Origin of the sequence: Pseudomonas sp. NPDC087614 (assembly GCF_044743485.1) — a bacterium.
GTDB lineage: Bacteria > Pseudomonadota > Gammaproteobacteria > Pseudomonadales > Pseudomonadaceae > Aquipseudomonas > Aquipseudomonas baetica_A.
Window position 1 is genome coordinate 1 of the sequence record NZ_JBIUWN010000054.1, and the last position, 41,480, is coordinate 41,480.

The following is a 41,480-nucleotide window of genomic DNA, read 5'->3' on the forward strand; positions in this document are numbered from 1 at the left end:
TTCTTCGACCTGCATGTGACGAACAAAAGCCAGTTGGCCGAGCAAGCGCTGCACTCAATCGGCGGGCTGTACGAAGTTGAACGGCAGGCCAAAGATATAAGTGATGAAGAACGATGGCGATTACGCCAAGAAATAGCGGTGCCCATTGCACAGAAGTTACATGAGTGGATGCTGGCTCAGCGCGACCTCGTGCCCGAGGGCTCGGCCACGACCAAGGCTCTGGATTACAGCTTGAAACGCTGGGTAGCGCTGACGCGCTACCTGGATGATGGTGCCGTGCCCATCGACAACAACCCGGTGGAGAACACGATCAGGCCATGGGCGCTTGGGCGCTCCAATTGGTTGTTCGCCGGGTCTCTGCGCAGTGGCAAACGAGCGGCAGCGATCATGAGTTTGATCCAGTCGGCACGCATGAACGGGCATGATCCGTACGCGTATCTCAAGGATGTACTGACGCGATTGCCGACGCAGAAAGCCAGTGAGATCGAGCATCTACTGCCGCATCAATGGATGCCTGGCTGATCTACGCAAGGCGTATTCCCCATACGCTTACAAATATCCATTCGACTCTTGGTGCCGCACCATACAAAACGACGCCCCTGCAGAAATGCAGGGGCTTTGTTGTTTCTGGGGTGTTTATATTTTTAGCAGCGTTTCAGCTTCAGTAGAAATAGCGCCTCTCCTCTGCACACGTCGATCTAACGCGCAGCCTCACCGGCCTTCATCTGACGTACAGACTCCAGTAAATCGTGCTGGAATTGGTCCAGTTCATCGACCATCGCTGATCTCCTCGTTCTGGTGTTTAGGAAGGGCTAAGGGCAAGTCGTAACCGACAAAACGCACGCCGCTAAATCCTGAGAAATGTGTTGTAACGACATGCCAAGCAAAGCCACTACTGGCCACGATTGCGCGCCTGCCACTCCCCAAGCTACCGTCAAACCCGTCGCTGCCAATTCAGCGACCGGGCCTGAGAACCCGCGTAAGATACAGGCGCACCAGCGCCCCACCCACAATTGCCGGCGCTTTTTTTAGTGTCCGCATTCACGTGTTATGGCGGCTGTGCGTGGGAGACCTTCGGGTCTGCCGGGTTCCTGTATCTCCGGTTTCTCAGCCTGCGCATAGCTGCCACCCTTTCGCCTGAGAACGAAAATGGCGGCTCTCATTTGATACAGGGAGTTTCACAAATGAATGTCATTGATCCATCCGTAATCCGCCGCGCTGCCACACCGGTCACCTCACTCCACGCCTTACGTACGGCAGGTGAAACGAAATGACCGACTACCTCGATTTGAAAACCCCAGGCCTTACGCACTTTTCCTTCCAGGCCAATCAGGCGCTGTTCCGCACCAATCAAGGTGTTCCAGTGATCGCCGCCCTCTCGCACGCCTCACATTTGCTTCACATCTCCAAGCTACTGACCGCCGATTCCACAGTCTCGCGCGATCCTGATCTTCACGCTTATGCCTCGCAGTATTTGCAGGAGTTGAGCAAGGCGCTGATCGACGACGTGGTGAAAGTGCTGGATGCGCCAACAGCAAGCCATTGACGAAAACCATCGATATTAAGCCCTCACTATTTCGAGGGCTTTTTTGCGTTTCAAACCTGACTGATCTCAAACACAAACGAAATCCTGCGCTGACTCGCACTCCACACATACCGCAGATGCTTGCCCTGCTTGGGAATCGACACCGCCGGGGGCCTAAACGCGGCGACACATTCATGGCCTGGCAGGCGGACGCTGTTGTAGAGCAGGCCCCAGGATTCGGACTCGCGCAGTTGCCGGGCAAATGCCTGGGACGGGCCATAGGCGTCTGGATCAGGTTGATGTAAGTCGGGAAAGCCGTGGCGAATATCGTGTAACGGTTTAACCACCCGATTAACGTAAGTCCGCATGGTCAACTCAAGGTCCGCTTCTTGGGTCGCTGCAAGAAATCGCTCCTGGTGATAACAAGTCTCGGCAATGGCCGCAGCCTGACTGCTCGCAGCGTAGTAGGCGCCGAAGGTGCCATCGGTGAAGCGGCTGCTTTTGCCGATGTGGGTGAACGCGGCCATTACCGGGGTCGAACCGGGGCCGGAGAGTCGGTCTTCGGGGCGTACGCGGGCGAGTACGCCGGCCTGTTCGATCAGCCGATCATTGGTCAGCGCTTCCAGCGCATAGGCGATTTCCAGGTCTTCGGGGTCGAGCACGTCCTCGAACAACGCAATCGGCGGGAAGCTGCTGTTGACGATCCGAAAGGCTTTCGGCCATTGCGGCTCCTCCAGCGGCGGGGGCTTCAACCGCGCACCCCGTCGAGGTAACGGCGAACATCAGCGATGTCGACCACCCTCCCCGCCAGCATGTAATCCAGCGCCGTCCGGCCATTGAATGGCGCGGCAGCATTGGGGCTGCTGATCCAGGTGTAGGCGCGTTCGCGGCTGTTGCTGAAGATGATGCTCAACGCCTTGTGAATGCCCATCAGATACGAGATGCGCTCCAGCGTGTCATGCGGCAGGCGTATGTTCGGCGGCAGGTGTTTGTACTTGTAGAACGTGGTGTTGCCGACGCCCCCCAGCAATGTGCGCTGCTGCTCGGCGTTGCAACCCCAGCGCTCCATGAGGTTGAAGAAGAACTTCAACGCAACACGCCCGGCTTCGGGGACGTCGAGTTGTTCGCGCGGGGTGAGGACTGGGGATGAGGTAGGCACGGTCGCCTCCATTGATGGGTCACATACGATCCAGCCTAGTACAGATATGGATATTTTTTATCTATTAATCCGCAAATGAATCAATTCGTCTCTTTTATCAAATCCTCGAAAGAGCCAAGAATTGTTATTCCGAGTCAGCTTTTTTTGACCTTCATCACCCCAACGTCACCAAAAACCCCGATCCTGTGTCAGCCTCCAGCCATCGGTGGAGACATCAATTCGCTACTAAACCCGCGACAACTATGCTCAGGTGCTGGAATATAGCCGGCATAAGACGCCGGACCGGCAGTCTCGTAAACAACAATACCCAGCCCACTTTAGAGGGCATTACCCATGGATAGCAGAACCTTACGCAACCTCATGCGCATCGTGCAGACCGGCTCTTTGTCGGCCGCAGCCGAGCATTCGTGCCTGACTGTGCAGGCGTTGGCCGCGCAGTTGAACAAGGTCGAAGAGCAGTTCGGTTTCCGCTTGTTTCGTCGTTCCAACAAAGGGCTGACGCTGACGCCGCAAGGCACTGAGCTGACGCCGTATATGGACAGAGTGCTGATTGCCACGCGACAGATGGAAGATAAAGTCGAGGCTCTGAAAGTGCCGGGGCAGCGTACGTTGAAGGTCGCGTTGAACAACACGTTGTCGCCGGACTTCAACCGGCGAATGATCGGGCGCCTGATTGAGGTGTTTCCCGATTATCAGATGGAGTTCAGCTACGCCGAGTCGATGGAAAACCTCAGCAAGCTGAAAAATGAGGACTTTGACCTCGCCGTGCTGATTGGCCCGCAGCGACCGGGTTTGCCGAGCATCGTCCTGCCCGAGGTGCAGGTGCAGGTGGTTGGGGCACATTGCGGTCAGGAGAATGATCCGCTGACGTTGCTGGGGGACAAGTTTCAGGTGCGTCCTGCGGAAGACTGTCCGTATTCCCACAGCTTCTTGCGTTTTCTCGACGCCGGTCTGGGCAATCACGAGAACGGACAGCGCATGGTCTACTCGTGCAGCGAAACCCTGACGCTGTCGCTCATCACGCAGATGGACGCGGTGGGCATGGTCTCGCGTGAGGCCGCGCAGAAAAACGGCCTGACGATTTTCCCCGGGTTCGAGGATTTCCTCGAGGTGCGCCTGGCGGTGAACAATCCTGAGTTGTCGAGCCAGGCGTTGAGCGATGTCGCCGCACTACCGCTACATGAACGAGCCGAGCGCAATGTACGCAGCCGTGCCAACCGCCACACTGAGAAAGAGGTTTTTGCTGAAATACGCACATAACAGCGTCGGAATCGCGGCATAGAATTCCGGGCGATCGAGCTGTAGGTGCTGATCCTTGATCAACAAGGGTGTCAGGCTGATCGCAGCGACGATCGCCACCGGCAAGTATTCCAGCGCCCGTGCAATAAACGGCGGCCAGTGCTCGGTGTTGACTTGCAGTGGCAGCGCGCGTGGCAGGAAGGTCACGGCCATCATCAGCGCGACCACCAGAATCAGGAACGCTTGGTCAGGCATACACCGACTCCGCAGCCCACAAACGTGGCGATAAACACATTAAACGGCGAGCTGCTGACCAGGCTCAGTGCACCCATGCACAGCACGGCCGCCGCGGCGGCGATGAGTTTGTTGCGGGTGTTGCACAGTGACACCAGCACGTAGAGCATCATTGCGGTCAGTGCGTAATCGAGCTGGTATTTGATCAGGTGCGCCGCGTACTGCGCGCACACCGCTCCCAACAGGCCTCCGAGCACCCACGAGGTGTGGCAAAACAGGTTGAAGCCAATCAGATACCGCACGTTCACCGGTGCGCCGGTGCCCAGTTTCACGCTGTGGAAAGCAAAGGATTCGTCGGTCAGGCCACCGGCGTAACACCAGCGCTCCATGCGACTGAGGCCCATGGCACGCAGGGCCTTGGCCATGTACACCGACATCAGCATGTGCCGTGCGTTGATCAGGAACGTGGTCAGCACAATGGTGGTCAGCGACGCACCGCTTGAGATCAACGCCAACGCCGCAAACTGCGAAGCCCCGGCATAAACAAACAAGCACATTGCCACCGGCAGCCACATGGGCAACCCGGCATTCACAGCCATCAAGCCGAATACAAACGACACCGTGAAATACCCGGCCACCACCGGACTGGCTTCGGCAAAGGTGCGCGACGGCTGATGATTGACCATCAGCGGCGCACTGCCGGACGTTTCATTCATAGGTCCCTCTCAAATGTCCGTTCGCCGTGAGGCTCGCAAAAACCCTGGGCAGTCCAGAAACGCTTGCCCGCGAGGTTAGCATCGTCGACGAACAGAAACATCCGCAACACACCGACCCGCTTCATGTCGGACGACGCCGCTTCAACCAGACGTTGACCGACGCCCTGGCTGCGATAGCACGGGCTGACGGCCAGATGGTTGATCGTGCCGCGGCTGCCGAGCATGCCGCCCAACACCGCGCCGACGATTTCGCCGGCCACGTCGAAGGCGAGATAGGCCGTGGTGGTTTTCTGGATCAACACGCCGCGCAGACATTTGGCGTCCTGCCATTCGCAGAACGACACTTCGTCGAACTGGCGGAAGAAGCGCTCCATGGGTTGCGCATCCTTGGCCGTGGCGCGTCGCAGCACCACGGGCGTCGAACACTCGACGCCGTCGATTGGGGTGATCTGATTAGCGAACAATGTCGAAAGCGGTCCCGGGCCGCGAGAAGGAAATCGCCAGAATCTGCCGGTACGCCATGGCATGGGTGTGCGTGTTGCGCGCCGGGGTCACGTAGTGGCGCATGTCGCGGTCGAGGAAGTAAGTGGTGTCGAGAATTTCCTGGTAGGTGGTCGACGCCAATTGATGCTCGTGAATGTCGTACAAACGACTTTCCGCACCCTCGACATTGTTGCGCCCCCAGAAGTGCACACCGCTGAACGGATAACCGTCGCAGTGAATCCCTTCGGGGGTAATTTCCAGTTGTTTGCCGGGTTTGATCTCGATGCGGATCTGATGGATCTGGCACTGCCAGATTTCATCGTGCAGTTCTTCCGGCAACACGCTTTTGTACACTTCGAAATCGGTGTCGATCAGGCTGCGCATCACTGGCGACTCGATGACTTCATCAGAGAAATCCTGAAAGTGGCGCACCAAACCGCCGACATAAGCGTTGTTTTCCTTGGACTGCACGTAGGCGCGATGCTCGAGTTGCTTCAGTTCGCGCGTCTTGGGGTTGTACTCAAAGTCGCTGTAACGACGGTAACGCATGCCGGCTTCGGCCTGACCGTAGTAGCTGTCAGGCTCCATGTTTTCCCAACTTTTGGTCAGTCTGACGAAGTCGGCAAAATGACCGTAGAGATTGAAGTCACCACCCTGGACGTTGACATATTTGTCGCGCCGTAGCGATTCGCCCACTTCTCTGTTCAAAACGATCATTACCAAATTCTCCGCTGCGTTGAGCGGCCTAATCTATTAGGTGGAGAATTTGCGTCCATGAGAAAGAATTTCAGGCATTTAAAGCCCTGCTTGAAACGAAGTTTGAAGTGGCTGAAAAACAACTTTCACATGACAAAAACACGGTTTTTTTCTGGTTTTCACCGGGAAACAGTCGAAAAAAAACCCCGAACCAGTCGGGGTTTTTCTCATGTTTCTTACACTGGATCAGGCATCAGAAGATGTTGATCGGGTAATCGACGAATACACGCACTTCGTTGCCGCTGACGTTGTACTCGCTGGATTTCTGCGAAACACGCAGGATCGAGCTGCGCAGTTTCACGCTCAGGTCTTTGGCCGGGCCGCTTTGCACGACGTACTTGAACTGGTTGAAGATTTCGCGCTCGGTGCCGCCTTCGCTGGTGGAGGTGGTGATGTTATCGCCACGCACATAAGCGAAGTTGTAGCTCAGACCCGGTACGCCGAAGGCGCCGAAGTCGAGGCCGTAGCCCAGTTGCCAGCTGCGTTCGTCTTCAGCGTTGAAGTCGGACCAGTAGGAGTTGGCCAGGTAGATGGTGTTGCCACCGTCGCCGACGCGACCCTGACCTTTCTGATAACCGCCGTAGGCGTAGCCCAGGTTGCTGTCGCCGGTGGAGCGCTGGTGCGCCACGGTGAACGAGTGCGGACCGGTGGCGAAAGTGGCTGCCAGGCTCCAGATCTTGTTGTCGTCACCGGTTACACCGTTTTCGCGGACATAAGAGTTGTCCAGCTTGGTGCGATAACCGTTGAAATCCAGGGTCAGGGACTGATCCTTGTCGATCGGGAACACGTAGTTGGCGTTCACGTATTGTTTCTTCAACACGTCTTCAACGTCGGATGCGTAGAGCGCCGCCTTGAACTGTTCGGTGAACTGGTAGCTACCGCCCAGTACGTTGATCGATTTCAGACCACCGCTGTCACGGCCTTCAGCGCTCTTGCGCGATTCGGCGGTGAAACGACCGGCGTTCAGCTCCAGGCCTTTGATCTCTTTGGAAGTGATCAAGGTACCGGTGTAGCTTTCCGGCAGCAGACGCGAGTTGTCGTAGTTCAACACCGGCAGGGCCGGCATCTGGTCACCGTAGGTCAGTACGGTGTTGGACACACGGAATTTGACCGCTGCACCAAACCTGGACAGATCGTCAGCCGCGTTGCCGCTGTCGCCCTGTTTGAAAAAGTCGATACCACCGGCGCCGCTGCGGCCCTTGCCGCCGTCCAGACGCAGTGCGTAAAGACCGAAGACGTCAACGCCAACACCGACGGTGCCTTGGGTGAAACCGGACGAGAACGTACCGATGGCCGCTTGGCCCCACTCGGCTTTGTCTTTGTTACCGTCTTTGTAATCACGGTTGATGTAGGCATTGCGCAGCAGCACTTTGAGGCTGCTGTCTTCTTGAAAACCCTTGGACTCGGCCTGGTCGTTAGCCATGGCCGACGTGGCGCTCAACATCCCCAGAGCGATCAGGCTGATTCGCTTGTTCAACATTTTGTTTTCCTTATTACGGGTTGAAACGCACTGTGTCGAACGGCTGAAACGGCGCTCATGCGCTCTTTTTTCACTCCGAAACAAAAAGACCCGCCCACGATAAAGTCGTGTCGGGCCTTCTTGTTATTTTTGAGTCATGGCGGTTGGCCACAGGCGTTGGGGCGAATCCTAGCCGCGCCCGGAACAATGTGTCAATTTCAAGAATCGTCTTTAAATAGGCAAAAATCGTCTAAGAAACGTAATTTTTCCGCTGACTGGTTGCTCGAAAATGCTTGCAGCCAGTGAATCGCGCGCGTATCAGGCGCAACCGTCCAGTCCACAGAGGGCTGAAGCCTCGCCAACCCCTTCGCGGCCAATGGCCTCCCCCAACCATTGGGCAAAAGCCTGCGGCTTGCCCAGCCAGGGACTGATGTCGATGAGGGTAAATTGACCGTTCTGTTCCAACGCAAAAGTCGGAAATCCCTGCCCTCCCAGTTGGGCCAGCAACCCACGACTGGCTTTTATGTGTGCCTCGGTATCAACCGATTCAACCCTGGACTGAAAGGATTCCCCGACGTATCCCATTTGCTCCGCCAGTTCCAGGAGAACGGATTGATCGGCAATTCGCCGCCCCTCCACGTAATGCGCTGTCTGCAACCGCCCGAGCATCTGCAAACCACGCGCGTCGATGGCCTCTGCGGCCAGGACGGCGGCAATCGGAGGCGTCGAATCGAAAACGGCGGTGTGATCGCGCAGCAAACCTTCGAAATACGCCTCGCCAAACGGCTGCCCGGTGTATTCGGCGATGCGCCGGTCGTGGGGCATGACGTAATTGCGCAACTGTGGCGTCACGCGCTGGCGGTTGGTGCCGCTCATCATGCCGCCCGCATGGGCGATTACCGGCAAAACGTGTTGCGCCGCTTGCACCAGCGGTTTGGCGCCGTAACACCAACCGCACAACGGGTCATAAATGTAGTGAAGGATCATCAGAGCGCTCCGGCAGGAAAGTGGGAAAAATCGATGCCGGCAGACTAGTGCTCAAGCTGTTGCAGAAAAACGCCGGAATGGCTTTCAGACTGTTTCGTGAATCGGGCGAATGGTGCAAATGATCGGGTGTATCCAGATAGACATAAATTGAAACAATCAGACTAGGGAACTTCTTCGGAATAATTAACGGAAGCAAATGCAAAGCATTACCATTCGCGCGCTCGATATTCTTCCCACCTTTCGGATGCGCTTTTCAATGCCTGCCCCGTTTCGTCTTACGCCCGTAACCCTTGGGCTTTCTGCTTTCTTGTCCAGCGGTTTTGCCTACTCGGCGACTGAACTGCCCGCCACCGCCATCAGCGCTGAAGCGCAAGCGGATGACCCGCGCGTCACCATCAGCAACACCGCGACCCGCACATCGACGCCGGTGCGCTATGTGCCGCAGGCCATCGACTCGATCAAAACCTCGAACGTCGCCCAATACGGCACCCACGACATCGGCGACGCCTTGAGTGGCATGCCCAACGTCAGCAGCAGCGCCGATACCCGCTTCGACAGTTTGCGCATTCGCGGCTTCGACGCCAGCAACGATTTCTATCTGGATGGCATTCGTGACGACAGCCAGTACAAGCGCGACCTGCACAACGTCGAACGGGTTGAAGTGCTCAAAGGCCCGGCCGCCGTGCTGTACGGCCGAGGCAGCCAAGGCGGGATCGTCAACCGGGTGAGCAAAATGCCGGTGCCCGGCCGCCGCTCGACCATCGAAGCCCAGGGCGGCAGCGAGGAACTGCGCAGTTTGTACGCCGATCTCAGCGCCGATCCGAGCGAGAACATCAGCCTGCGCCTGAACATGGGCAACATGGATGAAAACAGTTTCCGCGACGGCGTCAGCGGCAACCGTCAACTGTTCGCGCCGTCGATGAGCTGGCAACTGATACCCGACCTGAACTGGCTGGTGCAGTACGAATACAGCCGCTACAACCGCACGCCGGATCGCGGTATTCCGGGGGTCAACGGGCGTCCGGCGGAGGTGGGCCGCGACACGACTTACGGCAACGAACACGACTTCATCGACGACAAGACGCAGTCCTTGCGTTCAAAACTCACTTACGAACTCAACGACAACTGGCAACTGCGCCAGACCCTGGGTGTGTTCAAGCTCGACAGTGATTTCGACAACACCTACCTCACCGGATATACGCCTGCGACCCACAAGGTCACGCGCCAGCACTGGCAGCAGGACCTGACGACTCGCAACGTCTACAACAACCTGGAACTGGAAGGCGCGTTCGACACGTTCGGCCTGGAGCATCGCCTGCTCACGGGTATCGAAACCGGCAGTCAGCGCCGCGATCCAAAGCTGTATAACGCGGCCACCGGCCGGACGCCGGGCGCGCAAGCCGTGCCAGCGCTTGATCTGTTCAACCCCAATCGCGACCTGCGCCACACCGGCGCGATGCAGCGCTCAAGCAGTAGCCACACCGAAGTCGAAAGCCGCGCGGTGTACGTGCAGGATCAACTGCGCCTGAACGATCAGTGGCAAGTGCTCGCCGGCCTGCGCTACGACACCTTCGATATCGAGTCGACCAACAAACTCAGGAACATGTCCGAAGACCGCGACAGCCACAGCACCAGCCCGCGCGTGGGTCTGGTCTGGACGCCGCTGCACGATCATTCCTTCTACGCCTCGTGGTCCAAGACCTTCTCGCCAGTGGGCGGCGGTCTGATCGGCATCACGCCGGGCGCGGCCGGTAACAGCAACGACCTGAGCCCCGAGCTGACCAGGCAGAAAGAAATCGGCGTGAAGAGTGACTGGCTCGATGACCGTTTGAGCACCACCCTGGCGATCTATGACCTGGAGCTCTACAACCGCCGCACCACCGATCCGAACGATCCAACCCTGACCATCATGACCGGCCTGCAACGATCTCGCGGGATTGAGCTCACCGCCACCGGCAAGATCGTCGGCAACTGGTATGTGCGCGGTGGCGTTGGTGTGCAGGATGCGAAGATCGAGAAGGACAACAACGGCCTCAAAGGCAAGCGCATCAACAACGTCGCCAAGCACAACGGTAGTCTTTTCCTGACCTGGAAACCGGAGATGGGCTGGTACGGAGAAACCGGTCTGACCCTGGTTGGCCAGCGCTATGCCGATAACGCCAACACCACCGTGCTGCCAGGCTATGGCCGTTGGGATGCGCTGGTCGGCTATCGCTTCAAGGACTGGGATTTGCGCGCGGCGCTGAACAACATCACTGATCGCGAGTATTACGCGTCGGCCACCAGTCAATATCAAATCCAGCCGGGGGCGCCGCGTAGCGTGGTGATGACGGGCACCTACAGCTTCTAAATCAGCGCAAATCCCTGTGAGAGGGGGCTTGCTCCCGAAGGCGTCCTGTCAGTGTTCACACTGGATTTTGCAACGCCCATAAAAAAGCGCCGCCATCCCGGCAGCGCTTTTACCCATCGCTGTTGTTTTTCTTATCCTTGCATCACAGCCCACAACGCATCCAGTTCTGCTTCGCTGAACAGGTCAGCGGGGTAACGCTCGATCATCATCCGGCGCGGATCAGCTTCCCTGATCTGACGCGTTCCATTGGATTTCAACCAGTGCGCGACTACCTGGAGCGATTTGCCGTTGACGGCCATGGGGCGCAAAGTTCGTGCTCTGACTGTGTTCACTTCGGCGTTCATTTCGGCGCTCTCCCCCCGTTAATGAGCGGCTAAGTTATCCAAGGTTTATGACAGAACTGTTGAAGTTCTCCTCCCTCCCTAGTACTCAAGATTCAATACAAGAGCTATGCCAATGTTTCGCACTTGTCGACAAGCGGATACAAAGAAGCCCGCCGTCCAACAGGGCGGCGGGCTTCTTTGTCTATCGGGCAAGCGAATCGTCGCCCGGCTGATTGTCCAATCAACTCAAGCTGTTACGACTCAACTCACTCTTTGTGCGGCGCTGGCTGCTGTTGGGTAAGGCAGTGAATATTGCCGCCACCCAGTAACAGTTCGCGGCCCGGCACCATCACCACTTCGTGCTGCGGGAACAGGTTCTGCAGGATTTCCCTGGCCGGGCCGTCCATCGGATCGTCGAAGCTCGGCGCGATGATGCCGCCGTTGACGATCAGGAAATTCACGTAAGAACCCGCCAGACGCACGCTCGGGTTGCGCTCTTGCGTGCCGTCCACCGGATCAACGCCAGCGCACTCTTCTTCGGTGGCAAACAGCGGCCCCGGAATCGGCATTTTATGCACCGTGAACGGGCGTCCCTTGGCGTCGGTGCTGTTTTGCAGCACGTTCATCGCCGCCTGGCAGCGTGGGTAGTTCGGGTCCTGTGGATCGTCGGTCCACGCCAGCAGCACTTCGCCTGGACGCACGTAGCAGCAGAAGTTATCCACATGGCCGTCGGTTTCGTCGTTGAACAAACCGTCCGGCAGCCAGATGATTTTATCCACAGCCAGGTTGGCGCTGAGCACCGCTTCGATTTCTTCACGGCTCAGGTGCGGGTTGCGATTGCGGTTGAGCAGGCATTCTTCGGTAGTGATCAGCGTGCCTTCGCCATCGACGTGAATCGAACCGCCCTCGAGCACAAAACCTTCGGTGCGGTAACGCGGACTGCGCTCGATCTCAAGGATCTTGCCGCCGACCTGTGAGTCACGGTTCCACGGCGAGTACAAGCCGCCGTCAAAGCCGCCCCAGGCGTTGAAGTCCCAGTTCACGCCGCGCACTTCGCCGCTGTTGTTGATGACGAACGTCGGGCCGCTGTCGCGTACCCAAGCATCATCGCTGGACATCTCGACCACGCGGATATTCGGCACGTCCAGACGCGCACGGGCGTTTTCGTACTGGCCGGCAGAAACGGCCACGGTCACCGGCTCGAAACGGGCGATGGCTTTAGCCACTGCCGCGTGTGCGGCTTGCGCCGGTTTGCCGCCCAGACGCCAGTTGTCCGGGCGCTCGGGCCAGATCATCCAGGTCTGAGTCTGGGGTGCCCACTCGGCCGGCATGTGGAAGCCGTCGGCGCGCGGGGTACTTTTCAATGTGGTCATCGGGATCAGGACTCCAGGGAACCGTCGAGGGTTTTCAACGCGCCGTACAGATTCGGCCGGCGGTCACGGAATGAACCCCACGCGCTGCGAATATGTTCGAGCTCGTCGAGGTTGAAAGTGTGCACCAGAATACCTTCTTCGGTTTTATTCAGCTCCTGCACTTTTTCGCCGAACGGGTCGGCGATGAATGATGAGCCGTAAAAGGTGATGTCGTAGCCGTCTTGCTCTTCATTGCCGATGCGGTTGCTGGCAATCAGCGGCATCAGGTTGGCGCCGGCATGACCCTGCTGCACGCGCTGCCAGTGATCGCGCGACGAGATGGTTTTGTCGTGCGGCTCGCTGCCGATGGCAGTCGGGTAGAACAGGATTTCCGCGCCTTGCAACGCCATGCTCCGTGCGGCTTCCGGGAACCACTGATCCCAGCAGATGCCCACGCCGATCTTCGCGTAACGGGTGTTCCACACTTTGAAACCGGTATCGCCCGGATTGAAGTAGTACTTCTCGTGGTAGCCCGGGCCGTCCGGAATGTGGCTTTTACGATAAATCCCGAGGTTGCTGCCGTCGGCGTCGATGATCGCAATGCTGTTGAAACGCGCACGCCCGGCCAGCTCGTAGAAGCTGATCGGCAATACAACCTGCAGCTCTTTGGCGACTTTGCGGAAATGCTTGATCGCGACGTTTTCTTCAACCGTCGTGGCCAGTTGCAGATAGTCCGGGTTTGGCTTCTGGCAAAAGTACGGCGCCTCGAACAATTCCTGGATCAGGATGATCTGCGCGCCTTGGGCGGCCGCTTCGCGCACCAGCCTTTCAGCGGTTTGAAGGTTGGCTTCCAGATCCCACGAACAGGCCATCTGAGTGGCGGCGACGGTAACGATACGGCTCATGAATCATCTCCGGGCAAGGGCTTTGACGGTCGAGGATTCGACCGAAGAGAAAAAACGCGCGCACCGGACAAAAAATCGCCATGCCGGAGCAATGGCGACTTTATAGCCGATAAATATCGGCTTTAGAAGCTACAAAAATGTATTCCGTCTGATTTTAAAGACTTAATACCGATAGAAATCGAATTAAACCACCAAACGAAAGGTGTGGGCCTTGCTCGCGAAAGCAGTGTGTCAGTCACTTTGGATGTCGACTGAAGCATCGCTTTCGCGAGCAAGCCCGTTCCCACAGGGGGGGCGTGGGTTTACAAGCCTTCGGTGAGCACCCGGTCGAGCATGTCGACAAAGAAGTCCACACTGCGCCGCGGCGTCACCATCGGCGGTTTGATTTTGAGGATGTTCAGGTCATCGCCGGTCGGCTGCATGAAAATCCCCAGTTGGCGCAGACGATCACACAGCAACGCGGTCTCTTCGGTCGCGGGCTCCAGCGTCTCGCGGTTGCGGATCAACTCCAGCCCCAGGTAGAACCCCGACCCATGCACCGCGCCCACCAGCGAATGTTTATCGATCAAGGCTTCGAGCCGCGCCTTGAAGTGGCCGCCCACCACTTGGGCGTTCTCCCAGAGTTTTTCTTCCTCCATCACGTCCAGCACGGCCATGCCGATCTGGCAGCTCACCGGACTGCCACCGGCCGACGAGAAGAAGTAACCCTCAGCCTCCAGCGCCTCGGCGATTTCCCGGCGGGTGATCACCGCGCCCAGTGGCTGGCCATTGCCCATGCCTTTGGCCATGACGATGATGTCCGGTACCACGCCTTGCTCTTCAAACCCCCAAAAGAAATGGCCCATGCGCCCGTAACCGACCTGCACCTCATCGGCAATGCACACGCCACCCTGTGCGCGGACCCGCGCATACACCTGCTGCAGATACCCCGGCGGCAGCGAGATGCCACCGGCATTGCCGTACACCGGTTCGCAGATGAACCCGGCCAGTTGGCGCTTTTGCTCGGCGATTTTCGCCAAATGATGTTCGACGCTGCGCACGTAGTCGGGCGCCGAATCGAGGCCACGAAACTCGCCGCGATACATGTTCGGCGCGGTCACTGGATGCACCCAGTCCGGACGGCTTTCGAGGGCCTTGGGGTTGTCGGCAATCGAGGTCGACACCGCATCGGCGCCCACCGTCCAGCCGTGGTAGGCCTCCAGCACGCTGACCATGTCGCGACCGCCGCTGTAAGCCCACGCCAGGCGGATCGCCAGGTCATTGGCCTCGCTGCCACTGTTGACCAGAAACACCCGATCCATGCCCTCCGGCGCCAGCTTCAGCAAGCGCTCGGAAAACTCGGCGACCGCCGCATAGTTGAAGCGTGAGTTGGTATTGAGGAGCGACCATTGACGGGCAGCGACCGCCGCCATGCGCGGATTGCCGTGACCGAGCACTGCCACGTTGTTGAGCATGTCGAGATAGGAACGGCCCTGCATGTCGATCAGATGGTTGCGCCAGCCGCGCTCGATGCGCGGCGGATCGACGTAATAGTGTTTTTGTGTGCGGGCGAAACTGGCTTCGCGGCGTTCAAGCAGGGTCTTGGCGTCCAGTTCTGGCTCGGCGTCGCAGGCCAGCCCCAATAACCCCGCAGGAGACGGGCACAACGCTTGCCACGCGGCGGCGCGCGATGGCGTACAGAAGAGCGGCGCATTCAGTTGCGCACCGCGATTCAGTTGCACGATCAACGGCCCGCTGACCGCGCCCAGCACCTGACCTTTGACCAGCGCTGCGCCGCTGTGCAGCGAAGGCGTCACGCCCCACAAGCGCACGCTGAGCTGAGGGCCGTCGAGTTGCAGCACGCCATCTGCGTGCTGATGAACCACGCCGGCAAACGGCGACTCCACGGGTGTGCCAGTGGGCACGCGCAATTCGACGTGCAGCGCGAACGTGTCCGGTTCTTCAGCGCTGTCCGGCCGGGTGCGCGACAGACGGTATTGGCCATAACGGCTCGCCGCCAAACCATGGGCCGCCGCCGCGTCGTTCAACAGACGCTGATCGATGCCGTCCTGCTCCCAGTTCCCAGCCTCGAAATGCGCGCTCAACACGCCGAGGTCGATCAACGCAAATTCGCGTCCGACCAGACTCGGCAGCAACGGTACAAATCCTTCGCTGTTGATCGTCGGCAACGGCTGACCGACGGCGCTGAGAATCGCCGCTTCCATCAGTGCCAGCGGCACCGAGGTGGCCACGCGGAAGATTTCCCACTCATGGGTCAGGTTGTCGCGGCTGTAGGCGTTGCCCGGATCGATGCTGACCTGCTGCTCGCCACTGAGCACCAGCACCGCCGCCCGAGCGACGATCAACGGCCACAAGGCTTGCAGCTCTTCGTGTTGCAGCGGATTGACCGCGTGATAGGCCTGAACCGCCGGCAGAATGACAAACGGATCGCCACCGGCGTGATGCAGCAACGCCGCACAGGTCACCGACAAATCGGTGATGCGCCAGGTGCGGACCAGATCACCGAAATCGATCACCCCCTGCAACTGCCAATGACGCTGGGCGTCGCGTGCCCACACCGCGTTGTCATCGGTGATGTCCATGTGGATCGCCTGCACCGGCAGCTTGTCTGCCAGCGGCTGCAAACGGCGCTCGGCCTGTTCGGCGGCGTCGGCGATCAAGGTGCGCTGCTGATCGTCCCTGATCACTGGCAGCAAATGGCTGATCAAAGCGCTGGCATGGCGCGCGTCCCACTGCAACGTGCGTTCCAGGCCCGGATGGTCGAAGCCTGCCAGCGCCAGGTCCATCTCGCCACAAAGCCTGCCAAACCCGGCGACCACGTCATGGCCCAGGTGATCGAGATGCGTGAGCGGCTGGCCTTCGATGTAATCGAGCAGCCGCACATGCACTGCTTCACCGTCGACATCCAGCGTCAGCAAGTCCTGACCGTTATGGGCGGCAATTACTCGGGGCACGCTCACGTCACAGTGTTCGGCCAGATGTTTCAGGCCGGCGTGCTGGGCTTGTAGCTCCACGAGGGCGTAATCGCCCCGGCAGATTTTCAGGACAAACCGCCCCCGCTCAGTGTCGACGCGGTAGTTGAGGTCTTGCTGGCTGCCGAGGGCCTGCAACGTGCCGCTGAGCCCGTAGTGCTCGGCCAGCCATTGCAGGGCCTGCGCCTGCGAAACCTGCGGGCTGGGCAAACTGGCGCGATGAATCAACGTGGCGAGCGACATGAAACGACCCCTGAAATTTTATTAGGCGCCTATATCGCCACTGCAGCAGAGGATGCGCAACCCCTGATCGTGGTTATTCGAGCGCTCGCATCTGTCGGCACTTTGCGCAAGAATGTCGGCCATTCACATCTGCCTATGGAAATTCTCATGAATGTCATCACCACCGATCTGCCCGGTGTTCTGATCATCGAACCCAAGGTGTTCGGTGACGAGCGCGGTTTCTTCTACGAGAGTTTCAACGCCAAGGCGTTCCAGGACGCCACCGGTCTGGACACCCAATTCGTCCAGGACAACCACTCGCGCTCGCAAAAAGGCGTACTGCGGGGCCTGCATTACCAACTGCAAAACACCCAGGGCAAACTGGTTCGCGTCACGGTCGGTGAAGTGCTCGATGTGGCCGTGGACATCCGCCGCAGCTCGCCGCACTTCGGCAAGTCGGTAGCGGTGCGCCTGTCGGCTGAAAACCATCGTCAGCTCTGGGTGCCGGAAGGTTTCGCCCATGGTTTCGTGGTGCTGAGCGAGTTCGCCGAGTTCCTCTACAAGACCACCAACTACTACGATCCTTCTTCCGAACGCAGCATTCGCTGGGACGACCCTGCTCTGGGCATCGACTGGCAACTGGACGAGGCGCCAAAACTGTCCGCCAAGGATCAGGCAGCAGCGCTGCTCAAGGACGCTGACGTCTTTTCCTGAGGCCGGGCATAATGCGCCTGTTCACTCAGGCGCATCCGGCTTATGAAACCCTCTCTCCCTCGCAGACCCCGCTGGCGCAGCCTCGCCCTTCTGGCCCTGTGCCTGGCGCCACTGCTGTGGCCGCTGGAGCATCTGGCTGAGCGCTATTACCGCAGCGAACTGGCCGGCCAGAACCGCCAGACCCTCGACCTGTACGTCGCCAACCTGTTGGGCACCCTGCACCGCTATGAAGTGTTGCCGCAGATCCTCGGCCAACTGCCGGCCCTGCGCGCTGTGCTCGGGGCGCCAGACGATGGGGTGACCCAAGGCAACGCCAACCGCCTGTTGAAAAACATCAGTGCGCAGACCGGTGCCGAAGTCATGTACCTGATGGACACAACCGGGAAGACGCTGGCCGCGTCGAACTGGGACAAGCACGACAGCTTTGTCGGCCGTAATTTTTCCTTCCGCCCCTATTTCAGCGAAGCCATGGCCGGACGTCTCGGGCGCTTCTTCGGTCTGGGCACCACATCGGCCAAGCGCGGCTACTTTTTCGCCGCCGCCGTGCACGATGGCGAGAGAATCCTGGGGGTGCTGGTGATCAAGGTCGATCTCGATCACACCGAAAGCCTGTGGGGCAAAACCCCGGAACAATTGCTGGTGACCGACCACAACGGCGTGGTCATCCTCACGTCGCGCCCGCAATGGCGCTTCCGCTCGACCCGCGCGTTGAGCGACGCCGAACGTGCCGCCATCAGCGCGATCCAGCCCTACCCGACCCGAGAACCGCGCCCGCTTAACCTCAGCCCCACCGCCTGGCTGACCCAGACTCACGACATCGCCGAAACCGGCTGGAGCGTCAGCATCCTCGCCCCGCGCACCCTGATCGACCGCCCGGTGCGCACGGTGGTGGCCATTGGCGGCGCCACGCTGTTGGTGTTGATGCTGTTGCTCGGTCTGATGATGCAGCGCCGTCGCCACTATCTTGAGCGCATCGCGTTTGAAGCCAAGGCGCGGCGAGAACTGGAAGGTCGCGTCGCCGAACGCACCAGCGATCTGGAAGGCCTCAACCGTCGTTTGAAGCAGGAAGTGCTGGAGCGGGAAACGGCCCAGCAGGAGCTGGTACGTGCCCAGGACGATCTGGTCCAGGCCGGCAAACTGTCGGCGCTGGGCACCATGTCGGCGAGCATCAGTCACGAACTCAACCAACCCCTGGCGGCCATTCGCAGCTACGCCGAAAACGCCGAAGTGCTGCTTGATCATCAACGCACCGACGACGCACGCGGCAATCTCAAACTGATCAGCGAGCTGACCGGGCGCATGGCCTCGATCATCGCCCACTTGCGTGCCTTCGCCCGTCGCGACCGCCATGCGCCGGAAAGCGTGGCCCTGCAACCGGCGCTGGACGATGCGCTGGCCTTGCTGGCCAAACGTCGGCGCAGCATGGAGGTTGAGCTGATCCGCGACCTGCCCGCCGCCACGCTGTGGGTCGAGGCCGGGGAAACGCGCTTGCGTCAGGTGCTCGGCAACCTGTTGGCCAACGCCCTCGACGCGCTCACCGAAAAAGGCCCGCCACGCAAATTGTGGCTGAGTGCCGAATCCACCCCCGAGGGCGTCAATCTGTACATTCGCGACAACGGCCCGGGGTTCTGCATGGAAGCCCTCGGCCGCGCCAGTGAGCCCTTCTACACCACCAAGACCCGCACTCAGGGCCTGGGGCTGGGCTTGGCGATCTGTGAAACCCTGATGCGCGCCTTCGGTGGAGAACTGTCGTTCGCCAACCACAAGCAAGGTGGCGCCTTGATAACCCTGCGCCTGCGCGCCGGCGCGCCCGGGGTCAGCCTGCAACCGTCCGAGGATCGAAGTGCATGAGCATCGACAATCGCATTCAGGTGGTGTTGATCGACGACGATCCGCACCTGCGTCAGGCCCTTGGCCAGACGCTGGATCTGGCGGGGCTGAAAATCCTGCCGCTGTCCGAAGCCAAAGGTTTGGCCGCACAACTGGAGCGCGACTGGCCGGGCGTTGTCGTCAGCGACATTCGTATGCCCGGCATGGATGGTCTGGAATTGTTGAGCGAGTTGCACGCCCAGGACCCGGAATTGCCCGTGCTGCTGATCACCGGCCACGGCGACGTGCCTCTGGCGGTGCAAGCGATGCGCGCCGGCGCGTATGACTTCCTCGAAAAACCCTTCGCCAGCGACGCCCTGCTCGACAGCGTGCGCCGCGCCTTGGCCCTGCGCCGACTGGTGCTGGACAACCGCAGCCTGCGTCTGGCCCTCAGCGACCGCAACGAGTTGAGCGCGCGTCTGGTCGGCCACTCAAAACCGATGCTGCGCTTGCGTGAACAGATCGGGGCATTGGCAGCGACCAAGGCTGACGTGTTGATCCTCGGCGAAACCGGCGCCGGCAAAGAAGTCGTCGCCCGCGCGCTGCACGATTTGTCGAGCCGCCGTAACGGCCCGTTCGTGGCGATCAACGCCGGGGCATTGGCCGAGTCCGTGGTGGAAAGTGAACTGTTCGGCCACGAACCCGGCGCCTTCACCGGCGCGCAAAAACGCCGGATCGGCAAGTTCGAATTCGCCAACGGCGGCACGCTGTTCCTTGATGAAATCGAAAGCATGAGCATGGACGTGCAGGTCAAACTGCTGCGCATGTTGCAGGAGCGCGTGGTCGAGCGCCTGGGTGGCAACCAACTGATCCCGCTGGACATCCGCGTCATCGCCGCGACCAAGGAAGACCTGCGTCAGGCCGCTGATCAGGGGCGTTTCCGCGCCGACTTGTATTACCGCCTCAACGTCGCGCCGCTGCGCATCCCACCGCTGCGCGAGCGTGGCGAAGATGCTCTGGTGCTGTTCCAGCACTACGCCGATGAAGCCAGCACTCGCCACGGTTTGCCTCCTCACGAACTGCAACCGGCACACCGCGCCTTGCTGCTGCGCCACACGTGGCCCGGCAACGTGCGTGAACTGCAGAACGCCGCCGAGCGGTTCGCTCTCGGTCTTGAATTGGCACTGGATGACACCGGCGTCGAGGGCGGCGGCACGACCGTGGAAGTCATCAGCGGAGGACTCAGCGAGCAAGTGGAAAACTTCGAGAAATCGTTGATCGCCGCCGAACTGGCGCGCTCCCACAGCTCGGTACGCAGCCTTGCCGAAGCCCTCGGCGTTCCCCGCAAGACCTTGCACGACAAACTGCGCAAACACGGCTTGAGTTTTGCCGACAGTGGCGCCCAAGGAGACGAAACCGAATGAACCGTGACAGCCGCTATCTGCAATCGGTCCTGCATCACGACATTCCCCTGACCCAAGCGATGGGCCTCAAAGTGCTCGACTGGCAGGCGCAGCAGTTGCGCCTGCACTTGCCGCTGGACGCCAACGTCAACCACAAGAGCACCATGTTCGGCGGCAGCCTCTACTGCGGCGCGGTGTTGGCCGGCTGGGGCTGGTTGCATTTGCGGCTGAAGGAAGAAGGGATCGAAGACGGGCACATCGTCATTCAGGAAGGGCAGATCAGTTATCCGCTGCCAGTGACGGGGGATGCCACGGCGATCTGCCTGGCGCCGGATGCGGCGGTGTGGAAGAGGTTTGTGGCGATGTATCAGCGTTATGGCCGGGCGCGATTGACCTTGAATACGCGGATCGTCAATGCCGGCAGTGATGAGGATGCGGTGACATTCAGCGGGCAGTACGTCCTGCACCGCTAACCCGCAGGAACTCATCACGCGGTTGCGGCGAGGGAGGACTCGCCACAACGGTTCGTTCACCGCTCAGGAACGAGCGAGCTCCAGCAATTTGGAACGCCACGCGGCCTTCGCCGGCAGGGCCAGAAACGACGTATTGAGCAGCGATTCGCGCGCCGGGTAACAGAACGCCTCACCCTGCAAGTCCAGCACCTCACCGCCCGCGCCTTCGAGCACGCCTTGCGCCGCCGCCGTGTCCCATTGCGAAGTCGGCGCCAGGCGCGGATAGCAATCCGCCGCGCCTTCGGCCAACAGGCAGAACTTCAGCGAACTGCCGATATTGGCCAATTGCAGCTCACCCAGACTGGCGCTCAACCCGGCCAGCAAGCGTTCCTGCTCGGGACTCGAATGCCTGCGGCTGGCCACCACCGTGAACGCCTCACCCGGTCCCGGCACATCACGCACCTGAATCGAAACCGGCGTACCGCCCTTGTCACAACGCCAGGCACCGAGCCCGGCACCGCCGACATAGAAACGACCGTTGGTTGGCATCGACACCACGCCAAACACCACCCGACCGTTGTCGATCAGCGCAATGTTGACGGTAAATTCTTCACTGCCGCTGATGAACTCTTTGGTGCCATCGAGCGGGTCCACCAGCCACCAGCGCTGCCACCCGGCGCGTACGCCTTGCGCGATGTCGGCGTCCTCTTCGGACAATACCGGGATGCTTGGATCGAGCGCCTTCAGCCCGGCGACAATCAGGTGGTGTGCGGCCAGGTCGGCCGCCGTAACCGGCGAATCATCCGACTTGGCGGTGACTTCAACACCTGATCGCCAAAACGGCAAAATCGCCTCACCGGCCTGCAATGCCAACTCGACCACCGGCGCCATCAACGGATGGGGAAAATTCATCGACACTTCACTCATGATTGAAAGGATCCACGCTGGGTCAGCAGGTCACGGGTCAGATACAGCGCGGCCAACGCGCGGCCTTCGGAAAACTGCGGATTCATTGCCAATGCCGACAACTCGCGCAGATTGACCTTGTCGACCCGCATCAGCTCGGGCTCGTCGCCCTCAAGCCGCTCCTCGTACAGATCAGTGGCCAGCACCACTTGAATCTTCTGGCTCATGTAACCGGGCGACAGCGACAACTCGGTCAGATGTTCCAGTTGCCGCGCGCCAAAACCGGCCTCTTCCTTAAGCTCACGCTCAGCCGCCGCCAGCACATCTTCGCCCGGCTCGATCAAACCTTTGGGCAAGGACAATTCGTATTCATCAGTACCGCCGCAATACTCCTCGACCAACACCGCGTGTTCGGCGTCGAGCATGGCCACGATCATCACCGCGCCGTAACCCGCGCCCTTGCCGACCAGCCGCTCATAAGTGCGCTCCACGCCATTGGAAAAACGCAACTTCAATTCTTCGACGCAAAACAGGCGACTGGTGGCGACGATCTCGCGGGCGAGTACGGTGGGTTTCTGGCGCATGCAAAGCTCCTTGGCGTGAACGCGCTACTATAACGCGGCTTTCCCGATTGTTTACGTCGGATATCTTTCTACCGCTCGAGACGTTGCCATGCCTTCTTTACCGTGGTCTGACATCGATACCGTTCTGCTGGACATGGACGGCACGTTGCTGGATCTGCACTTCGACAACCATTTCTGGCTGGAACACCTGCCCCAGCGCTACGCCGAACTGCACGGCGTGAGCCGCGCCATGGCCGAGATGGAGTTGCAGCCGCTGTTCGAGCGACATGCCGGCCAATTGCAGTGGTATTGCCTGGATTTCTGGAGTGCCGAGCTGAAACTGTCAGTGCGTGAACTGAAACAGGAAACCGCGCACTTGATCGCCCTGCGCCCGGATGCCGATACCTTTCTGGCGGCAATAAAGCAGGCGGGAAAACGGGTGATCATGATCACCAACGCGCACCGCGATTCGTTGTCACTGAAACTGGAACGGGTCGAACTGGCGCCGTACTTCGAGCGACTGATCAGCTCGCACGATTACGGTTACCCCAAGGAGAATCCGCAGTTCTGGGACGCCTTGCAGGCCGATATCGGCTTTGATCCGGCGCGCAGCCTGTTTATCGACGACACCTTGCCGATCCTGCGCAGTGCGCGTGATTTCGGCGTGACACATTTACTGGCGGTGAAGGAACCAGACAGCCGCAAGGGGCCTAAGGACACCGCTGAGTTTGCGGCGGTCGAGGACTACCGCGATTTGCTTGCAGGGCTTTAGAGCGAGTCGCCTGCTTCGCGAGTTCAAGCCCGCTGCCACATTGGAATACGTTCCTCTGTGGGCGCGGGCTTGCTCGCGAAAGCGGCCTTGAGTCTTACTCGGGAATACGCAGCACCTGCCCCGGATAGATCTTGTCCGGGTGTGTGAGCTGAGGCTTGTTCGCCTCGAAAATCTTGTTGTACTTGTTGGCATCGCCGTACTCACGCTTGGAAATCGCGCTCAGCGTGTCACCCTTCTTGACGGTGACAAATTTCGCGGCGGTTGCAACACCACCGGTCACGGTGATCTGGTCGTCTACGCCACTGACACCGACAACGTTGCCCAGTGCGAGCAGGATTTTTTCTTTTTCTTCCTGGCTGGCCGCTTCACCCGTGGCAATGACTTTCTCGCCTTCAACCTTGACCTGAATCTTCGACGTGTCGATTCCCGTCAGCGCGTCCTGCACATGCTTGGTCAGCGCCTCGCCATTGGCTTGGGCCTTGTCCGGCGTGAGCGCATCAAGGATTTTTTCACCGGCATCTTTCAAAAAGCTGAATAGGCTCATCGTGTTTCACTCCATGGAATAAAAGGGGTCAGACGTCAAAGCCTAGACCACCTTCGCCAAATACGGTTCCACGCCGACCAATGACCCACCCCAGCCACAAGCGTTAGAATCGTCCACCCCTGCCAACACCCTTCGGAGCGAAGATGGACATCAAGCAACTGAAATTCCTCATCGCCCTCGACGAAACCCGCCACTTCGGCCAGGCCGCCGCGCGTTGCCACATCACCCAGCCGACCCTGTCGATGCGTCTGCGCAGCCTTGAAGAAGAACTCGATTTGCCGCTGGTCAACCGGGGGCAACGCTTCGAAGGCTTCACCGCGCCGGGGGAGCGCGTGCTGGCGTGGGCGCGCACGGTGCTGGCGGCTTATGACGGCTTGCAGGCGGAAGCGGCGGCCTGTCGCGGCAACCTCATCGGTACGTTGCGTTTAGGCATCGTGCCGCTGTCGAGCTTCGATCCACTGCCGCTGATACAGCGTTTGCACAGTGCGCACCCGAACCTGCGTTTCGAAATGTCGGCGTTGAGTTCCGAGCAGATCCTCGAACAGTTGGCGAACAACCGTATCGACCTTGGCGTGTCCTATCTCGATCGTCTGGATAATGAGCGTTTCGACTCCCTGGCCTTCAGCGAAACCCACATGGGCCTGCTCTACGATCAGCGCTCCTTCACCTTCGGCGAAGCGCCGTTGAGTTGGGAGGCGTTGATCGAACTGCCGTTGGGGATGCTCACCAGCGGCATGCATTTCCGCCAGTCCATCGACCACAACTTCCACAGTCGGAACCTGACCCCACAGCCGTTGTTGCAAACCGACGCCGTGCATCAATTGTTACAAGCGGTGCACGGCGGGTTTTGCTGCGCGATCATGCCGCTCGACGCCGGCCTGGAAAAACTCACCGACCACCTGCGCCTGCAACCGATCGAAAGCGCCCAGACCCTCGCCCCGCTGGGCCTGATCATGCGACGCGGCGCCCCGCGATCGGCGCTGGCAGAAGCCTGTTTCGCGCTGTATCAGAAATCACCAGTTACCTCTTGATCGACGTCATCTATCGGTAGATCGAAAGTAGCGATTAGACGCGACATCTTGCCGCGCCTAGTCTTAGCGTTGATCAATCCGTTGGTGATGCCATGAACGCCAAGCGCCCAGCCTGCGCGGCGCCTGCACTCGAAACGCCCGCGCCCGCAGCCAGCCAGACCTACAGCTACAGCGATCTGCCCCTACAGGAATCGGCCAGCACCGCGCTGGCCGAGGAAGTGGCGTTGGCGATTGCCTACAACGGCATCAGTCAGGCAGTCATGCTGGTGACGCCGACCGACCTTGAGGACTTCATCGTCGGTTTCAGCCTCGGCAGCGGCATCATCGAAGACGCCAACGACATTTATGACCTGCAACTGACCGGCGCTGGTTCTGCGCAATATGCACAGGTGACCATCGCCAACCGCGCCTTCTGGAACCTCAAGCAACAGCGGCGCCAGTTGGCCGGCACCAGTGGTTGCGGCCTGTGCGGCGTCGAAGCGGTGGAACAGGCGCTGCCTGACCTGAAGGTGTTGCCCGGCGCACCGTTGCCGCCGAGTGCATGGCTCGACGGTCTGCGCCAGCGCATCGGCGCGTTCCAGCCGCTGGGTCAGCACTGCGGTGCGGTGCATGCGGCGGTGTTCATGAATGCCAGCGGCGAGCTGCTGCTCGGTCGCGAAGACATCGGCCGGCACAACGCCCTCGACAAACTGATCGGCGGGCTGATCCGCCAGCAGATATCCACAGAAGGCGGGCTGGCGATTGTCACCAGCCGTTGCAGCCTCGAATTGATCCAGAAAGTGTTGCGCGCCGGCATCCAGACCCTGGTCAGCCTGTCCGCCCCCACGGGCCTTGCCGTGCAATGGGCCCGTCGGCACAACCTCAATCTCATCCACCTGCCGCACAAAAGTGCGCCGCGGGTGTATAGCCCCGCGATGGAGAATCAAGCGTGAGCCAACATCATCAAGCCGACCAGAAACCTGTCCCGCGCTACAAGCCCTATAAAGGCGCTGCCGGCGGCTGGGGTGCCCTGATCAGTGTGGCTCAGGCCTGGTTGACCAGCGACAACGCGCTGAAAAACCTGCGCATGATGCTCAAGACCAACCAGAACGGCGGCTTCGACTGCCCGGGTTGCGCCTGGGGTGATTCGCCGGAAAGCGGCATGGTCAAGTTCTGCGAGAACGGCGCCAAAGCGGTGAACTGGGAAGCGACCAAGCGTCGCGTGGATGCCAAGTTCTTCGCCAAACACAGCGTGACTTCTCTGCTGGAACAGAGCGATTACTGGCTTGAGTATCAGGGCCGCCTGACCGAGCCGATGGTCTACGACGCCCAGACCGATCGCTACAAACCGATCAGTTGGGACGACGCCTACGCGCTCATCGCCAAACACCTGCAAAATCTGCCAAGCCCGGATCTGGCCGAGTTCTACACCTCGGGTCGTGCGAGTAACGAAGCCGCCTACTTGTATCAGTTGTTCGTGCGCGCCTTCGGTACCAACAATTTCCCTGACTGTTCGAACATGTGCCACGAAGCCAGCGGCGTGGCGTTGGCGCAAAGTGTCGGCGTCGGCAAAGGCACCGTGACCTTCGATGACTTCGAACACGCCGACGCGATTTTCGTCTGGGGCCAGAACCCCGGCACCAACCATCCACGAATGCTCGAACCCCTGCGTGAAGCGGTGAAACGCGGCGCGCAAGTGGTGTGCATCAACCCGCTGAAAGAGCGCGGTCTGGAACGTTTCCAACACCCGCAGCACCCGATCGAAATGCTCACCAACGGCGACAAGCCGACCAACACCGCGTACTTGCGTCCGGCCTTGGGCGGTGACATGGCGGTGCTGCGCGGCATGGCCAAGTTCCTGCTGCAATGGGAGCGCGACGCGCAGAAGGCTGGCGCGCCTGCGGTGTTCGATCACGACTTCCTCAATGCACACAGCGCCAACGTGCTGGAATACCTGGGCGTTGTCGACGACACGCCGTGGGAGCAGATCGTCGAGCAGTCCGGCCTGACCCTGGTCGAGATCGAGCAAGCGGCGCGCATGTACGCCAAAGGCAAGAACGTGATCATGTGCTGGGCGATGGGCATCACCCAGCATCGTCATTCGGTGCCGACCATCCAGGAAATCGCCAACCTGATGCTGCTGCGCGGCAACATCGGCAAGCCCGGTGCAGGCCTGTGCCCGGTGCGCGGTCACAGTAACGTGCAGGGCGACCGCACGATGGGCATCAACGAGCGCCCGCCCGTGGCGTTCCTCGACTCCCTTGAGCGGCGTTTCCAGTTCAAGGTGCCGCGTGAAAACGGCCACAACGTGGTCGAGGCGATCCATGCCATGGCCGAAGGTCGCGCCAAGGTCTTTATCGGTCTGGGCGGCAACTTCGCCCAAGCCACACCGGACAGCCCGCGCACGTTCGCGGCGCTGAGCAATTGCGACCTGACCGTGCAGATCAGCACCAAACTCAACCGCAGCCATTTGGCCCACGGTAAAGACGCGCTGATCCTGCCGTGCCTGGGCCGCACCGACATCGACATCCAGACCGAAGGCCCACAAGCCGTCACCGTGGAAGACTCGTTCAGCATGGTTCACGCCTCCAACGGCCAATTGCAGCCGCTGTCGAACCAGATGCGTTCGGAACCGTCGATCATCGCCGGCATCGCTGCCGCCACGCTGGGCAGCAAACCGGTGGACTGGAACTGGCTGGTGGCCGATTACGGGCGCATTCGCGAGCTGATCGCCGACACCATCCCGAACTTCAAAGACTTCAATGAGAAGATCAAAAACCCTGGCGGCTTCTACCTCGGTAACAGCGCCGGTGCACGTAAGTGGAGCACCCCGTCGGGCCGCGCCAACTTCCGCGCCAACATGCTGCCCAAGGATCTGGTCCACGAACGCACCCGCGCCACCGGGCAACTGCCGGATCTGATCCTGCAGTCGATGCGTTCCCACGATCAGTACAACACCACGATTTATGGTCTCGACGACCGTTATCGCGGGGTGAAAGGCCAGCGCGACGTGCTGTTCGTCAATGAAGCCGACATCATTCGCCTGGGCTTCCGGCCAGGGCAGAAGGCCGACATCGTTTCGATCTGGGACGATGGTCGTGAGCGTCGGGTGAAGGGCTTTACGCTCCTGGCGTTTGATATTCCGGCCGGCCAGGCCGCCGCGTATTATCCGGAAGTGAATCCGCTGGTGCCGCTGGAAAGCACTGGGGATGGCAGCCATACGCCGACGTCGAAGTTCATTGCGATTCGCCTGGAAGCGGCGAGCGAGACCAGGTTGATCATGGCCAAGTCGGCTTGATACGGCGTCTGTTCCGGCCTCTTCGCGAGCAAGCCCATATTGGAATGCACTCCAATGCGCGGGCTTGCTTGCGAAGGCGTCGGTTCAGTCAATGCATTTCTTAAGCTCAAACACTTTTCCAGCGCCCACAAAAAAGGCCGCTTTTTCACAAAAGCGGCCAGTCCGAAGTAGCTAAAGACCGGCGAAAATCGGTTAAGTTCCGCATAAAAAACAGTAACTTGCACAATTGCATACAAGTCGTGTTATTCGTCGGATTTCGATTGTCACGCTTGTTACAGAGCCTCAGGATCGCGCCGTCATCCCTTTGAGGCTCACCTATGAAGTTCTCCTCGATTCTCTTGTTGTCCCTTGGCCTGGTCAGTGGCTTCGCGTCTGCTGGCGGCACCACCGAAGCAGGTGTGGGCGGCGCATTGGGCGGGGTTCTTGGCTCGGTCGTCGGTCAGTCGTTAGGCGGCAATACAGGTTCCACCATTGGCGCGGCCCTGGGCGGCGCGGGTGGTAGCGCCGTTGGCGCAAACAAACACAGCCGTGGCGAAGCGGCCATCGGTGGTGCGCTGGGCGCAGCCGGCGGTAACGTGGTTGGCCGCAGCGTGGGCGGCTCCACCGGCAGCTTGATTGGCGCCGCGGCGGGTGGCGGTGCCGGTGGCGCGCTGGGCAACTACATGGGCAACAAAAGCAATGACGATGATCGTCGTTATGATCGCGGTCGTGACGACCGTCGCTACTACCGCGACGACCGCCGTGGTCGCGGCCATGCCTACGGTCATCGCAAACATCACAAGTACTATCGTCACCACTAAGGCGAATGCTTGAACAAAAATCGCAGCCCTGGGGCTGCGATTTTTTTTGCGTTTTTCACACCACCAGGCTTTCCAGTGCCCCGCGCAACCCGGCAGGAATCGGCACGGGCTGATTGCTTGCCCGATCAACAAACACATGCACGAAACGCCCGGCCGCACACGCCTCGCTTTCACCGACCTTGAACACTGCCAATTCGTATTGCACCGAACTGTTGCCCAGTTTGCCCACCCGCAGACCGATCTCGATCAAGTCCGGGAAAGCGATGGAAGCGAAGTAATCACACGCCGAACTGACCACAAAGCCCACCACCTCACCGTCATGGATATCCAGCCCACCGACCTGAATCAGGTAAGTGTTCACGGCAGTGTCGAAGAAGCTGTAATAGGTGACGTTGTTGACGTGGCCGTAGGCGTCGTTGTCGTGCCAGCGCGTGGTGATGGGCTGGAAATGCCGGTAGTCGGTGCGTTGGTTCATGCGCAGTTCTCGTCTTGATCGACCTCACACTGACAGCGAGGACGAGCACTATACCTGTGGGAGCGGGCTTGCCCGCGAAGGCGCCAGCACTGGCGCCCCATCACTCAACGGTCAGCAAACCCCTTCCCCTGCGCTGCCAACTCACCGATCAACCGCGCCGGTTTCCACTGATCGCCCTGCCGTGTCTCCAGCGCCAGCAAGCGCTGATGAATATCCGCCAGCCCTTGCTGATCCGCCCAGGCCATCGGCCCGCCCTTGTCCGCCGGGAAGCCATAGCCGTTCAGATAGACCAGATCAATGTCATGCGCCGACTCGGCAATGCCTTCCTGCAAAATCTTCGCCCCTTCGTTGACCAACGCGAGCAAACACCGCTCAAGGATCTCTTGCGGGCCAATCTCACGGCGCTGGAAACCCAATGCGTCACTGACCCGCAACACCAGCGCATCGACCTCGGGATCATGCTCAGCCTGACGACTGCCCGGCTCGTAATGGTAATAACCGTTGCCGGATTTCTGACCAAACCGGCCCATCTCGCACAAGCGGTTGTCCACCTGAACTTCTGGAGCCTCCTGGCCCTTGCCGGCCAACTCACGCGCACGCCACTCCAGATCGATGCCGACCACGTCGTACATGCGAAACGGCCCCATGGCAAAACCAAAGCCCTGCAAGGCTGCGTCGACCTGCTGTGGGTAAGCCCCTTCCAGCAGCATCTTGCGTGCTTCAAGCACATACGGATGGAGCATGCGATTGCCGATAAAACCGTGGCAGTTGCCCGATACCACACTGACCTTGCCCATGCGCTCGCCCAGCGCCAGCGCGGCGTGCACCACGGCCGGTGATGTCTTCGCGCCACGGACGATTTCAAGCAGTTTCATGATGTGCGCCGGGCTGAAGAAATGAAGGCCCAGAACTTGCTCAGGGCGTCGGGTGGCGGCAGCAATCGCATCGATATCCAGCGCCGACGTATTACTCGCCAGCAGCGCCTCGGGCTTGAGCAGGCCATCGAGTTCGCGAAAGATCTTCTGCTTGAGTTCAAGGTTTTCGTACACCGCTTCGATCACCAGATCGACATTGCGGATTGCCGCGTAATCCGCCGCCGCACTGACCCGGGCGAGCCGCGCATCTGCCTCAGCCTGATCAATGCGCCCCTGACGCACGTTGTGTGCATAAGTGTCGGCCACCGTGGCGAGCGCCTGCTCAAGCATCTGTGGATTGTTGTCGACCCACTGCACCGTCACCCCAGCGTTGGCCAGGCACATGACAATGCCGCGCCCCATGGTCCCCGCACCGATCACGGCAGCCTGCTGAATATCGAATGTCTGGCTCATGTTGTTCTCTTGTTGGCGATCCATAGACGGGTCTCACCATAGTCAGCCCGCGACGGTTTTTGAAGTTTATTCCCGTGATGATCGACATTCAGCGGATGGATGCAGCCGCGCAAAGACTGTGCACTCTCCCACGGGGCGGGGCTTAATCGAGCAGGTGATTGTCAGCCCAATGGCGGACTTCAGCGTAGGGATACGCCTCCAACGCCGCATACCCGGAAATCGTCCGCGCCTTGAGCTTGGTGAACAGCGGCACACTGATCCCGCACAGAAACCGCGTCAGCCGTTCCGCCGTCGGCGCATGGCCCGTGTGCTGCTCATGCTTGTGGATAAAATCACCGCACAGTGCCGCAAAACTTTTATCCACAAGCGCAGGCAATTCCGGTGGCGCCGGCAACCGGGCAATGTGCCCATGGCACACCGAACAATGCCCGCAGCGCTCCGGGGCATTGTGATCGCCGAAGTACTCGGCCAGGCGATACCCCAGGCAACGATCGGTGGCGAACACATCCAGCATGGTGTGAATCCGCGCGACTTCGGTTTGCTCGTGGCGAGTGAAGTCATCGTGCAGTTCTGCGCTCAGAACATCGCTGTCGACGTCGCTGTGCAACAAGCTGTAGACCTCGGTCATCTGCTTGCTCTCAAGCTCGATCCAGGCCTTTTCCTGGAAGTAATCCAGCGCCTTCACCACCCGATTACGCTCGGCCGAATACTGCGTATACATCGCCTCGAAATCCACCGTAGCCCAGGTGCGCGCCCGGCTTGAGGTGTGGATGATCGCCGCGACGAAATCCCGGCGCTCGCCCTCGAAACGCTCAAGCAACGCCTCGGGTTCCAGCAAATATTTGAAACGGTATTCGGCGTAATAGGCGTAACGCGGTGCGATCAAGCCACGCAACTCCAATTGCACCAGCAAAGTCTTCAGGGGCAACGCCCGGATGTTGCTGTGATCGGCCAATGGCCCGAGCAGAAACTCCCACTGCCCTTGCGGTGCCGAAGCTTTCAATTCATCGAGTACATAACGAATGCCTTCGCGTTCCGGCGTGTCGCCGTAGACGAAGTTTTCCAGGACATTGAGGCTGTCGCGATTGGCCAGCACCAGACAGTCCGAAGGCTGCCCGTCACGTCCGGCGCGGCCGATTTCCTGGCTGTAGTTTTCGATGGATTTGGGCAGGTCGAAGTGCACCACATTGCGGATGTCGCTTTTGTCGATACCCATACCGAAGGCGATGGTCGCGACGATGCAATTGGACTGCCCGGCCATGAAGCGTTTCTGGATGCCCTCGCGCTGATCGTGGGGCAGACCGGCGTGATAGGCCTCGGCCTGAATACCGTTGCGCTCGAGGTGTTCGGCGATGTGTTCGGCGGTTTTCTGCAAAGTCACATAGACGATGCTCGGCTGGCCCGGACGCTCGGCCATCCACTCCACCAGACGCCGGCGCTTGTCCTGCCCGCGCACCGGTTCCACCAGCAAATTGAGATTGGGCCGGTAGAAACCGGTGGTCACCACATCGTCAGCGGCAATGGCAAATTTTGCCTGCATGTCGGCGATGACTTTCGGCGTGGCGGTGGCCGTCAGCAGCAAGGCTTGCGGGATGTTGAACTGGCGCTGGTAGTCCGGGAGTTTGAGGTAGTCGGGGCGAAAGTTGTGGCCCCACTCCGAGATGCAATGCGCCTCATCCACCACCAGCAAAGAGATCGGCACCTGCTGCAGGAAATTGCGGAAGCGCTCGTTTTTCAGACGCTCGACCGAAATCATCAGAATCTTCAACTCACCCGAACGGGCGCGGGCCATCACGTCACTGGCATCGTCTCGACTCTGCGCAGAATCGATGCTCCCCGCCGAAATTCCGTGGCGTTGCAGGAACGCCAATTGATCCTGCATCAGCGCCAGCAACGGCGAAACCACCAGGGTCAGATTCGGCAGCATCAGCGCCGGTAGTTGATAGCAGAGGGACTTGCCGGATCCGGTGGGAAAGATCGCCGCCGCCGAGCGCCCGGCCAGCACCGCGCTGATGGCGGCCTCTTGTCCGGGTCGAAACTGTGGATAACCAAAAACCTGTTCCAGGGTGTTGTGCATTCGCTGTCACTCCTTTGACCGCTGCCATGCCAACAGCCTAGCGGGCGATCGCAGCGAGTCGAGAAAAGGTCGGGGCCAAATCGATACGCAATGATACAGCGAAAGGCGCGGACAACTCAGGGCCCGCGAGACGGCCTGCCAAAGCCATACAACATCCAGAACTCAGGGCCGCAACACCGCCACGCGCAACTGCTCGTTCAGCATTTGCTCATGCACATCCAGGCTCTTGCTCGCCCACAGCGCATGAGCCGGGCTGATGTCTGCGGTGAACGCCGCCGCCAGTTGGCGCAGATCGGAGATGCTACGCACCTGTGGACAAAAGGGTTGCCCGTCACAGTCCTGACTGGCGTTGCGATAGGTGCTCAGCAAACGATCCCAGAGATCATTGCGCACTTGCCTGATCGACTTGAGCTGCACTTGCGGCACGCCCAGCCGTTGCTTCAAACCCGACTCGTCCAGCGCTTCGCTGGCGAGCAAGGCTTTGGCGAACATCAGCACTTCGGCGCGAGAGGCCGTGTCGACATTCGCCTGGTTGGTAAGCGCGCCTGGCCAACCGGTTCGATCCAGATGATCCAGTACCAGCGCATTGCCAATATCGGCTGCCAACGTCAAACGGTAGCCAATAGCCCACAGCAATATGATCGAGGCCATTCGTAGCCACTGCATACCTAATTCCCTTTAAGCGCGTATCAGAAGTTTGGAAACGTCCCACAGATTCTGGCGCGCACAATACAGATGTTTACCCAGAAGCGCCTGATAAAGCCGTGGGAAATTTCCTGTCTAAGGGTTTTGCCTTAAAAAGGTCATGAAAAACTGTAGGGCGAATACCCGCCCCCCCGGAAAACCCCCTACAAACGCTGTCCATCCTGGCCGTCTTGTCCCGCTGCGCAGCACCCTCCTATAGTGGCCGGCGCGACTGAACCTCGCCGTAGCGACTTCTCAAAGGACAGACTTCATCCATGAACTCACTGCATCCACCCATCAACCGCTATCGCCGCTTGAAAACTGTCTACAGCGACAATCCGGTACTGGTTATCGACACTGACGCCAGCCATGAAGACTTGCTGAATGCCGCTCAACAAAGACTGTGCGCCGCCAACAATCTGCTGGAAACGCTTTACTGCATGTGTTTTCAACAAGCGGATGTCAAAGACATCCCCAACATCGTCAATGCGCTTTACTTATTGACTCAGGATGGTTGCGAACTGCTGGAAGTGGCGAAGTTCAAAGCGAATAATAAAAACTGAAAAACAATACGCAACAAACTTGGCAACAACCCATTGCTTCACCACAAAAAACAACCGCACTAGATTGATTGCTCTTCCATTAACAGAGCAACAAACATGACGACTTTAACTGTCTTTTTTTGCGGTACCGGCTCCACCAGATTTGATACGAACAACCCGAACTACTGGAACGGCGAACTGGTTTCCACACTGGCTTCGCATCACAGCGGCCGGGAGTTTGCCGAATGGGTCATCGTCGACGGCCCGGGCACCAGCAATTTGCAGACCGATGAACTGTTTACCGAATCCGGCGATTACGCCCTGAGCGGTACGCTGTTCGGAAAAGGTTGGGAGGAGAATGTCCAACATGCCGTGAACATTATCAAAGGCCAGTGCGACTGGCAGCGTGAACAACTGACCGAAGCAGAATACAACCGACTGAAAGCTGCCGGTATTCCCATCGAAGACGTAAAAATAGAAGGCTCGTGGATGTGGCGAAAATATAACTACGGAAAGCGAAGCGTTACTCAGCAAAAGTTACAGGAACAAATCATCAAGACGTTCCGTAAGGATGGCGTCATTCCCACTCAAGTCAACCTGGTGGGATGGAGTCGTGGCGGCGTCAGTTGCCACATGTTGGCCAACGCCTTGTACGCCGACGACGCGCTGAAGAATATTCCGGTCAGGATCTTCGCCATTGACCCGGTTCCGGGTATCGGCAACTTTCAGGAACACCGGGTGAAACTCAACGCCAACGTCAAAGAATACGTCGGCTTTTATGCCCGGAACGAGCGCTCCAAAGGCTTCAGTTGCGTCATCCCGCAAACCGCCACCGGCACCAGAACCAGCGTTTTCCCAATGCCCGGCCGCCACGCCACACTGGTGGGCAACGCCGCCGTTGACGGCGACAGAGGCCCTAACGTGCTGGCCGAACCCGGCCTGATCGTCCGCCACTTCGCCGAAGTGTGCCTGCAGCGCTGGGGCACGCCGCTGAGCAAAACCCTGAACCTGAGTGACGCTGACCTGCGCCAGCACACCGACGCCATCGTGAGGGCCGCCGCGAAATACCAGGCCATGGAAAAGTGTTCGTACACCTACTTCACCGAACTGGATCAAGACGAACGGTGTGTGTCGCTGGGCAGCAAAGGTGTGCCGTTTTCAGCGGTGAAAGGTTCGATTTACACACCCGAAACCGGGCTGACGACCAGTGTGCTGGATACGGCGGCGTACAAGAATCTTGGTTGACGGTGAACCGACGAAAAAACCTACAACAATCTCCTATCTGATCTTCGTACCGATCCTACAGGTCTGGACTCCGTTGCCGCCTATCGGCGCCTGGTAGTTCAAACCTATAGTCGTGACTGTCGCTGCCAAATCAGCGGTTCGGGCTTGGTCACCCGTATGAGTTGTGCACTCGCACTCGTTGTATGCTGCTGGCGCTTTTTGTGTCGGCACGCTTTATGGCGGCTGAGTTCGGGACGCCTTCGGGCGTGCCGGTTGTGAGTGCCTCACCGGTTGACCAACCCGAACGCAGTCCGCCACCTATCCCTTGTGGTCACGGTGGGTGCGAATTCTCATGACATATTTCGAGGCCAAAAATAATGAAAACATGGAACCCGCTCACCCCTGATCGCTACCGCCCACTCGAATCCAACCTCACCGACACCAAGCCCCTGATCATCGACGCTGCAGCCAACCCGCAAGACATCCTCGAATGCGCCGTCCAGCGCCTGCGCGCCTCCAGCGACCTGCTTAAAACCCTCTACTGCCTCAGCTTCAAACAAGCCGACGTCGAAGACATCCCCCACATCACCCACGCCCTCTATCTGCTGACGCAGGATGGCTGTGACCTGCTGCAAGTCGCGCAGCAGCAAATGCTCAACTGGAAAGCGCCAGTCTGAAATTGAGGATCGAACCGCTCTTATGAACTCTGTGAGAGCTATCAAAAACTGTTATCAAACATCGGAGTAACCATGAGCAAATTCTTTGATGAGCTGACGGAAAGCATTATCGAAAAGTACTGGCAAAAACCGGGATGACCCGAGGAAGCGCTAACGTTTAAGTGGAAATATTCTAGCTATACGGACTAAAAACAGATGGAATAATGCCACTTAACTTCGTTTTTTCAGGGGTCTTACGGCAAACAGCGTCCTTCAGCTTAAGTGCTATTATTCTGGCAGTTAAGGTTTAAAAATGAAGGAATACTGCCATATGGCCAAAAAAACAGCGCCGCTCTTGCCCTCCACTGCTCGGCTTTTGGTCGACCTTGGTGAACGACTGAAGCTGGCGCGCCTACGCCGCAAATTGACGGCCAAGCAGGTCGCAGAAAGATCAGGCATGTCGCTGACAACCTTGCGCCATCTGGAGTCAGGAGGATCAGGCGTCACCATCGGGGCCTACCTGTCGGTCATGCAAGTGCTGGGGCTGGAAAAGGATATGAACAAACTGGCTGCAACCGATGAAATGGGTCGCCAATTGCAGGATGCGCAGTTAATGCCTTCAACACGATCCGCAGCCAAAAAGCCCCAGCGAGTACGAGCAGTCAGCGCGGTAAAAAAGGGCTCACCTGAACACGTCGGGACTTCAAACGTTATCGATGCCGCCACTACCACGAAAGTTCCGGCTGACTTCCCATTCAATACACACTCACTCTCCAGCCTTTTGAACAAGAAGAAAAAGGCCGACCCCCCAACAGGTGAAGAATGACGCTGATTGCTGTTTATGCAGACTGGGAATCCTTGAAAGGCGCCAGACGCTTCGGATTTCTGCATGCAAGGAAAACACGCAACACCAACGTGTTCGAATTTGAGTACGACCCGAAAGCGCTGGCAGATCCTGAGCTGAATCTCACAGCGCTAGATCCACGAATCGGACTTTTCGAAGGCCGCCAATTCCCCGGCCAACATCAGAGCCGCTTTGGCGTCTTTGCAGACTCAAGCCCTGATCGTTGGGGCCAACTGCTTATGAAACGCCGCTTGGAAAGGGACATTCGTGACGGCTTGATCCCCAAAGACAGCAAGCTGTTCGAATCCGACTACCTGCTTGGCGTGCACGACCTGTTCCGTGTCGGCGCCCTTCGCTACAAACTCAATGACGAAGGCAACTTCCTCGACGACCGCGACGGCATTGCTGCTCCACCCTTTGTCGAGCTGCGCGCGTTAGAGCAGGCAAGTCTCGCCCTGGAAAACGACAGGGACAACACAGCCAGCGAGGGCCGCGAATGGCTAAGAATGCTCATCGCACCGGGCGGCTCACTGGGCGGCGCCAGACCGAAAGCCAGCGTCGTCGACGAGTTCGGCCAACTGTGGATCGCCAAATTCCCAAGTACGAGAGATGACCACGATGTTGGTGGTTGGGAATTTGTAGTAAACGCTTTGGCGGTCAACTGTGGTCTACGTGTTGCGACCGGCATGGCCCGACGCTACGCAAGCGATCACCACTGCTTCCTGGTGAAGCGTTTCGACCGAACCGCGCGCGGCGGCCGACATCACTTCGCATCAGCCATGACCATGACCAACCGCGTCGACGGCGACGACGCCTCAACCGGCGCCAGCTATCTAGAGTTGGCGGAAGTAATCATGGAACACGGCTCGGAACCCAACACCGACCTCCGTGAACTCTGGTCGAGAATCGTCTTCAACATCCTGGTCTCCAACACCGATGATCACCTGCGAAACCATGGTTTTATTCTGGATCCTGGCCGAGGGTGGCGCTTGTCGGCAGCGTATGACATGAATCCCGTGGCGCATGCGGATGGGTTGAAGCTCAACATCACTGATTCTGACAATGCTTTGGATTTGGAGCTGGCGAGGGAAGTGGCGGAGTATTTTCGGGTTAGCGGGAGCGAAGCCGAGCAACTCATTGAAAATTACAAAGAAATAGTCAGTCAATGGCAGACGGTCGCTGGGGCACTAGGGCTGTCGAAGCGTGAACAGGACAGCATGGCACCCGCGTTCTGGTAATTAATAAAATCTAAGGTTCACCTATCGCTCTCCGAATATTCTGCACCGACGAGTGTCCGAATTTTTTCTCCTGCCAAACTACCCCCTGCGCAATTTAGACTCTACGGGATCTCCGACGAAGGTCGGAGGCCTTTTTGCTATCCAAATACTAGCAATATGACGCTTCTCCGCTAGTCTCGTAAAGAGTGGCAAATACGCGATCGGATTAATGAAAATAAAAATAACCGTATGAAAATTTAATTACCGCAAGACGCATTAGCAACGCCTTATACGTAACAAATAAGTCATGTACGACGATAAAAACAAAAAACAGGAGCAAAAAAATGACTGCTATAGCAAAGATAGTTGAGTGGGCTAATAAAACTGGTCGACCGATTTGGTGGAAACACACAGTTAGACTGCTTATAGAAAAACAAGAGCTTACAGGAGCAAATCAAGAATTAATTTATAAATTGGCTCGAAGAGAATCTGGCTTTCCAGAGTCGATCGAAGATTATGAAAATTATAATTCAAGCATCTCGGCAGAAGGTTTTGAAATAGAGGAAAAGCCAGTAACATTAAGCTCAATTGGACCTACAGAAAACATCTCAGCCTTGGAAAACACCCAAGTTTTAAAGTTCTCAAACATAGGGTTAACCGTTATCTATGGGGATAATGGTTCAGGCAAATCAAGCTACTCTAGGATCTTGAAAAATGCATGTTTGACTCGAGGTGAAAAACCCGCCGTCATAGGAAATGCTTTTACACCCTCAAAACTTAATTCAAAATGCAAAAATTTCGTTTAACGAAGGTGGATTGGCTTTTAATGACATTAACTGGACATACAAAGGCGACGAAATAACAGCTCTAAAATCAATTCGCGTATTCGATTCAAAGTCAGCATTTCACTATATAGAAAAAGAAGGGGAGTTAGACTACCGACCTGCAGGCCTTCACATACTAGACGAACTGGTTGACATGTGTAACAAAATACGAACTACAGTCGACGAAAAAATAAAACCTCTTAAAAACCCTATAGTAGTTCCTGCAGCTGAACTCTCTACAAAAGCAGGTAAATTCATAAATTCGCTTTCTGCAAAAACTTCCTCTAGCGAACTTGCTTCATCTTGCATAACTGAGCAAGAACTGCTTGACTTAAACAACATTCAAACAGAGCTTAGAACTCTTAAATCACAATCCGCTGAAGAACTTAAAAAAAACCTAATAAAAATAGTCAACTCTGCCAACCCCCTACTAAACACTTTAAAAAAAGCAAACACATTAATCTCTGAGGAGAGTTTCGCAGGCTTCGCGAAGTTTATCGAAAACCAACAAGAAACCTACGACGCATCAGAAAAACTTAGAACTAGTACGTTCGCAAACCTTCCGATTCAGAAAATTGGAAATGAGGTGTGGAAGACCTTATGGACATCGGCTAAAGCCTTTGTGATGGATGTGTCACCTGTCGGAGGTTTTCCACCGAAGGCTGGTGAGAGTTGCCCACTATGCTTACAGCCTATCGGTGATGAAGCAGGCAAAAGGCTGGATAAATTTGAAACCTATATTAAGGACGAAATACAAAAAACAGCAAATAGCGCGAAAACAGCAAAAGATCAGCGAAAAAAAGAATTAGAAACAACAGCTTTCGACCTATCAATATTTGAACAAATAATTATAGACCTTGAAAACAGAATAGTAGGATTTCGAGAAAAATATCGACCTACAACTCAAGCTACTCATCAAGAATAAAAACACTACTAGACGAAGATATCGACATTATAAGGACTAAAGCTAGTGATCTTGATGAAAGCATCGTAGCCACGCTTGAAAATCAACTAAACGAAATCAACAAAGAAGTAGCCAGCTTAGTAGATGAACAAAATATGGCTCTGCTAATCACTTCTAAAGAAACCACCGAAAAAGAATTAATTGCCAAAAAACTCGTAACAGATAACAAAGCTACAATTGAACTCGAAATAAAACGCAGAAAGACACTTGAGATTTACGAGAAGATAAGAGAACAAACCACTACGAGAAAAATCACGACCTTAAGCTCAGAAATTAGTGAAGTCTACTTAACTGCTTCACTGAAGAGCCACTTTACGGATGAGCTACGCCTCCTTGGATTCAAACACTACTCTGTTGAAGCAAATACGAGAAACGCCACTGGATCCCAACTATTTAAAATAGTACTCCCAGAGTCTACAACAGCTAGCGTCCATCAAATTGCTAGTGAAGGAGAACAAAAATGCCTTGCTCTCGCTAGCATTTTTGCAGAGCTGCGGGCAGACAACAGGGCATCGGGCGTAATTTTCGACGACCCCGTAAACTCTTTAGATCATAAGTGGCGTTTAAAAATCGCCAATCGACTCATGAAAGAGTCTCTCGTGAGGCAAGTCATAATATTTACCCACGAAATCGTGTTCCTCAAGTTTTTAATTGAGGCCGCAGAATCTGACCCTAGTTACACACTTCAAATTACCAGTCTAGACAGAAACATGACTTCGACTGGGATTGTTAGAAACTCCCCACCATGGGATGCACTCACCACGGCAAAAAGAATTAAATATCTTAACGTGCTTTATGGTGAGCTAAAAAAATCAGAAGCTAATGATACAGAGTCTGAATACAACAAACTCGCCGGGCAATTCTACGGCTTCTTAAGAGAGGCTTGGGAAAGACTAGTAGAGGAAAAACTGCTAAACAAAGTGGTAGAGCGATTTGGCCGAGGAGTACAAACGCAACGCCTAAATAAACTGAAAGATATTTGCGACGAGGATTTGGACAAAATAAGCAATGCGATGGCTAAGTGTAGCGGATTATTTAAGGGGCATGACTGCGCACCAGGTGTATATGAATCAATGCCAGCAGCAAATGAAATACTCGAAGACATCAATCTCATTAAAGATTTTGAGCAGGAGTTAACCAATATCAGAAAGAGAAATTAGTATAACTTTTTAAAACTCACAAAAAAGCCGCCCCTAAAGGGCGGCTTCTTCATTCACCACAAACCAACGCTTACAACTTAGGCCCAGCAGCCTTGATCGCGTCGCTCACTTCGAACTTCTTGAAGTTCTCGATGAACAGACCGGCCAGCGCCTTGGCAGCCTCGTCGTACGCAGCCTGGTCAGCCCAGGTGTTGCGTGGGTTGAGCAGGTTGGTTTCAACGCCCGGTACAGCCAATGGCACGTCGAGGTTGATGGTGTCCAGGTGCTCGGTGGTGGCGCCGATCAGTGCGCCGCTCTGGATAGCGGCGATCACTGCACGGGTGGTCGGGATGTTGAAGCGTTTGCCGACGCCGTAGCCACCGCCGGTCCAGCCGGTGTTGACCAGGTAGACCTTGGAGCCGAAGCCGCGGATGCGCTTGATCAGCAGCTCTGCGTATTCGCCGGCCGGGCGCGGGAAGAACGGTGCGCAGAATCAGGTGTAGAAGGTAGACTAGATGCCGCTGCCAGAACCCATATCAGACGAGCCCACAAG

At 57.8% G+C, this 41,480-nt stretch carries 40 protein-coding genes and 1 pseudogene; 21 read left to right on the forward strand and 20 right to left on the reverse strand.

What is annotated here, in order from left to right; translation table 11 throughout:
* Both ACIOWA_RS19150 and ACIOWA_RS19155 read left to right on the forward strand, forming a co-directional pair.
* A partial coding sequence (locus ACIOWA_RS19150) for a transposase (RefSeq protein WP_401161368.1) occupies positions 1-522 on the forward strand: 522 nt, incomplete at its 5' end.
* Positions 523-1,270: 748 nt separating this feature from the next.
* Positions 1,271-1,546, forward strand: coding sequence for a DUF3077 domain-containing protein (locus ACIOWA_RS19155; RefSeq protein WP_401161370.1), 276 nt, complete (start codon positions 1,271-1,273; stop codon positions 1,544-1,546).
* Between the two features lie 50 nt (positions 1,547-1,596).
* On the opposite strand, the gene ACIOWA_RS19160 is transcribed toward ACIOWA_RS19155, so the two are convergent.
* Complete coding sequence (locus tag ACIOWA_RS19160; protein WP_401161372.1) at positions 1,597-2,277, reverse strand: RES family NAD+ phosphorylase; 681 nt, start codon at positions 2,275-2,277, stop codon at positions 1,597-1,599.
* Positions 2,274-2,684, reverse strand: coding sequence for an antitoxin Xre-like helix-turn-helix domain-containing protein (locus ACIOWA_RS19165; protein WP_401161374.1), 411 nt, complete (start codon positions 2,682-2,684; stop codon positions 2,274-2,276). The genes ACIOWA_RS19160 and ACIOWA_RS19165 overlap by 4 nt, the downstream gene beginning before the upstream one ends.
* 333 nt (positions 2,685-3,017) lie before the next feature.
* Between ACIOWA_RS19165 and ACIOWA_RS19170 the strand changes: the two genes are divergently transcribed.
* On the forward strand, positions 3,018-3,944 hold the full coding sequence (locus ACIOWA_RS19170) for a LysR family transcriptional regulator (RefSeq protein WP_339434266.1): 927 nt from the start codon (positions 3,018-3,020) through the stop codon (positions 3,942-3,944).
* Here ACIOWA_RS19170 and ACIOWA_RS19175 read toward each other — a convergent pair.
* From ACIOWA_RS19175 to ACIOWA_RS19200, 6 genes are all read right to left on the reverse strand, one after another.
* Complete coding sequence (locus ACIOWA_RS19175) at positions 3,861-4,178, reverse strand: AzlD domain-containing protein (RefSeq protein ID WP_339495497.1); 318 nt, start codon at positions 4,176-4,178, stop codon at positions 3,861-3,863. The genes ACIOWA_RS19170 and ACIOWA_RS19175 overlap by 84 nt on opposite strands.
* Positions 4,157-4,873 (reverse strand): AzlC family ABC transporter permease, encoded by a 717-nt coding sequence (locus tag ACIOWA_RS19180; protein ID WP_339434264.1) that lies wholly within the window; start codon positions 4,871-4,873, stop codon positions 4,157-4,159. Before ACIOWA_RS19180 ends, ACIOWA_RS19175 begins: the two co-directional genes overlap by 22 nt.
* Entirely contained in the window at positions 4,870-5,247 is a 378-nt protein-coding gene (locus tag ACIOWA_RS19185; RefSeq protein ID WP_175555635.1) for a GNAT family N-acetyltransferase, read from the reverse strand. The genes ACIOWA_RS19180 and ACIOWA_RS19185 overlap by 4 nt, the downstream gene beginning before the upstream one ends.
* Positions 5,248-5,326: 79 nt before the next feature.
* Positions 5,327-6,073, reverse strand: coding sequence for a 2OG-Fe dioxygenase family protein (locus tag ACIOWA_RS19190; RefSeq protein ID WP_166218415.1), 747 nt, complete (start codon positions 6,071-6,073; stop codon positions 5,327-5,329).
* Between the two features lie 232 nt (positions 6,074-6,305).
* A complete protein-coding gene (locus tag ACIOWA_RS19195; RefSeq protein WP_401161377.1) occupies positions 6,306-7,592 on the reverse strand; it encodes an OprD family porin in 1,287 nt (428 codons plus the stop codon).
* Between the two features lie 297 nt (positions 7,593-7,889).
* Positions 7,890-8,558 (reverse strand): DsbA family protein, encoded by a 669-nt coding sequence (locus ACIOWA_RS19200; RefSeq protein ID WP_401161379.1) that lies wholly within the window; start codon positions 8,556-8,558, stop codon positions 7,890-7,892.
* A 256-nt stretch (positions 8,559-8,814) separates the two neighbouring features.
* On the opposite strand from ACIOWA_RS19200, the gene ACIOWA_RS19205 reads away from it, so the two are divergent.
* Positions 8,815-10,908, forward strand: a complete 2,094-nt coding sequence (locus ACIOWA_RS19205) for a TonB-dependent receptor (protein ID WP_401161381.1) — start codon at positions 8,815-8,817, stop codon at positions 10,906-10,908.
* Positions 10,909-11,039: 131 nt separating this feature from the next.
* Here the strand turns inward: ACIOWA_RS19205 and ACIOWA_RS19210 are convergent, their stop codons facing one another.
* The 4 genes from ACIOWA_RS19210 to ACIOWA_RS19225 all read right to left on the reverse strand — a co-directional run bounded on the left by ACIOWA_RS19210 (position 11,040) and on the right by ACIOWA_RS19225 (position 16,703).
* The gene (locus ACIOWA_RS19210) at positions 11,040-11,252 is read right to left on the reverse strand and encodes a hypothetical protein (protein WP_339434260.1); all 213 of its coding nucleotides are present in this window, start codon (positions 11,250-11,252) and stop codon (positions 11,040-11,042) included.
* 245 nt (positions 11,253-11,497) lie between these two features.
* Positions 11,498-12,604, reverse strand: coding sequence for an agmatine deiminase (aguA, locus tag ACIOWA_RS19215; RefSeq protein ID WP_401161383.1), 1,107 nt, complete (start codon positions 12,602-12,604; stop codon positions 11,498-11,500).
* Between the two features lie 5 nt (positions 12,605-12,609).
* Positions 12,610-13,488 carry an N-carbamoylputrescine amidase gene (gene aguB, locus ACIOWA_RS19220; RefSeq protein WP_401161385.1) on the reverse strand — a complete coding sequence of 293 codons (879 nt, stop codon included), beginning with the start codon at positions 13,486-13,488 and terminating at the stop codon, positions 12,610-12,612.
* 302 nt (positions 13,489-13,790) lie between these two features.
* Positions 13,791-16,703, reverse strand: a complete 2,913-nt coding sequence (locus ACIOWA_RS19225; protein WP_401161387.1) for an aminotransferase — start codon at positions 16,701-16,703, stop codon at positions 13,791-13,793.
* 147 nt (positions 16,704-16,850) lie between these two features.
* Between ACIOWA_RS19225 and rfbC the strand changes: the two genes are divergently transcribed.
* From rfbC to ACIOWA_RS19245, 4 genes are read left to right on the forward strand one after another with little or no spacing between them, the layout of a single operon-like run.
* Positions 16,851-17,396: a dTDP-4-dehydrorhamnose 3,5-epimerase gene (gene rfbC, locus ACIOWA_RS19230; RefSeq protein WP_221731050.1), complete on the forward strand. Its 546-nt coding sequence runs from the start codon at positions 16,851-16,853 to the stop codon at positions 17,394-17,396.
* 42 nt (positions 17,397-17,438) lie between these two features.
* A complete protein-coding gene (locus tag ACIOWA_RS19235) occupies positions 17,439-19,247 on the forward strand; it encodes an ATP-binding protein (RefSeq protein WP_339431543.1) in 1,809 nt (602 codons plus the stop codon).
* Complete coding sequence (locus tag ACIOWA_RS19240; RefSeq protein WP_401161389.1) at positions 19,244-20,629, forward strand: sigma-54-dependent transcriptional regulator; 1,386 nt, start codon at positions 19,244-19,246, stop codon at positions 20,627-20,629. The genes ACIOWA_RS19235 and ACIOWA_RS19240 overlap by 4 nt, the downstream gene beginning before the upstream one ends.
* Positions 20,626-21,081 carry a thioesterase domain-containing protein gene (locus tag ACIOWA_RS19245; protein WP_401161391.1) on the forward strand — a complete coding sequence of 152 codons (456 nt, stop codon included), beginning with the start codon at positions 20,626-20,628 and terminating at the stop codon, positions 21,079-21,081. Before ACIOWA_RS19240 ends, ACIOWA_RS19245 begins: the two co-directional genes overlap by 4 nt.
* Before the next feature lie 63 nt (positions 21,082-21,144).
* Here ACIOWA_RS19245 and cysQ read toward each other — a convergent pair whose 3' ends face one another.
* A complete protein-coding gene (gene cysQ / locus ACIOWA_RS19250) occupies positions 21,145-21,972 on the reverse strand; it encodes a 3'(2'),5'-bisphosphate nucleotidase CysQ (protein ID WP_339431663.1) in 828 nt (275 codons plus the stop codon).
* An 11-nt stretch (positions 21,973-21,983) separates the two neighbouring features.
* On the reverse strand, positions 21,984-22,550 hold the full coding sequence (gene nudE, locus ACIOWA_RS19255) for an ADP compounds hydrolase NudE (RefSeq protein ID WP_339431546.1): 567 nt from the start codon (positions 22,548-22,550) through the stop codon (positions 21,984-21,986).
* Between the two features lie 88 nt (positions 22,551-22,638).
* Between nudE and yrfG the strand changes: the two genes are divergently transcribed.
* Positions 22,639-23,301 carry a GMP/IMP nucleotidase gene (gene yrfG / locus ACIOWA_RS19260; protein WP_339463965.1) on the forward strand — a complete coding sequence of 221 codons (663 nt, stop codon included), beginning with the start codon at positions 22,639-22,641 and terminating at the stop codon, positions 23,299-23,301.
* A 94-nt stretch (positions 23,302-23,395) separates the two neighbouring features.
* Here yrfG and lysM read toward each other — a convergent pair whose 3' ends face one another.
* Positions 23,396-23,845, reverse strand: coding sequence for a peptidoglycan-binding protein LysM (lysM, locus tag ACIOWA_RS19265; RefSeq protein WP_401161394.1), 450 nt, complete (start codon positions 23,843-23,845; stop codon positions 23,396-23,398).
* 143 nt (positions 23,846-23,988) lie between these two features.
* Between lysM and ACIOWA_RS19270 the strand changes: the two genes are divergently transcribed.
* The 4 genes from ACIOWA_RS19270 (at position 23,989) to ACIOWA_RS19285 (ending at position 28,953) form a co-directional block, all read left to right on the forward strand.
* Complete coding sequence (locus ACIOWA_RS19270; RefSeq protein ID WP_339538135.1) at positions 23,989-24,876, forward strand: LysR family transcriptional regulator; 888 nt, start codon at positions 23,989-23,991, stop codon at positions 24,874-24,876.
* Positions 24,877-24,968: 92 nt separating this feature from the next.
* Positions 24,969-25,808, forward strand: coding sequence for a formate dehydrogenase accessory sulfurtransferase FdhD (gene fdhD / locus ACIOWA_RS19275; protein WP_339431550.1), 840 nt, complete (start codon positions 24,969-24,971; stop codon positions 25,806-25,808).
* Positions 25,805-28,153 (forward strand): FdhF/YdeP family oxidoreductase, encoded by a 2,349-nt coding sequence (locus ACIOWA_RS19280; RefSeq protein WP_401161396.1) that lies wholly within the window; start codon positions 25,805-25,807, stop codon positions 28,151-28,153. Before fdhD ends, ACIOWA_RS19280 begins: the two co-directional genes overlap by 4 nt.
* Positions 28,154-28,470: 317 nt before the next feature.
* Positions 28,471-28,953, forward strand: coding sequence for a glycine zipper domain-containing protein (locus ACIOWA_RS19285; protein WP_339431552.1), 483 nt, complete (start codon positions 28,471-28,473; stop codon positions 28,951-28,953).
* A gap of 55 nt (positions 28,954-29,008) precedes the next feature.
* Here the strand turns inward: ACIOWA_RS19285 and ACIOWA_RS19290 are convergent, their stop codons facing one another.
* From ACIOWA_RS19290 to ACIOWA_RS19305, 4 genes are all read right to left on the reverse strand, one after another.
* The gene (locus ACIOWA_RS19290; RefSeq protein ID WP_339431553.1) at positions 29,009-29,428 is read right to left on the reverse strand and encodes a thioesterase family protein; all 420 of its coding nucleotides are present in this window, start codon (positions 29,426-29,428) and stop codon (positions 29,009-29,011) included.
* A gap of 104 nt (positions 29,429-29,532) precedes the next feature.
* On the reverse strand, positions 29,533-30,756 hold the full coding sequence (locus ACIOWA_RS19295) for a 3-hydroxyacyl-CoA dehydrogenase NAD-binding domain-containing protein (RefSeq protein WP_401161399.1): 1,224 nt from the start codon (positions 30,754-30,756) through the stop codon (positions 29,533-29,535).
* A gap of 142 nt (positions 30,757-30,898) precedes the next feature.
* Entirely contained in the window at positions 30,899-32,833 is a 1,935-nt protein-coding gene (locus ACIOWA_RS19300) for an ATP-dependent DNA helicase RecQ (protein ID WP_401161401.1), read from the reverse strand.
* A 162-nt stretch (positions 32,834-32,995) separates the two neighbouring features.
* Positions 32,996-33,499 carry a polysaccharide deacetylase gene (locus ACIOWA_RS19305; protein ID WP_339431556.1) on the reverse strand — a complete coding sequence of 168 codons (504 nt, stop codon included), beginning with the start codon at positions 33,497-33,499 and terminating at the stop codon, positions 32,996-32,998.
* 293 nt (positions 33,500-33,792) lie between these two features.
* On the opposite strand from ACIOWA_RS19305, the gene ACIOWA_RS19310 reads away from it, so the two are divergent.
* The 8 genes from ACIOWA_RS19310 to ACIOWA_RS19345 all read left to right on the forward strand — a co-directional run bounded on the left by ACIOWA_RS19310 (position 33,793) and on the right by ACIOWA_RS19345 (position 40,948).
* The gene (locus ACIOWA_RS19310; protein WP_339431557.1) at positions 33,793-34,080 is read left to right on the forward strand and encodes a hypothetical protein; all 288 of its coding nucleotides are present in this window, start codon (positions 33,793-33,795) and stop codon (positions 34,078-34,080) included.
* Between the two features lie 96 nt (positions 34,081-34,176).
* Positions 34,177-35,304, forward strand: coding sequence for a hypothetical protein (locus tag ACIOWA_RS19315; RefSeq protein ID WP_401161403.1), 1,128 nt, complete (start codon positions 34,177-34,179; stop codon positions 35,302-35,304).
* 356 nt (positions 35,305-35,660) lie between these two features.
* The gene (locus ACIOWA_RS19320; RefSeq protein ID WP_339431559.1) at positions 35,661-35,960 is read left to right on the forward strand and encodes a hypothetical protein; all 300 of its coding nucleotides are present in this window, start codon (positions 35,661-35,663) and stop codon (positions 35,958-35,960) included.
* Between the two features lie 310 nt (positions 35,961-36,270).
* Positions 36,271-36,765, forward strand: coding sequence for a helix-turn-helix domain-containing protein (locus ACIOWA_RS19325; protein WP_401161411.1), 495 nt, complete (start codon positions 36,271-36,273; stop codon positions 36,763-36,765).
* The gene (locus ACIOWA_RS19330) at positions 36,762-38,021 is read left to right on the forward strand and encodes a type II toxin-antitoxin system HipA family toxin (RefSeq protein WP_401161405.1); all 1,260 of its coding nucleotides are present in this window, start codon (positions 36,762-36,764) and stop codon (positions 38,019-38,021) included. Before ACIOWA_RS19325 ends, ACIOWA_RS19330 begins: the two co-directional genes overlap by 4 nt.
* A 323-nt stretch (positions 38,022-38,344) precedes the next feature.
* Positions 38,345-38,806, forward strand: a complete 462-nt coding sequence (locus ACIOWA_RS19335; protein WP_401161407.1) for an AAA family ATPase — start codon at positions 38,345-38,347, stop codon at positions 38,804-38,806.
* 10 nt (positions 38,807-38,816) lie between these two features.
* Positions 38,817-39,749, forward strand: a complete 933-nt coding sequence (locus ACIOWA_RS19340) for a hypothetical protein (RefSeq protein ID WP_401161409.1) — start codon at positions 38,817-38,819, stop codon at positions 39,747-39,749.
* Positions 39,746-40,948: an AAA family ATPase gene (locus ACIOWA_RS19345; RefSeq protein WP_401161413.1), complete on the forward strand. Its 1,203-nt coding sequence runs from the start codon at positions 39,746-39,748 to the stop codon at positions 40,946-40,948. Before ACIOWA_RS19340 ends, ACIOWA_RS19345 begins: the two co-directional genes overlap by 4 nt.
* 70 nt (positions 40,949-41,018) lie before the next feature.
* Here ACIOWA_RS19345 and ACIOWA_RS19350 read toward each other — a convergent pair.
* Positions 41,019-41,480: pseudogene (locus ACIOWA_RS19350) on the reverse strand (phosphoenolpyruvate carboxykinase (ATP)); the annotation flags it as partial.

Bases quoted from the DNA above. Each gene is read 5' to 3' on its own strand.
- ACIOWA_RS19155 (WP_401161370.1), top strand. From the start codon at position 1,271: ATGACCGACTACCTCGATTTGAAAACCCCAGGCCTTACGCACTTTTCC.
- ACIOWA_RS19170 (WP_339434266.1), top strand. From the start codon at position 3,018: ATGGATAGCAGAACCTTACGCAACCTCATGCGCATCGTGCAGACCGGC.
- ACIOWA_RS19175 (WP_339495497.1), bottom strand. From the start codon at position 4,178: ATGCCTGACCAAGCGTTCCTGATTCTGGTGGTCGCGCTGATGATGGCC.
- ACIOWA_RS19180 (WP_339434264.1), bottom strand. From the start codon at position 4,873: ATGAATGAAACGTCCGGCAGTGCGCCGCTGATGGTCAATCATCAGCCG.
- ACIOWA_RS19185 (WP_175555635.1), bottom strand. From the start codon at position 5,247: ATGGAGCGCTTCTTCCGCCAGTTCGACGAAGTGTCGTTCTGCGAATGG.
- ACIOWA_RS19190 (WP_166218415.1), bottom strand. From the start codon at position 6,073: ATGATCGTTTTGAACAGAGAAGTGGGCGAATCGCTACGGCGCGACAAA.
- ACIOWA_RS19195 (WP_401161377.1), bottom strand. From the start codon at position 7,592: ATGTTGAACAAGCGAATCAGCCTGATCGCTCTGGGGATGTTGAGCGCC.
- ACIOWA_RS19200 (WP_401161379.1), bottom strand. From the start codon at position 8,558: ATGATCCTTCACTACATTTATGACCCGTTGTGCGGTTGGTGTTACGGC.
- ACIOWA_RS19205 (WP_401161381.1), top strand. From the start codon at position 8,815: ATGCCTGCCCCGTTTCGTCTTACGCCCGTAACCCTTGGGCTTTCTGCT.
- ACIOWA_RS19210 (WP_339434260.1), bottom strand. From the start codon at position 11,252: ATGAACGCCGAAGTGAACACAGTCAGAGCACGAACTTTGCGCCCCATG.
- aguA (WP_401161383.1), bottom strand. From the start codon at position 12,604: ATGACCACATTGAAAAGTACCCCGCGCGCCGACGGCTTCCACATGCCG.
- aguB (WP_401161385.1), bottom strand. From the start codon at position 13,488: ATGAGCCGTATCGTTACCGTCGCCGCCACTCAGATGGCCTGTTCGTGG.
- ACIOWA_RS19225 (WP_401161387.1), bottom strand. From the start codon at position 16,703: ATGTCGCTCGCCACGTTGATTCATCGCGCCAGTTTGCCCAGCCCGCAG.
- rfbC (WP_221731050.1), top strand. From the start codon at position 16,851: ATGAATGTCATCACCACCGATCTGCCCGGTGTTCTGATCATCGAACCC.
- ACIOWA_RS19235 (WP_339431543.1), top strand. From the start codon at position 17,439: ATGAAACCCTCTCTCCCTCGCAGACCCCGCTGGCGCAGCCTCGCCCTT.
- ACIOWA_RS19240 (WP_401161389.1), top strand. From the start codon at position 19,244: ATGAGCATCGACAATCGCATTCAGGTGGTGTTGATCGACGACGATCCG.
- ACIOWA_RS19245 (WP_401161391.1), top strand. From the start codon at position 20,626: ATGAACCGTGACAGCCGCTATCTGCAATCGGTCCTGCATCACGACATT.
- cysQ (WP_339431663.1), bottom strand. From the start codon at position 21,972: ATGAATTTTCCCCATCCGTTGATGGCGCCGGTGGTCGAGTTGGCATTG.
- nudE (WP_339431546.1), bottom strand. From the start codon at position 22,550: ATGCGCCAGAAACCCACCGTACTCGCCCGCGAGATCGTCGCCACCAGT.
- yrfG (WP_339463965.1), top strand. From the start codon at position 22,639: ATGCCTTCTTTACCGTGGTCTGACATCGATACCGTTCTGCTGGACATG.
- lysM (WP_401161394.1), bottom strand. From the start codon at position 23,845: ATGAGCCTATTCAGCTTTTTGAAAGATGCCGGTGAAAAAATCCTTGAT.
- ACIOWA_RS19270 (WP_339538135.1), top strand. From the start codon at position 23,989: ATGGACATCAAGCAACTGAAATTCCTCATCGCCCTCGACGAAACCCGC.
- fdhD (WP_339431550.1), top strand. From the start codon at position 24,969: ATGAACGCCAAGCGCCCAGCCTGCGCGGCGCCTGCACTCGAAACGCCC.
- ACIOWA_RS19285 (WP_339431552.1), top strand. From the start codon at position 28,471: ATGAAGTTCTCCTCGATTCTCTTGTTGTCCCTTGGCCTGGTCAGTGGC.
- ACIOWA_RS19290 (WP_339431553.1), bottom strand. From the start codon at position 29,428: ATGAACCAACGCACCGACTACCGGCATTTCCAGCCCATCACCACGCGC.
- ACIOWA_RS19295 (WP_401161399.1), bottom strand. From the start codon at position 30,756: ATGAGCCAGACATTCGATATTCAGCAGGCTGCCGTGATCGGTGCGGGG.
- ACIOWA_RS19300 (WP_401161401.1), bottom strand. From the start codon at position 32,833: ATGCACAACACCCTGGAACAGGTTTTTGGTTATCCACAGTTTCGACCC.
- ACIOWA_RS19305 (WP_339431556.1), bottom strand. From the start codon at position 33,499: ATGCAGTGGCTACGAATGGCCTCGATCATATTGCTGTGGGCTATTGGC.
- ACIOWA_RS19310 (WP_339431557.1), top strand. From the start codon at position 33,793: ATGAACTCACTGCATCCACCCATCAACCGCTATCGCCGCTTGAAAACT.
- ACIOWA_RS19315 (WP_401161403.1), top strand. From the start codon at position 34,177: ATGACGACTTTAACTGTCTTTTTTTGCGGTACCGGCTCCACCAGATTT.
- ACIOWA_RS19320 (WP_339431559.1), top strand. From the start codon at position 35,661: ATGAAAACATGGAACCCGCTCACCCCTGATCGCTACCGCCCACTCGAA.
- ACIOWA_RS19325 (WP_401161411.1), top strand. From the start codon at position 36,271: ATGGCCAAAAAAACAGCGCCGCTCTTGCCCTCCACTGCTCGGCTTTTG.
- ACIOWA_RS19330 (WP_401161405.1), top strand. From the start codon at position 36,762: ATGACGCTGATTGCTGTTTATGCAGACTGGGAATCCTTGAAAGGCGCC.
- ACIOWA_RS19335 (WP_401161407.1), top strand. From the start codon at position 38,345: ATGACTGCTATAGCAAAGATAGTTGAGTGGGCTAATAAAACTGGTCGA.